The following is a 57671-nucleotide window of genomic DNA, read 5'->3' as shown; positions in this document are numbered from 1 at the left end:
GGGCTAAGGAAATAAAGCTTGAAGCCACAAGTAATTTATCTGCCATGGGGTCAATAAAAGAGCCTAAAGGGCTTTGCCATTGAAAATAGCGCGCAAGCCAGCCATCGAATCCGTCAGTAAGGCCTGCGATCAAAAATGCGTAAAAAGCCTTCATATATTCCTTTTCATAAAGAAATACCAAAAACGGTATTATCAGAAAGAAACGGAATATGGTGAGTGCATTAGGTATATATCTTAGAAATGGTAATTTAAACATACCCTCATCTGACTTAGGCTCTGTGTAAATACCTGCCTAGGAATTTATCGACATTTGTCCACAATCTAGTCGTAGTGCAGCTTGCGCTGTATCCAATGATTTACTGGATCCCTTATCAGGCGCAGGACGACAAATGTTGGTTTACAATGTCACAGTTTCCTAGTACAGGGCAATAATGTGTCAAGTGTATACAATACTTTTGTCACTGTCACGCTGTTGTGCCCTGCATTTAATTCAAATCGAAGATTTGCTTAAGCACTAAAGGCTAATCTCAATTTTTATCTCGCCAAATGCAGCCATTTCAGATGTGTTTAAGTTAAAGGATTATGAATGGCTGTACTAAGAAGAGTACTTCCTTTACACAAGTACATGGACAACAACGATACATGATGCCAAGGCTGAGAGAATAATTGATGCTGATAAAAGTTAAATAGTTGTGAATCTACTTCACGGGAGTTATGTGCTAATAATTGTTGTAACTCAATGCGAACAAGCTGCCATAATTCGCTTGTATTAAGTCCATAATGATGACTTAGATGGCTAATCCAATAGGCCAGGTTGCTCTGAATATTGCTATGTACAAATTTATTGCATAGCTCTGCTAAATTTTCGGTCATGACTTTGGAATTGGATTGAAAGTCAGGCTCAAAGGAGAATTCATAACTTGGATGTTGGCCACAGCTGAGATGGTCAATATCGCGTAGAATTAACGCTCTTGGTTGGTTATCTTGAAATGCAATTAAAGTATTTGATTGATGTACTGCAAAAGCAACCCCGTAACGCAATAATAAATGCAATTGTCCTGACAAGACACACTGGCAGTAGTTTTTGAAGTAAGCAATAGGAGATAAACCACTGGCATTTATAATCTCAATGAGCAGTGTCTTGTTGGATAAAGGAGAGGGGGCAAACAATGAACTTAACGGCAAAATTTGCTGCGCTTGATGGAGTTTAACAGCTGGATTTGCTTGCAAAAGGATAGCGAGCTGTTTAGTGGCAGTAGTTGGAGCTGTTTCCATTTTAGCACTTAAATAGGCGAGGTTTGCTACGATAAAAAGACGTTGTTGATAGTTTTCATGCGTTTCAAGCAAGCGATGAATCCTGCGGTATAAAATTAACCTATCATTATCAATGAGGGTTAAAGATCCTGTGTCTGACGCAGAAATGCTAGATAATCCTAAGGCTAATTTGAAATGGCAACTTCCTGTTTTTAAAGGCATTACCGTATTAAAAGGCATTGCTGGTTTGGCAAGTTGATGGTGGGGTATCAAAATTAATTCTTTATTATCAATCAGTTGTGAAAACTGATTCTGAATGTGGTTTCGCCATTGCCAGGGATGAATAGGAAGTGGGTAATATTGTTCAGGATCGTATCGCTTAAAAGCGAGTTGATGTTGCCAAAGTTGATATTCCTTGGGAAATTGGCGTGCTAGTAAATCCTGGTAATTATTTTCAATCCCTGACATATAAGCATGGTGTTTATGTAGGGCGCACCAATGAAGGCTGAGTTGGGCATTAAATTCTGGCGAATATTGTAAAACTTCACGACGACTAAAACCTATTTTTGCCCGGAAACACGGGTGATATGGGTTGCCAAGAGAACCCCATTGCTCAAGCAACTGCATGATTTCCTCAGGATTATTTTTTTGACAAAGCCAATCCCAGAAATTGGAAAAATGCCTTGCTTGTCTACTTAACTCTAGCTGCCACCATTGACGATAAGCCTGCGCCATTGCTTCATTAGCAATGGTTTCATCCAACTCCTGCTTTAATGATTGCCAGCTAAAAAATCTAGAGGCGGGTTGCTTGTATTTAAGTTGTGTTTGCAATTGCTCAAGAAAATCATGCACATGATGGCTTATAATGGGAGATGTGGTTAGACCTTCATTTATTGCTGCATGTTGTAATCGCCGCAAACACTCTCGATGAGCTTCTGCTATAAAATATTCAATCGAGCGTTGAGGTAAGCCAATGCCTATTTCAAACAGCAGAAAACGCAGTTGATGGCTTAATTCATGAAAATTTCCATAGGCTAGGGCCATAGTAGTCTCCAATAGCTACTCATGGTTAGTCATGAGTAGCTTAAGAATGAGGTGTTATTAAATATAAATGATAATCATTCTCATTTTCAAGAGGTGCTATCGTGGTGAAAAAGTTATTTTTTGGTAATGGAGGTAAGACACGCTAAAGCGATAAATAGCAAGGCTGCTATGAAAACAATGATGAAGCGTAGCCAAATAGCGATGAACTTACCGACAATTGCATGATTTGGGGCATGTGGATGGTATAACACAGGGATGCTATCCCCCACTTCATATTTATGAAGATAAAATCCGAATTGTCCAGTAAAGGTAATAGATTGGCCTTCTTTTGTCTGAAAACGAATAAGGGGATAGTGAAGTGTTTCGGCACGATTGACATTATTTTGTGAGGTTTTAGTGACAAAGCTGATTATTTTTCCATCAGTTTGTATGCTATTATGTGTAAATCGCCAGCCTTCGACAAAATAATAGCCGGAAAGAAGGAGGGTGACGACACTAGCCAGAATTAAGAAAAAAGTTAATTGTTTCATGGTAGTAAATGAAGAGGAATATAGCTAAATGTATAGCACAAAGGTAGGTATGCAAGAAAGATATGAAATCACAGTAGAGATGAACAAGTCCGGATTTTCAAATGATGAAGATGAAATACTTGTGACAAGGGGTATTTCTACTTGCATTGCCTTTGTAATGCAAGGTACCTATTCCGACGAGGAAAATACCTATACTGCTTGTTTTGGATTATATCATTGGTCTGGATTTCCTTTTGGATTCCAGGGCGATCCTGTTGCCTATGTTATCAATGAGCTTGACGAATTTTTTCAGCAGATGCGGGAAGAATTGGAAATAGAAGAAGAAATTATTGAAGTTCAACGGTTGCAATTTATTGGTGGGGAACATGCCCAATATGATGACGAATCAGGAGTGCTCACCCTAACTGGAACGGAGAAAGAGGTGAATGCTTTGCAAATAGCGGCAGTAAGGTTTAATTATGCTCGGGCTGGCATTAAGCTTTGTGCTCAGGCTATTTCTCATGCTCATTTTCTTACTTCAGGCGATCAGTCACTAGAAATAGCCGTGGGTTGTGATGATATCGATATAAGCTATCAGGAAGACGAGTATGAGTACGAGGATGAGAGTAGCATGAATTTTAGTGAGACGGATTCTCTTCGTTTTTCCGGTAAATGATTGCTATATTACCAATTAATTGTACTAGTTCTGCTGTAAGCTGCCCGCAAAGGTCGGCCGCTATCATCTGCCGTTCTTCCTTTTCAACACCATTGATTTTTACTTTAATCAATTCATGAGCAAGTAATGCGACATTGGTTTCTTCTACTATAGCTGGAGTTAAACCTTTGGCTCCTAAGAGGACAACGGGCTTTAAATGGTGCGCTTTGGCTTTTAACGATTGTCTAAATGCGGTGTCCATGAGGGACTATCCTTAATTAAATGGCGAATTATTGCACGTTTTGCTGGGAAAAGGTAGTAAATTTAAGTATTATGCAGTAATTCTTTAGTGAGTATAATAGTTATGCCCCGTTCCAAGAGTAGTAAACGCTGGTTACAGGAGCATTTTGATGATGTTTTTGTAAAAAAGGCACAAGCGGAAGGTTATCGCAGCCGAGCTGTTTATAAGTTAAAAGAAGTTGACGAAAAAGAGTATTTATTAAAACCTGGCATGACAGTTGTTGATTTGGGGGCTGCTCCAGGTGGATGGACACAATATGTTTCTGAAAAACTGGCAGGTTACGGCACGATTATTGCACTGGATATTTTACCCATGGATGTGTTGCCTGGGGTAATTTTTATTCAGGGTGATTTTCGGGAAGATGAAGTTTTTCAACAATTGATAAATATGGTTCCTGAACGAGGGGTAGACTTGCTTTTGTCAGATATGGCCCCAAATATGAGTGGTTCGGCCGCAATTGATATACCTAGAGCCATTTATTTAGCAGAGTTGGCTTTTGATTTTGGCGCTAAAATGCTAAAACCGGGAGGGTCTTTGCTGATGAAAGTGTTTCATGGAGTCGGATTTGATGAATTGGTTAAACAAGCGCGTGCGCAGTTTGATAAAGTAGTTATTCGTAAGCCCACAGCCTCCCGTTCTCGCTCGCGAGAAACCTATTTGCTGGCGAAGGGCTATAATTTATAGTAACGTTATCGTTCGTAGAAATACGTCACAAAACGAGGTTAATGCTTTGAACGACATGGTAAAAAATTTATTTTTGTGGCTGATTATAGCAATTGTGCTGGTCTCAGTGTTCAGTAATTTCGGCCCTCGCCACACGTCTGCTGAGAAAATATCTTACAGCAAGTTCTTGAAAGAGGTTGATCAAGGCATGATTAGTACCGTGACCGTTGAGGACAATAAAGTCATCAAAGGCCTAACGAAAAATAATCATCGTTTTGTCACTTATATGCCTATGCAAGATGATGCTTTGTTGGGAGAGTTACTGAAAAATCAAGTTGATGTCAGTGGACAGGAAAAGCAACAAGAAAGCTTCCTATTACATCTATTCATCAATTGGTTCCCAATGCTACTTCTGATTGGTGTCTGGGTTTTCTTTATGCGACAGATGCAAGGTGGCGGTGGTCGTGGTGCTATGTCATTTGGTCGCTCACGCGCGCGTTTACTTGGTGAAGACCAGGTGAAAGTTACATTTGCTGATGTCGCTGGTGTTGATGAAGCCAAAGAAGAAGTCAAAGAATTAGTTGATTTTTTAAGAGATCCCTCTAAATTTCAAAACTTAGGTGGTCGTATTCCACGAGGTGTTTTGCTAGTTGGTCCTCCTGGAACAGGTAAAACTCTGCTTGCCAAAGCAGTTGCTGGTGAAGCGAAGGTGCCATTTTTCACTATTTCCGGTTCAGATTTCGTGGAGATGTTTGTTGGGGTGGGGGCGTCAAGGGTTCGTGACATGTTCGAACAGGCAAAAAAACATGCCCCATGTATTATCTTCATTGATGAAATCGACGCTGTCGGTAGGCATCGTGGTGCAGGTCTAGGGGGGGGGCATGACGAGCGTGAGCAAACTTTAAACCAGCTATTGGTAGAAATGGATGGTTTTGAGGGCAATGAGGGGGTGATTGTTGTGTCTGCAACTAACCGCCCTGACGTTCTTGATCCGGCCTTACTGCGTCCAGGACGTTTCGACCGCCAGGTCGTTGTTCCTTTACCTGATATTCGTGGGCGTGAGCATATCCTTAAAGTACATTTGCAAAAAGTACCGATTGATAAAGATGTAGAAATATTACCAATAGCACGAGGAACCCCAGGATTTTCAGGCGCTGATTTAGCTAATTTGGTGAATGAGGCGGCGTTATTTGCTGCACGTGCAAATAAGCGCAAAGTAGGTATGATTGAACTTGATAAAGCAAAAGATAAAATCATGATGGGGGCTGAAAGACGCTCCATGGTCATGGATGAAAATGAGAAGAAACTTACTGCTTATCATGAAGCTGGTCATGCTATTGTGGGGCTTTCAGTTCCAGAGCACGATCCTGTATACAAAGTTACAATTATTCCTCGCGGACGGGCTTTAGGGGTAACAATGTTCTTGCCTGAGCAAGATCGCTATAGCCACAGCAAACGTCGCTTGGAAAGTCAATTATCAAGTTTATTTGGCGGGCGTATTGCTGAAGAATTAATCTTTGGCATTGAAAGCGTCACCACGGGGGCTTCAAACGATATTATGCGTGCCACCGAAATTGCACGCAAAATGGTTACTACTTGGGGGTTATCAACGCTTGGCCCGCTTACTTTTGGGGAAGAACAAGGAGAAGTATTCCTTGGGCGTACGGTTAATCAACATAAAGAAATTTCAGATAAGACTGCTCAGGAAATAGATCAGGAAGTTAGACAAATTGTTGACAGAAATTATCAAAGGGCAAAAGAAATTCTTTTGGCGAATATGGACAAGCTGCACATGATGGCCGAGGGGTTGATTAAATACGAAACGATTGATGCTAAGCAAATCCAAGAAATCATGTCGGGTCAAGAGCCCTCCCCTCCAGATGATTGGGAAGCTTCAAAGCTTATCGATAAGGATAAAAAAGGGGGGGATAATACAACTCCTAAAACAATAAATGGTAAACCAGTCGATAATCCTGCAGGTGGACATTAATAATTAAACTACTCCTGTATGTTACAGGAGTAGTTCTCACCTCAAAGAAAGTTGTTAGAACAGGGAGTTTTAGTGAGGAAAAGAGAGTTCAATTAGAATACTCCCTAAGTAAAGCCTTCTACCTATAATCAATTCAAGTGTTGTAATTTTTGTGATATCAGATGAATAACAAGCAATTTGAACAATGGCGCAAGCAATATGGTCAATCCAGCGGCTGGAGTCAGAAACCATTAATTATGGGTATATTGAATGTGACGCCAAACTCTTTTTCCGATGGAGGGCGATATTTAAATAGAGAAATTGCAGTGGCTCATGCGCTTCAAATGGTCGCCGCCGGTGCTGATATCATTGATATTGGTGGGGAGTCGTCCAAGCCAGGTGCAGAGCCTGTAAGTTGCTCAGAAGAATTAGCTAGAGTAATCCCTGTTATTGAAAAATTACGTGCAGAAACCGATGTTTGTATTTCTATTGACACTACAAAGGCTCAAGTAATGCAGGAGGCGGTGGCTGCCGGGGCTTCTTTAATTAATGATATTACTGCACTCAATGATCCTAAGTCCTTGCAAATAGCGGCACAACTTAATGTACCTGTTTGTTTAATGCATATGCAAGGTGAGCCAATGACAATGCAAAAACAGCCGCAATATTCGAATGATATTATTGATGAGCTTAATTCTTTTTTTCAGCAGAAAATTCATATTTGCCTTTCTGCTGGGATAAAATTTGAGAATCTAATTTTAGATCCCGGCTTTGGTTTTGGAAAATTACCAGAACATAATTTGCGAATAGTTAAGCATCTATCTGCTTTCAAAGAGCATAAGCTTCCTGTCATGCTTGGGGCATCGCGTAAAACAACTTTGGGCGTAATATTAGAAAAACCCGTGGAGCAGCGCTTGTTTGGCGGGTTAGCTATTGGTATGTTTGCAGCTTTACAAGGAGTAGCAATTCTTAGAACGCATGATATTAGTGAAACAAAGGAAGTTTTGACTATGTTAGAAGCAATTACCAATGGTCCTGGAATGAAATCAAAATCACAAAACTCAAATAGCATTGATGCTGAGATTGCGATGAGATAGGCTTGTGTGGGTTTTAATTACTTTAAAAATAGGCATTTCAAAAATAATTAGAGGGTATAAGGATGAATCAGCGCAAATATTTTGGTACTGACGGGATTCGTGGTCGAGTTGGTTTATCCAATATTAATCCTGAATTCATTTTAAAATTGGGTTGGGCCATAGGACGAGTTATTGGTAGTGATGAACATAGGAAAGTAATTATTGGCAAAGATACCAGGGTTTCTGGCTATATGTTGGAATCAGCTCTTGAGGCGGGACTTTCTGCAGCAGGGATCAATGTTGGTTTATTAGGGCCCATGCCGACTCCAGGAATTGCCTACCTAACACAGACTTTGCGCGCCAGTGCTGGAATTGTTATTAGTGCGTCTCATAACCTATTTGAAGATAATGGTATTAAGTTCTTTTCTGCTGAAGGAAGTAAATTTCCCGATGAACTGGAACTTGCAATAGAAGCAGAGATGGAGAAACCATTACAAACCGTTCCCTCACCAAAGCTAGGAAAAGCTACACGTATTAATGATGCGCCGGGTCGCTATATTGAATTTTGCAAATCAACAGTTCCATCTTTAACACGTTTGACAGGGCTTAAAATTGTTGTTGATTGTGCGCATGGTGCAACTTATCACATCGCTCCTAATGTTTTTAGCGAACTAGGGGCAGATGTTGTAGCTATAGGTAACAGACCAGATGGTTTTAATATTAACGAAAAATGTGGTTCGACAGCCCCTGAAGCGTTGTGTCAACAAGTTTTAAAGTCGGGCGCTGATATCGGTGTTGCATTAGATGGTGATGGAGATAGGCTTATCCTTGTTGACGCAGCAGGAAATATCGTTGATGGGGACCAAATTATTTACATCATTGCCAAAGATCGACATCAAAGAGGATTGTTACAAGGTGGAGTCGTGGGAACCTTAATGAGCAATTTTGGTTTGGAAATGGCTATTACAGAAATGGGGATTCCTTTCCTACGAACAAAGGTCGGGGATCGTTATGTGTTGGAAACCTTAAAGAAAAAAGATTGGAAAATTGGTGGTGAGTCGTCAGGCCATATTGTTTGTTTAGATAAAACAACAACAGGAGATGGGATTGTCGCTGCGCTACAAGTTTTAGCTTGCATGATGAGGCAACAAAAGACTTTACAGCAGTTGGTGACAGGAATTCAGCTATTGCCGCAAACCTTGATTAACATAAAGACGGCACATGCTGAGCAACTTGCGGAACATACTAGAGTTTTGGAAATAGTGGCAGCCCTCAGTAATGAATGGCATGGAGAAGGACGTATTTTGCTACGTCCCTCAGGAACGGAGCCTTTATTAAGAGTGATGGTTGAGGGGAGGGATAGTGATAAAGTTCAATCTCACGCTCAGAGACTTAGTAGCGAAATTATTGATATTGAAAAACAATATTTAGGGGCCTGATAACAGGCCCTAATTTTTACGCTTAGCCAGCCATGCAGTTAATCAACTCTGTATTAATATTGTCCAGTAATTTGGCGGTTTGTGTGGGTTTAAAAAAGAACAGTTGGCGATAATGAGTGTCCTGGTTTTTCCTAATGAAAGCCAATAAAGTGGTGCATAGCTGAGCCAACCATTCACAGATCTTATAGAATCCGCGATGTTTTTGAAGCGCTTCATAGCGTGGATCATCCATACTAGACTTTAGATTTTTTAGCGCGGGATGATTAGGATTAGACTCAAACAATAGACATCCTTGGTGCAGGTTGTAGATAGCTTGGCGAAGTAGCTCTCCCTCTCTTGGATAATTCATTGCCAAAATTTTCTGTTGCTGGTAGAGCGCGTTTAAGCCATCCCGCAAAGTTTGATGCTTTACTTCGGCCAATTGTTCTTTCCCAATCGGGAAGCTTGGTTTTAGATTGGTTAAAATTTGCCAAGAATTATGAGGATTTGGACATAAAGTTTGATAGGAGGAAAGTACAGTATATTTTGCTGATGTTCCGGTAGTGTTTAATTCAAAATAAATGTCACGCAACAACTGACAAGCTTGATTGTAACGCATTTCATCGCGAACATGAGTTTGCAAGGCAATAAATAATTGTTGATACCACTCTTGCAGCGGTAGGGGTATGGGATGTTTAATATCACGAATAAACCGATTCCAGGAATTAAGATTGTCTTGGTAACTAATGAGAATGTTGAATTTCTCAGAGATCACCTGTTCTCTAACTTGTGCCTCTTGGCGTAAAGGTTCCTCTGTTTTGCTGACAATTTCTTGTAAAGTGGTATCTAAATTAGTAATTTGCAAGCTGATAAAGTGTTGTGCTTGTTCTTTTTTCACCTCGTGATTACTGCAGTCAGGCAGACTGACTTGTTTTGCTTTTTTATACTTAAGATCTAATTTTAGACTACGTTTTTCATTCCGAAGCTCTTTTAATTCTTTATCTAAATTAGCAATGGTCTGAATAGCATTGAGACAGGTTTTACAATCTTTAATTTTTTCAAGATAGGTTGATAACTCCTTTTGACGCACAGATTCAGTGTTTTGTAGCTTGCTCAACTCTTCCGGGGTAAGCATGAAGCTCTCAACACCCTGCACTAATGACTGAGTCATGCGTAACTCCAGTATGCTCCTGTCTAAAGCTATGATTTCTGGCAAAATGCGTAAAGCATAATCAAATACATCTATTTTTTTACAAAGAGGTCCTAGACTGTCAATCACATCCGTTAGCAGAGTGACCTTGTTGACATTTGTCGGTGAATATCTGGAATTAAACTCACTTAACAAGTTAACAACTTCTTCCTGTAATTGGCTAATGCTATTATTAGATTTAGGTGTAACGGATGAAGTTTTAATATAACCTTCTGTGCGGCTTACGTACTGCGTTAAGGAGACAATTTGTGCGGTTAGTTGTTCGTGCTGATGTAAAAGCTGTAAGTAATGGAGTTCGCTTTGTCTTTGACTTAGATTTGTTTTAAAACTCGGATCCATACCCCAGGAGTACCAAGAGGATGGGTTAAAAGATGAGTTATACCAGTTGACTGCTTCTTCTTGTTCCGCGATGAATTGTTCTTTATCAGTAGCCAGTTGGTAATCATTTTCCAGCGTTAATCGGATATCCTCCACCAGGGTACTCTTCTTAATTTTAGAGTCTACACTAAGCAATTCAGCATTCATTTCTTCTATTAAACGAGTTTTATTGCCAATTTCTTCCTGGACGTCACTAAGAGAAATATTTTCGGCTAGCTCTTGTTGAGATTTCTCCAACTGCAGTTTTAAATTACTTAGATCTTCTTTTTCAAGGGTTAGCTTCTCAAAAATTTGTGAAGCATCCGAAGAGTTATCTGTGACTATAATATTTAATTTTTTCAATTGAATGACGAGTTCCTTCCGCATCAATAAGGCCTCAGCCACTTTAAGACGAGTGGTTTCCGTTTCTATGGTATGTAATTTTGTTTGCAAAATTTCTAAATAGGTATTAAGCAAATGTTGCTGTTGACGAAAATTATTAGGGGTATTAACCGCTATGAGAGGATCTTGCGCAATCAAATGATCATTATACGCTTTGACTAAACCTGGACAAACATTATCGAGATGTCCTTGTTGCTGAAGAATACTGTCTTGTATTTGACTACTTCGTGTTTCAACTTCATCTAACCTAACGAGGGATTTATTGATTTCTGCTTGCAAGATTACTACGTCTTGTTGTTCTGTAACCAGTTGTTGCCAATCGGTTAATTGAGTGCGAATATTACGTAATGCATACCAGATAGCAGCTAATTTTTCTGGAGGTTTGACATCCTTGGCAAAAAGCTCTTTGTATTTATCAAAGATAAGAGTTAATGACTCTAAAGTATAAGGTTGATTTAAGCTTCCCAATTCCCTTACTAAATCCATAATTTTATCTTTCATCACAGCACCTCCTTGCGCTTGTAATATTGATTCTAACGAATCTAATTAGATTGACAAGAGCCAATTAGATCTAAAATTTATCAAAAAAAGCAAAAAAAATAGGAAAAAGGGAGCTAACACTAGGATTTAAATAAAGTTTACTGTATAGTCACGCACCGTAATCCGCAGGGGAATTAATGAGGAATAAGATAGTAGCTGGCAATTGGAAAATGAATGGCAATGTTAGCCAAATTACATCTCTATTGCAGCAGTTACTTGCGCTGATGGATAGCTCAATCACTGCCAGTTGCGTAGTCATTCCTCCTTCAATTTACCTGGCTTTAGCACAGCAACTGCTTGCTACTAGTAAAATTAGTTGGGGTGCACAAAATGTGTATCCACAAGATGCGGGGGCTTTTACTGGAGAGGTATCTGGCCCAATGCTCAGAGATTATGGTTGCAAGTATGTATTAGTGGGCCATTCTGAGCGTCGACACTTATTTGGCGAAGATGAAAAATTTGTTGCGGATAAATTCCACCATGTGAAAGAACATGGTATGATACCGGTTCTCTGTGTTGGGGAAACCCTAGAGGAGCGTCAGCAAGGACTAACAGAACAAGTGTTAACTAAGCAATTGCTGGCAGTAACAGAGAGTAATAATCGGTGTTTTAAAGATTGCATAATCGCTTATGAGCCTGTATGGGCAATTGGTACGGGAAAAACTGCCCTGCCAGAGCAAGTGCAAGAGGTTCATTCCTCAATTAGAGCTTTGGTTAGTAAATTTAACCAAGATGATGCCAACCAATTATCAATACTTTATGGTGGCAGTGTAAATGAAAAAAATGCGAGCTCATTGTTTGCAATGCCCGATGTTGATGGTGGTTTAGTCGGTGGTGCATCGCTTAATGCGCGACAGTTTGTGGATATTGTAAAATGTATCAATTGATTCTAATGATTCACGTGCTGGTAGCCATAGCCGTAATTGGCTTGGTATTGATTCAGCATGGAAAAGGTGCCGACATTGGTGCGGCGTTTGGCTCTGGCGCTTCTAATACCGTGTTTGGTAGCCAAGGTACAGGCAGTTTTTTGTTCAAATTAACCGGCGGTTTGGCTTTGACTTTTTTTGTCACAAGTTTGTCTTTGTCGTATATGGTATCTTCTCAATATCATAAAGCAACACAGCAAGCCATACCTCAGCAAACCAATGTACCGGAAAGCAAAATTCCAGTGCCGGTTGATAGCAGTAAGAGCGGAAAATAATAACTAATCATGCCGAAGTGGTGGAATTGGTAGACACGCCGTCTTGAGGGGGCGGTGGCGTAAGCCGTGCCGGTTCGAGTCCGGCCTTCGGCACCATTTAATCCGAGCAATGTGAAATTATGCTATCACAATATTTACCAATATTAGTTTTTATCGCAATTGGCCTTGTAATAGGTCTTGCTATGTTGGGAGCTGGCTCACTGTTTGGCAAGCACAATCCTGACTCTGCTAAAAATGCTCCTTATGAGTGTGGCTTTGGTGCATTTGAAAGTTCACACATTCCTTTCGATGTTAGATTCTATTTGGTAGCTATACTTTTTATTATATTTGATTTGGAAACTGCCTTTTTCTTTCCTTGGGCTTTAGTTTTGCGTAAGATTGGCTGGTTTGGTTTTTCCGCGATGATGATCTTCTTAGGCCTATTGGTAATTGGCTTTATCTATGAGTGGAAGCGGGGCGCTCTTGAATGGGAGTGAGTTTTCTTTCATTTCTTAGCAGAAATGACCACAATGTTAAATTAAACCCAGATATTATAGAGGCTTGCTATGGCTGTTGCTGAATTGCAGAAAACTGGCTTTGTTACAACCTCAGTGGACAAATTGGTAGGTTGGGCTCGGAGCGGTTCAATGTGGCCCATGACCTTCGGTTTGGCGTGTTGTGCTGTTGAAATGATGCATGTTGGTGCCGCTCGGTATGATTTGGATCGATTTGGTATTATTTTTAGACCTAGCCCCCGTCAATCGGATGTAATGATTGTTGCCGGTACCTTATGCAATAAAATGGCACCTGCATTGCGTCGTGTTTATGATCAAATGCCTGAGCCCAGATGGGTAATTTCAATGGGGTCTTGTGCAAATGGCGGCGGATATTATCACTATTCTTATTCAGTTGTTCGTGGTTGCGACCGCATTGTTCCCGTCGATATTTATGTGCCAGGTTGTCCTCCAACTGCTGAAGCCCTTTTGTATGGGATTATCCAGTTGCAGAATAAAATTAGACGTAAGCAGATAATCGAAGCTTAAAGACCAGTACAGGTGCGTATCAGATGACAAAACTAACAAATTTGGCTGAAAAACTAACTACGGAACTGGATGGCTTGATCGCTTCAGTCACTTTAGCGAATGAAGAAATTACTCTAGAGTGCGAGGCTGGTTATGCAAAAGCTGCTTTATATCAGTTGCGTGACCATGAGGCTTTTGAATTCAACCAATTAATTGACCTGTGTGGTGTTGATTATCTTCTTTATGGTGAATATGACTGGGAGACTGAATCGGCAACAGAACATGGTTTTTCAAGAGGAGTTGAGCGCCAATCTGCAAAAGCCTATGCACTTTCTAAGCCCCGGTTTGCTGTTGTGTATCATTTATTGTCCACAACAAAAAATCATCGTGTTCGTGTAAAAGTTTTTTTGGATGAAGCACATCTAGTTGTGCCCTCAGTCCATGAAATATGGAAGTCGGCTAATTGGTTTGAGCGTGAAGCTTATGATTTATATGGCATTCTATTTGATGGCCATCCAGATTTAAGACGTATTTTAACGGATTATGGCTTTATTGGTCACCCATTTCGTAAGGATTTCCCGCTTAGTGGGCATGTGGAAATGCGTTATGATGCGCGTGTCCAACAGGTCATTTATGAGCCGGTGGATATTGAGCCAAGAATACTTGTGCCCAAGGTAATACGGAATGACAATCGTTATCTAGATCCTAAGAAACAAGGGGATGAGCAATGATTGAATTAAAAAATTATACGCTCAATTTTGGCCCACAACATCCAGCTGCTCATGGAGTGCTTCGCCTTGTAATGGAGTTGGAAGGTGAAACAATTGTGCGTGCCGATCCACATATTGGTTTACTTCATCGTGCTACAGAAAAATTGGCGGAAACCAAGCCTTATTTGCAAAACATTGGCTATATGGATCGTCTTGATTATGTATCAATGATGTGTAATGAGCACGCCTATGTGTTAGCCCTGGAAAAATTACTAGGTATTGAAATTCCTATTCGTGCGCAATATATACGCACTATGTTTGATGAGATTACTCGGATATTAAATCATCTTCTTTGGCTAGGAGCTACTGCCCTTGATATCGGTGCAATGACTGTTTTTCTATATTGTTTCCGAGAAAGAGAAGATTTATTTGATTGTTATGAAGCCGTCTCAGGGGCTCGTATGCATGCCAAATATTATCGCCCCGGTGGTGTGGCTCGTGATTTACCGAGCACCATGCCTCAATATAAACCTTCCCGCTGGCATAATGAGCGCGAAGTAGAAAAAATGAACGAGCATCGCCACGGCAGTTTGCTTGATTTCCTGTGGGCATTTACAGAGAGATTCCCTAAGTGTGTTGATGAGTATGAAACCCTGTTAACAGATAATCGTATTTGGAAACAACGAACGGTTGATATTGGCGTTGTTTCACCAGAAATGGCTCTGCAGTGGGGGTTTACAGGACCAATGCTGCGAGGCTCTGGCGTAGCCTGGGATTTGCGTAAGAAACAACCCTATGCTGTTTATGACAAAATGGATTTTGATATCCCTATAGGAAAAACGGGCGATTGCTACGATAGATACTTAGTACGTGTAGCAGAATTGCGTCAGTCCAATCGCATTGTCAGACAATGTATCGAATGGTTAAGAAAAAATCCTGGGCCAGTAAGAGTAGATGATCATAAAGTGACACCACCTACCCGTGAAAAGATGAAGCATGATATGGAAGCTTTAATTCATCATTTTAAATTATTTACTGAAGGTTTTTGCTTGCCACAAGGAGAGGTTTATACTGCTGTAGAGGCACCTAAAGGTGAATTTGGCATATATCTTGTCTCTGATGGCGCAAATAAACCATACCGTATTAAGATCAGAGCGCCGGGTTTCCCTCACTTGTCCAGCTATGATGAAATGGTTCGTGGACATATGCTAGCAGATGGTGTGGCAATTTTGGCAAGTCAGGATATTGTTTTTGGCGAAATTGATCGCTAGGGGTATAGTGACATTGCGACTACGAGGCAATTTGTCAATAAGTCTAGATTAAGCAAGCGAATACTCGCTTTAACTAAAATGTATTTAAAGGTTAGAAAGAATGTCTGAGAGTTCAGCTAAACTACTTCATCAATTTGTGTCTTCCTCAGGGATGGATGAAATTGATCATTGGATTGCTAAATATCCTCCTGCCGAAAAGCAATCGGCTGTTATGCGAGCGCTAATGGTTGTACAAGAGGAGCATGGGTATTTAACTCCGGAGATGATGGATGCAGTAGCTGATTATTTGGATATGCCTGCAATTGCTGTTTACGAGGTATCTACTTTTTACACGATGTATGAACACAAGCCTACAGGTCGACATCTAATCAATGTTTGTACAAATATTTCTTGTAAGCTTTGCGGCTCCTCACAAGTGGTTAGCCATTTAGAGAAAAAATTGGGTATTAAGCTTGGTGAAACATCGCCTGATGGCAAATATACCTTAAGATCAGTCGAGTGTTTGGGAGCCTGTGTGAATGCTCCAATGATGCAAGTTGATAAAGATTATCACGAAAACTTGACTCCTGAAAAAATTGACCAGGTTTTGGAACAGTACCAATGAACGAAGAGGTGAGTTGTCATGGTTGAATTAAATCAAGTCTGTTACCGAACATTTCACTTAGACAAGCCTTGGACGTTGGATGCTTATAAGAGTGTTGGTGGCTACAGCGCATGGCAGCGTATTTTGAAAGAACAAACGCCGCCGCAACAAATCATTGAAGAATTAAAAACATCAGCATTACGTGGTCGTGGCGGTGCAGGCTTTCCTACTGGTTTGAAGTGGAGCTTTATGAATCGCAATGCGCCTGTGCAGAAATACGTGGTATGTAATTCCGACGAAGGCGAACCTGGAACCTGCAAAGATCGTGAAATTTTAAGCCTTAACCCTCACCAATTAATTGAGGGAATGGCAATTGCAGGTTATACAATGGGTGCAACTGTTGGTTACAACTATATCCGCGGTGAGTTTTGGCTTCCATTTGAACGTATGGAATCGGCTCTGCGAGAAGCTTATGCAGCGGGGTTTTTAGGTAAGAATATTTTAGGCTCTGGCGTTGATTTTGATTTGTATAATCATTTAGGCGCTGGTGCTTACATTTGCGGAGAGGAAACCGCTTTACTAAATTCGTTAGAGGGCAAAAAAGGACAGCCACGATTTAAGCCACCTTTTCCAGCGAATTATGGCCTGTATGGTAAACCCACTACCATTAATAATACAGAAACTTTTGCATCTGTTCCGGTTATTCTAGAAAAAGGTGGAGAATGGTTTCTTAAGCTTGGTAAGCCTAATAATGGCGGAGCAAAATGCTTTAGTGTAAGTGGGCATGTCAACAAACCTGGTAATTTTGAAATACCTTTGGGAACGCCTTTTAAAATACTTCTGGAGTTGGCTGGAGGTGTGCGAGAGGGACGTAAAATTAAGGCGGTTATCCCTGGTGGCACATCGATGAAAGTTTTACCTGGTGACGTCATGATGAACCTTGATATGGATTATGACAGTATTCAAAAGGCTGGCTCCGGTTTGGGGTCAGGAGCTGTAATTATCATGGACGAAACGACTTGTATGGTGGATGCGCTTTATCGTATCTCTGAGTTTTATATGGATGAATCATGCGGACAATGCACCCCTTGCCGTGAAGGAACGGGTTGGTTGGTTCGCTTGATCCATCGTATTAAAGAAGGTCATGGAGAGCCCGGCGATATTGAAAAACTGGCTAATGTCGCAGATAAAATTGAAGGGCGTACCATTTGTGCTTTAGGAGAGGCTGCAGCATGGCCTGTACAGAGTTTCGTGAAGCACTTTTACCATGAATTTGATTATTTCATTAAGCATAAACGCTCGATCGTCGCAGCATAATTGAGAAGGTTAAACAATGGCTACCATTGAAATCGACGGTAAAACATTTGAAGTTGAAAACGGTAAAATGATTATTGAAGTTGCTGATGAGGCAGGAATTTATATTCCTCGCTTTTGTTATCACAAAAAACTCTCAGTAGCTGCAAATTGCCGAATGTGTTTGGTTGAGGTTGAAAACGGTCGAAAACCCGTACCAGCCTGCGCTACACCAATTACTAATGGGATGAAAGTTTTTACAAAATCCGAAGAAACTATTCGTTCGCAACAAGCTGTAATGGAGTTTCTGCTCATTAATCATCCGCTTGATTGCCCCATTTGTGATCAAGGCGGTGAGTGCGAGCTTCAAGATATCTCTATGGGATTTGGCTATGACTCATCGGAATACGAAGAAAGTAAAAGGTCTGTAGAAGATGATAACCTTGGGCCATTGATTTCAACAGAAATGACACGCTGTATTCACTGTACTCGTTGTGTTCGTTTTGGTGAAGAAGTTGCCGGTGTGCGAGAGTTGGGTGCAACTGGTCGTGGTGAGCACATGCAAATTGGAACTTACATCAAGCACAGCATTACCTCTGAAGTATCAGGTAATGTTATTGATCTGTGCCCTGTCGGTGCATTGACATCTAAACCTTTCCGTTTCTCTGCAAGAGCGTGGGAACTAGTGCAACATGATAGTGTAGCTCCTCATGACTGTTTGGGATCAAATATTCATTTGCATGTTCGCCGTAATGAACTTATGCGTGCTGTTCCAAGAGAGAATGAATCTATTAATGAAACATGGCTTTCAGACAGAGACAGGTTTAGTTATTTAGGATTAAACCATGAAGCTCGTGCAAGCCAGCCAAGGATAAAACGCAACGGACAATGGGAAACTGTAGATTGGACAACGGCGCTTAAATTTACAGCAGAAGGGATGAGTCGTGTCATTAAACAGCATGGCCCAGAACAGTTTGCCGCGTTTGCATCGCCCTCCTCAACATTAGAAGAGTTTTATCTATTACAAAAGCTAATGAGAGAGTTAGGGGTGAACAATGTCGATCATCGAATTCAACAAATTGATTTTCGTGATCAAGACAATCAAGCCACTACTCCTCGCAGTTCAATCAATTATGCTGAACTGGAAAATCAAAGTGCTTTACTTTTGTTAGGCACCAATATTCATCGAGAAGTTCCTCTTGCAGGTGTTCGTGTGCGTAAGGCATTTAGGAATGGTGCAAAAGTTTTCGCAATTAATTCTGTCGATTACGATTATCATTTTGAACTCGCTGGCAAAGCAATTGTTTCGCCGCAAGAATTGCCAATGCAGCTTGCAAAATTGGTCTTGGCAATGACAGATGACGTCACCAAGCTTCCTGAGGAAGTGCAAAAGCTATTACTAGGACTACAGCCCGATGAAGTAACTTCAATAATGGCGCAAGCTTTACGTCAGCCTAATGCAGCTATTGTCACTGGTGCTTTATGTGAAAATCATCCAGATGTGTCGCTATTACGCACTCTCATTAATTCAATTGAGCAACAAGGCGTAAGGGTATTAAGGTTAACCACAGGTGCAAACAGTGCTGGAGCTTGGCTGGCTGGCATGGTTCCTCACCGAACGGTGGCCGGAAGAGCAGTAGATTCTCCAGGAATGGATGTACAAACTGCATTGAATGCTAAGTTGAAGGGATATTTCCTTTTAGCGGTGGAGCCAGGTTACGATTTTGCTAATCCTTATGGTACTCGACAATCCATGTTAGGGGCTGAATTTGTAGTATTGCTTTCTGCGTTTCAAAATGAATCAATGCAAGACTATGCTGATGTAATATTGCCGATAGCACCTTATGCTGAAACTTCTGGCACTTATATCAATATCGATAATGTTTGGCAAACGGTAAAAGGGGCTCAACCCCCCCACGGTGAAGCTAGACCAGCTTGGAAAATTATAAGAGTTTTGGGGAATTTACTTCATTGCAAGCATTTTGATTATGTTTCTACAGAAGAAGTGCTTAATGAAATTAAATCATTGGCTAATATGACCGCGGAAATTAAATACCAACCTTATTATTCAGAATCGTTACCACCAAGTAGTCATGATTTGGTTCGTGTAGGTGAATGGCCTTTGTATCGCTCTGACATGATAGTTCGTCATACACAGGCGCTACAAAATTGTGCTGCTGCAGAAGCTGCATGTATAAGAATTCATCCAAGGACAGCGGACAGATTAAAATTAGATAAGATTGCTACTGTATCTCAAGGTGATATTGAGATAACATTGCCGCTAAAACGTGATGAACGTATAGCACCAGATGTTGTCTGGGTAGTAAACGCAATGCCAGAGACAATAGACTTAGGGCACTCTTTTGCTGCAATAACTATAAAGCGCTAAGGTAAAAATATGCTACAAGATATTGGCATTTTGCTGTGGATCATTATTAAAATTTTGGTGATAGTTGTACCTCTTTTGATAGCGGTAGCGTATCTGACCTTTGCCGAACGAAAAGTCATAGGTTACATCCAAGTGAGAATTGGTCCCAATCGGGTGGGTTGGCGTGGTTTAACCCAGCCCTTTGCTGATTTGTTTAAGCTTATTACGAAAGAGATCATTGTCCCGACAAAATCAAATAAGTATTTGTTTGTAATAGCACCATTATTTGCTTTAGCGCCAGCTCTTGCTGGTTGGGCAGTTGTGCCTTTTTCTGAGGGAATTGTTCTCGCTAATATTAATGCTGGAGCATTGTATTTATTCACTATTAGTTCGCTTGGCGTTTACGGTGTGCTTATCGCTGGTTGGGCTTCAAATTCCAAATACGCCATGTTTGGTGCATTAAGAAGTGCTGCACAAACTGTATCTTACGAAATCGCAATGGGCTTTGCATTTGTAGGGGTTTTGTTAGCCGCAGGCAGCATGAATCTAACGGACATTGTCATGTCGCAACAAGGTGGTATATGGCATTGGTGGTTTTTGCCCTTATTACCTCTTTTTATTGTCTTTTGGATTGCAGGTATTGCTGAAACGAATCGCGCGCCTTTTGACCTAGCAGAAGGTGAGTCAGAAATTGTTGCAGGCTTCCATGTTGAATATTCAGGTATAGGATTCGCTTTATTTTTCCTTTCTGAGTATGCCAGCATGATTTTAATTTCTACAGTTATGGCCTTGCTATTTATGGGCGGCTGGTTGTCTCCATTTGAAGGAATACCTGTATTAAATAATATTTTCTTTGTTGTACCAGGCTTTATCTGGTTGTTTGCTAAGGTAGCATTTTTCCTCTTCGTTTATTTATGGATACGTGCAACCTTCCCGCGTTACCGTTACGATCAGCTAATGCGTTTAGGATGGAAAGTATTGATCCCGGTGACCATCGTTTGGATTATTGTTACAGCCTTAATGGTAGTAACTGAGCTGAAACCGTGGTTTTAACCAGTATTAATTGAGCAAGCTAATGAAACAAGCATATCAACACATTAAACACTACCTGCGCAGCTTCTTACTATTGGAGCTGTTCTCTGGTTTAAAATTAACCGGTAAATACTTCTTTAAGAAAAAATTTACAGTACAATTTCCAGAGGAAAAAACACCATTATCTCCCCGTTTTCGTGGGATGTTAGCTTTGAGGCGTTATCCAAATGGTGAGGAAAGATGTATCGCGTGCAAATTGTGTGAAGCTGTATGTCCTGCACTAGCTATCACTATTGAGTCCGAGCCGCGTGAAGATGGTTCAAGGCGCACAACACGTTATGACATCGATATGTTTAAATGCATCAACTGTGGCTTGTGTGAAGAGTCTTGCCCAGTTGATTCAATCGTTGTAACTCCTATCCACCATTATCATGTCAGTGAGCGTGGTCAGAATATTATGACAAAGGAAAAATTACTGGCTGTAGGTGATTTGATGGAAAAGAAATTGGCCGCAGATAGAGAAGCTGATAAGAAATGGCGCTAATGGGGTGAGAGATGCATGATTTATTTTTACAAGTAATATTCTACATTTTTGCTGGAATAGCGCTGTTATCTGCGCTAATGGTTATTACTCAAAATAACCCTGTCCGGTGTGTATTATTTTTGGTGTTAACTTTTTTTGCAAGTGCGGTTCTTTGGATCATTGCTGAAGCTGAATTTCTAGCGCTTATTCTAGTGTTGGTCTATGTAGGTGCGGTTATGACCCTGTTCTTATTCGTTGTAATGATGCTTAACATTGATGTTGAGTCAATGAAAGTTCATTTTGTGCGTTATTTACCCTTTGGCTTGATCTTGGTAGCCTTATTAACGGGGCTATTGCTGGTAGCTCTTCCAGATAATACGTTTAATAAAGCTGTAGAAGCAGCTGCCACAATCCCTACCATAAGTCCGAATATCGATGAGGAAAATTATGTTGCTCCACTAAAACCTACGTCGAACACGGAAACAATCGGTATGGTTCTTTATACGGATTATGTTCTTGCTTTTGAAGTTGCTTCAGTATTGTTATTGGTAGCAATTATATCTGCTATTACTCTCGCTCATCGAGGAGCAATCAGATCTAAGCGTCAAGATATTAAAAAGCAAATAATGACACGTAGCGAAGACAGAATTGAACTTATCCAAATGAAATCAGAGAAATAACTAGGAATACACTGAATGATACCAGTAAATAATTATCTGATATTAGCTGCCATTATGTTTGGCTTAAGCCTAGTAGGCATTATGCTAAATCGCAAAAATGTCATATTGTTGCTTGTTTGTATAGAGTTGATGCTATTGTCAGTCAATACCAACTTTATAGCTTTCTCCCATTACTACGGTGGTGTGGCTGGAGAAATTTTTGTTTTCTTTATTCTAACAGTAGCTGCAGCAGAGGCAGCGATAGGTTTGGCGATTGTAATGTTGCTCTATCGTAATCGGGGCAATATCGATGTTGACAAGATGAATCATTTAAAAGGTTGATAATGAGCATACAACAACTTTGTCTCGTAATTGTTCTGGCGCCACTTTTTGGCTCGGTGGTTGCTGGCTTTTTTCGCAATCAGATAGGTCGTGTTGGAGCACACACTGTCACTATTGCTGGCGTGGGTCTAGCATTAGTATTGTCCACTTATGTAGCGATTGAGATTTTTAGTGGTGCCAGTGAGTCAGTAAACGTTAATCTTTTTACTTGGGCTAACGGTGGAGAGTTATTTCCTTATGCTTTTCATATTGGTTTCCTAATAGATCCCTTAAGTGTGCTAATGTTGGTCATTGTGAATTTTGTCTCATTCCTTGTACACATTTACAGCATTGGCTATATGGACGATGATGATGGTTACCAAAGATTTTTTAGCTACATTTCATTATTTACGTTTATGATGTTAATGCTAGTTAGTGCGAATAATTTCTTACAATTATTTTTTGGTTGGGAAGGGGTAGGCTTAGTTTCCTATTTATTAATCAGCTTTTGGTATCATAAAGAGTCAGCTATAGAAGGAGGCTTAAAGGCTTTTATTGTAAACCGTGTGGGCGATTTTGGTTTCATTCTAGGTATTGCAATGATTTTAGCTTACACAGGTAGCCTCGATTATGACACAGTCTTCCGTAGTGCCAATGCATTGGCCGGACAAACTATAGAACTATTTTCTGGTCATGCTTGGTCGCTAATCACTGTTATTTGTTTATTACTCTTTGTAGGTGCGATGGGCAAATCGGCTCAAGTGCCATTGCATGTTTGGTTACCGGAATCAATGGAAGGCCCTACACCCATTTCTGCATTAATTCATGCTGCAACCATGGTTACTGCTGGCGTATTTATGATTGCGCGGATTTCTCCATTAGTAGAGCTATCAACTACTGCCTTAACCACAATCTTGGTTATCGGAGCAACAGGTGCCTTGTTTACTGGTATATTGGCTCTCGTGATGAATGATATTAAACGAGTAGTAGCGTATTCAACGCTGTCACAACTAGGCTATATGATGGTTGGAATGGGAGCTTCTGCTTATAGTGCTGGCATGTTCCACTTGTTAACTCATGCTTGCTTTAAAGCTTTATTGTTTCTTGGCGCTGGCTCGGTCATTATTGGTATGCACCATGAGCAGGATATGCGCAAAATGGGTGGTCTCTGGAATAAGATGCCGATTACTTATGTGACTTATTTTATTGGCAGCTTAGCTCTTTGTGCAATTCCACCATTTGCCGGATTTTATTCCAAAGATACTATTATCGAAGCAGCAAAGCTTTCTGAGATTCCAGGCAGTGGTTACGCTTATTATTGTGTGGCTATCGGGGCGATGGTAACCGCACTTTATACTTTCCGTGCTCTATTTATGACTTTCCATGGTAAACCAAGAATGGATGAGCATACCTTGTCTCACATTCATGAGTCACCCTGGGTTGTATGGCTCCCCTTAGTGCTGCTGGCTATACCGTCAGTAATCATTGGTTATGTCTTGTATATGCCGATGTTATTCGACACACCCACCTTATTAGGGAGATCCCTATTTGTACTTCCTGAGCATAATGTGCTAGGCGAAATTGCTAAAGAAGTTTCTTCGCCGTGGCAAGAAGCATTGCACTCCGTGACTTCCGTGACTTTCTGGATCACTATTGCGGGGATATTGATTGCGTGGGTTTGCTACATTGCAGTGCCTTCCATTCCTACTTTTTTGGCACAAAAATTTTCATGGTTGTACCGCATTCTTATGAATAAGTATGGCTTTGATGCCTTAAATAACCTTGTAGTTGTTCGCGGATCAAAAGCTTTAGGACGCTTCTTCTATAACGTAGGTGATCAAAAACTTATTGATGGGGTGATCGTTAATGGTACTGGTCGCACTGTCAGATGGTTTGCGCAGAGAGGACGCGCTTTTCAAAGTGGTTATTTATATCATTATGCGACTGTAATGGTATTTGGTCTTTTTATTTTCTTATGCTGGTTGTTACTAGGCTGATTATAAGGTGAAGGTATGCATCATTTGCTCAATTTATTGATCTGGTTGCCTATCATCGGCGGTGTGTTTGTATTTCTCACCGGCGACGATAACAATCCCAATGTATCGCGTTATTTATCACTATTTACAGTATTGTTAACGCTGATCATGTGCATTCCTTTAATGACAGGATTCGATGTCAATACTTATGCCATGCAATTCATTGATGAATATCCTTGGATGCCTGCGCTAGGTATTAATTACAGCTTGGGAGTGGATGGCTTATCACTACTATTAATTGTATTGAGTATATTTACTAACCTTATCGTTATTTTGGCGACTTGGGATAGTATTCATAAGCGAGTAGCTCAATACATGGCAGCATTTTTAATCATGCAAGGTCTACTTGTGGGTGTTTTTGCAGCACTTGATGCGATAGTTTTTTATATTTTTTGGGAAGCAACGCTGATACCAATGTATTTAATTATTGGTATTTGGGGATCTGATAATCGCGTATATGCAGCGATCAAATTTTTCTTATACACCTTTTTCGGCTCGGTTCTTATGCTGGCTTCATTTTTGTATATGGGCTATGTCGTAGGCTCGTTTAAGATTGAAACCTTGTATGCAATTAAATTAGGTATGACGGCTCAAACATTAATTTTTATTGCCTTCTTTTTTGGTTTCGCTATAAAAATTCCCATGTTCCCAGTACATACCTGGTTGCCAGATGCTCATACTGAGGCACCTGCTGGTGGTTCTATCGTACTGGCTGCAATACTTTTAAAGCTTGGCGCTTACGGCTTTATACGTTTTGCTTTGCCTATTGTTCCTGATGCCTGCAGTAAATATGCCATGGTAATTATTGCCTTATCATTAATAGCTGTAGTTTATGTCGGCTTAGTAGCTATTATTCAGAAAGACATGAAGCGTCTTATTGCTTACTCTTCAATTTCCCATATGGGGTTTGTGACTTTGGGTTGCTTTGCAATTTTTGCTATTGCACATCAGTCTGGGGTACGCAACGCTGCTTTGGTTCTTGAGGGAGCCATCATTGTGATGATTTCTCACGCATTTGTTTCTAGCGCAATGTTTGCTGGGGTTGGTTACTTGTATGATCGAATGCATACACGCCAAATTACAGATTTCGGTGGTATCGTACATACAATGCCCGTGTTTGCATCGTTTTTCATGCTTTTTGCTATGGCTAATGCCGGTCTACCTGGCACCTCAGGGTTTGTGGGAGAATTCATGGTGATTCTGGGTTCCGTGAAGGCAAGTTTCTGGATGGCATTTTGGGCTGCAACCACTCTTATTATTGGTGCCGGTTATACACTATGGATGTACAAGCGAGTAATTTTTGGCCCGATCGCCAATGAAAAAGTAGCCGCCTTAAAAGATCTTTCTGGTTTTGAGCTAAGTGCTTATGTGCTACTGGCCTTAATGGTTGTCGCGATGGGGGTTTATCCCAAGCCAGTACTTGATTATGTGCATCAATCGGTAAGCCATACTCTGGCTGAAGCCAATAAATCAAAATTATAATTAGCAAGGTTAAATTAACATGACAGCATTATTAGAGAATTTACACATTGCATTACCTGAAATGATTGTGCTGGTTACGGCTTGTGTCGCCTTGCTGGCCGATCTTTTTCTACGTCAGCGTTACGCATCGATAGCATTTATTCTTGTAGAAATTGGTTTGGTGCTGGCTGCTTGTGTAAGTTTTCTTTTGCTTGGGGGCTTCCGAGTGAGCATCCTAGGCGGCTTATTTATCAGTGATGATATAGCCCAACTTATGAAATTATTTATTTATCTAAGTGTTTTCTTATGCTTTCTCTATTCAAGACACTACATCGATGAACGTCAAATACCTTCTGGCGATTATTATATTCTCGGTTTATTCTCTACTTTGGGCATGATGATACTTGTCTCAGCTCACTCTCTGGTGACTATATATTTAGGGCTAGAGTTGCTTTCACTTCCCCTTTATGCAATGACAGCAATTCGACGCACGAACAGTGATGCTGCGGAGGCGGCAATGAAATATTTTGTTATGGGTGCTATTGCTTCTGGAATGCTCCTGTACGGTTTTTCTTTGTTGTATGGTGCAACAGGTAAGTTGGATTTATTAGATATTGCAAATGCGGTAGCGGCTAACTGGCAACAACAAAATACTTTACTATCTTTTGCTCTTGTATTTATTTTAGCAGGTGTTGGATTTAAATTGGCGGCAATGCCTTTTCACATGTGGGCACCAGATGTTTACCAAGGTGCACCTACTTCGGTTACCTTATTTATTAGTGCTGCCCCCAAAGTTGCGGCAATGGGTATGGCATTTCGTATATTGATTATGGCTCTTCCTGATGCTTCTACACAATGGCAGCAGTTATTAATAGTGATGACACTATTGTCTACGGGCCTCGGTAATATGCTTGCCATTACGCAGTCAAATATAAAGCGTCTGCTGGCGTACTCTGCTATTTCTCATATTGGTTATGCACTATTTGGTATATTGGCAGCCAGTGTAGCTGGCTATGCGGCTGCGCTTTATTATGTGCTTGTTTATTCTATTATGACAGTAGGTGCTTTTGGCTTAATAGTACTGCTGTCTAAAAATGGTGTTGAAGTAGAAGATGTGGAGGACTTAAAAGGATTAAATAAACGTAATCCATGGCTTGCATTTATGATGATGATTATTATGTTTTCAATGGCAGGCGTTCCACCGACAGTTGGCTTTTTCACAAAACTGTTAGTACTTAAAGCGTTAGTAGATGTAAATCTAACGTGGGTTGCAGTGTTGGGGTTAGTATTTGCCGTTATGGGTGCTTACTATTATGTTCGTATCGTTAAGGTTATGTATTTTGATGATGCAGCTGACTCAAATCCAGTGCAATTATCAACGCCAATGAATTTAGTATTTTCTGCTAATTGCTTAGCATTGCTTTTTTTGGGTATATTCCCAGCGGGTTTGATTTCAGCCTGCATCAACGCATTTGCATCTTAAATAATTTCTAGATTGATTTAAAAATTTAACTTTCTCAGATCAATCTAGGGATATCACAAATTCTGTGAATGATAACTACTGAAATTACAAGTTATCATGTCGGCATTTGTGGTATTTAGTTCTGCGAGCTCATTTAACTCTCCTGAAATTTCAGACTCCCTTACGCGGGCGGATTCAAATGATACATTCTCAAAATGGCAATCAAGCATTTTCATCTTCACTGCCGATATATGGCTAAAATTGCAATTTTTGAAAGTAACATTTGTAAATATCACGTCATTGAATGTAGCTTCACTAAAATCCACGTTTTCAAAAACAGTATTTTCTATTCGTGTTTTTTTAAAAGTAGCACCAGCAAAAGTTGATTTGGTTATCGTCGAGGATAAAATTTTTGTTTTCTTGAAGGATGTGACTTCAAAATTGTTGTCTTCAATGTTTGCTTGATGAATTAGTGCATCATCAAACATGCTTGAGTTTAAAGTTGACAATTTTATCGTAACATTATGTAAAATTGTTTTATTAAAACTCGAAGATTTAAGTTCTGAACTTACAAAACGGCTTTCTGATAAGTCTGAACCATTAAATATACTTTTAGATATTTTAGAATTATGTGCAAAAATTGTGGCGCAGCCTTTTTCAAATATGAAAGCCCCATGTTGATAGCCAAGATCCATTTCTAAACGATCGACCTTTGGTGTATTTTTACCGCCAAATTTTGTATGGCTAAATTTTTTATTAGCACTCAGAATTTCAGCTTGTACCTTTCTACTGAAAATCTTCATTTCAGCACGTGCTATTTGCTCTGGATCTGCGGAAGCAACCATTTGTTCTTTAGACTCAAACAAAGTGAAAGAGGCATGCGTTAACCTCGTTGGTAGCTTATCATCCTTACTTAAGGAGCGCTCACTGGTTTTTCCTAGGTAGATCGTCCATAGCTCCTCAGCGTTACGACTAAAAAATATCCCCAATTGTTTCGGTAATTCATATTTTCTTTTATGTGTACCCTTAAGGGCGTGATGAGCATGAGCTAATTCATGAAAAAGAGCTCGATAAGAGGGGGATATAGAGTACACTATTTTGCCATTATTTGAATGGCCGAGAATGATTTCCATATTTCGTGTGAAGGGTATAAAGATGTCAACTTTACTAAGTAAACTTTCATTGTCTCTGACAGAATTATTTTTATCTTTAATATAGCTAGCTTTTAATGTATCAAGATTAAAATCTGTTAAACCTTTGACTATTTCGCGTGATTCATCGGTTTGAACCGCGAAAGCATTACTGGGATTTTCTGGTACCAGTTGGGCTACGTAATCTTCGCCTTGGAATAACTCAATAGTTTTTCCTGACTCAAGATGTCCTTTAATTTTAACAAGCAAATGGTAGCCTGATTCAAATTTCATGAGTCTAAATAAGTCGGAAAATAGATTTGAGTGCAGTTTTTCTGAAGCCTTAAATTTAAGAAGATTGGTCAATACCTCAAAAGTTTCAAATCGTTCCTGAACGCTTGATAAAATATTATCGGATTTATTAGGTGCTTTTTTTGATTTAATTTCATTCGATACATAATTTTGCCAAACGATAAATTTTTCTTGTTTAGACAGTTCACTATATTGTAATAGGCTGCTATCACGTAATACACCAATCTCGATTAATAAATCGTTGTGTTCCTTTAAATAACGAGAAACCATTTGTTCACTTAATGGTTTTCTTGGATCAAATTTCTCATTTAATAATTGATTAATGCTAAGATAAATTCGGTACTCAAGGTCATCCAGTTGTTGTAAAAAGGAGCCTAATTTTTCACCGGAAAGCTGTTTATCAATAACACTAGCTAAGCCTTTAATTTCTTTTCTAAACGTCATAATTTTGTCTTTATGTATCAATAATGTACATTATAGGCAATTATGAAGTGAATAATTGTCGAAAATGGCAAAACTGTTTAAATAATCTATGATTAAGCATACATTTTTGAATTGGTACACAGGTTCATGGTAGTTCAAAAATGGTGATATTAAAGCTGCTTTCAATTATTTCCTGTGAACTGAGCAATAAGGATAATGCTTATTGTTGACTAGAAATCACATCTTTAAATCATACTGGAATTCAGTCTGGGATGAATGAATACTAATAAGAGTTACAAAAGAGCATGGTTAGGATAAAAAAAGCTTGATAACCAGACTAAGGATGCGTATACTTGCCCTCAGTTGATGCGGGGTGGAGCAGCCTGGTAGCTCGTCGGGCTCATAACCCGAAGGTCGTAGGTTCAAATCCTGCCCCCGCTACCACTATTATTAAACCCCATTTATGGGGTTTTTTATTATGTTTAAAATGGTAATGCGCGATTGAAACTATCAGCCAGACGTTACCCCAAACCTACTTCTCTGGACGATATCGCAAGAAGATAGAGGGAGTAATGCTAGGCGTACCAGGTTCATCAAGACGACTCAGATGAAATCATTTCGAATAGGGCCTGCTTTAAAAAGAAACGTCAGGCAGCCGAGTAACATATGATAAAAAACGAAATTGAGCAATTATTAACACCTCTTATTGAGGATTTAGGATATGAATTGTGGGGATGCGAATACTTACCTCAAGGAAAGCATTCACTGTTGCGTGTTTACATTGACAAAGAAAATGGCATTGGTATAGAGGATTGTGAACGAGTTAGCAGGCAGGTTAGCGCGCTTTTAGATGTTGAAGATCCGATCCCGGGAAACTATAGTTTGGAGATATCCTCTCCCGGAATACCTCGTCCACTCTTTAATAAAGAACAATATAAGCAATATGTAGGAAATGAGGTTCGTATTAAAGTATTTAAACCAATAAATGGTAGCCGTAACTTATTTGGTACAATTATTTCTGCTAATGAAGATACTTTAATATTGAAAATCGGTGACGAGCAGCTAGAAGTGCAATTTACCCAAATAGTAAAAGCAAATTTGACAGGCGAGTGAGGCGAACGATGAGCAAAGAATTGTTATTAGTTGCTGAGGCATTATCTAATGAAAAAGGCGTACCTAAGGATGTGGTGTTAGAAGCTATCCAATCAGCACTTGAGTCAGCTACTCGTAAATTAACAGATAAAGATATTGGTGTGCGAGTGAAATTAGATCCGCGCACCGGTGAATATGAAACTTTCCGTTATTGGGAAGTGGTTGGCGATGATGAGGTGGAATTTCCTGAGAGACAGCTTTCTTTGACTCAAGCCAAAGAGCGCTCACCATCGATAGCAATTGGTGGCCGAATTGAAGAGCCGATGCCTTCTGTTGAATTTGGCAGAATTGCTGCTCAAACTGCTCGTCAAGTTATTATGCAGAAAGTGCGAGAAGCAGAAAGACAGCAAGTTGTTGATCAATTTAAAAACAAATTGGGACAGCTGATTTACGGAACAGTCAAGAAAGTAACACGAGATAATATTATCATCGATCTCGGTGGTAAGGCAGAGGCCTTTATGCCACGAGGTGAAATGCTGCCAAACGAAATGTTTAGACCCAATGATCGAGTTCGTGCATATCTGTATGAAATCTTACCACAAGCAAGAGGCCCGCAACTCTTTGTTAGTAGAGTTCGCAATGAAATGCTTATCGAGCTATTCCGAATTGAAGTGCCTGAAATTGGTGAAAATATCATCGAAATTAAAGCGGCAGCACGCGAGGCAGGTAATCGGGCAAAAATTGCTGTTAAAACAAATGATGGCCGTATCGACCCGGTTGGCGCTTGCGTAGGTATGCGTGGTGCTCGCGTTCAAGCTGTCTCTAGTGAGTTAGGTGGTGAGAGGGTAGATATCATTTTATGGGATGATAATCCTGCGCAACTGGTTATTAACGCCATGGCGCCTGCAGATATTACTTCTATTGTGGTCGATGAAGATAGTCATACAATGGATTTGGCTGTTCAAAAAGAGCAGTTATCCCAAGCCATCGGTCGCAGTGGGCAAAATGTTAGGTTGGCGAGCCAATTAACAGGCTGGACATTAAATGTAATGACAGTTGAAGAGTTTAATAGTAAAAGCCAAGAAGAATCGAGCAAAATTATTAATCTATTTACTTCAGCGTTGGAAGTGGATGAAGAAATTTCCAATCTTTTGGTTGCGAATGGCTTTTCCTCTTTAGAAGAGATTGCATATGTACCTAAAGAAGAGCTGTTAGCTATCGAAGAATTTGATGAAGAAATTGTTGATGAGTTAAGAAATCGTGCTAATGATATTTTATTAACGCAAGCATTAACATCAGGCCAAGGATTGCCTGGCACGCCAGCTGAATCATTGCTTTCTATGGAAGGAATGACAGAGGCTTTGGCATCAAGTTTAGCTGCTAAAGGCATAACGACGATGGATGAGTTGGCTGAGCAGTCTGTCGATGAGTTGCTAGATATTAATGGCATGACAGAAGAAAAAGCTGCCGAGTTGATCATGAAAGCACGTGAACCGTGGTTTCAATAAATCAAAACGATCAGATTGAGTAGAGAATTATTAGAGCAGGAATTTTTTTAATCCTGCTTTGGATTAGCGAAATTATAAAAAGCATAAATATGCAATTTTGGTTTTCAGCATATAAAGCTTGTAGCATTAGAATTTTATAGCAATTTCTTTTGAGATTGCTGAAAGGGGGTAAATTATGGCGGATGTGACGGTTAAACAATTGGCTCAAGTCGTTGGTATCCCTGCTAAGCGCCTATTAGACCAGTTACAGGAAGCAGGACTAGCTTTTACTGATGATAATCAGACGGTCAATGAAGACCAAAAGCGTATCTTGTTGAATTATTTAAAAAGCAGCTCAAATAAGGAAACTCGTTCAACCCCTGAACGTATCACTTTGAAGCGTAAAAGCCTTACTCAAGTGACTGTAGGTCATGACGTTCATAGTGGTAAAACAGTCAATGTTGAGGTACGCAAAAAAAGAACTTATGTAAAACGAAGTAGCTTGCTTGATCAACAACACGAAGCGGAGCCTGAAGTTGAATTAGAACACCCAATTCCGACTGACGCTAGTGCCGAAGTTTCAGAAGAGACTGCAGTAGCGTCTTTTGAGGAGGCCCCTGATGTTCTCGCACATGAGGAGCATACAGAACCTGCAGAGCAAGGAGAAAAAACGCCTGAGAGTGCTCAAAAAGCTGGTGAAGAGTTGGAGCAACTCCCCGTTACTGAAGGTGTTATTACCCCTGAAGTGGGACCAATAGAAGAAGAGCCAATCAATACGTTAGAAGAAAAAGTTGAGAAGGCTAGTAAGAAGAAACATGTCGATAAAAAAGAGATGGATTCAGATTCTGACTTTAGAAAAGGGAAAAAGAAAAGCAAATACTTGGCTCCAGAGCAGGATGAAGACGAGCGCATGCAAGGTCGTCCTAAGCGGGGTAAGCCTAAGAAACGTAAGGGCAATGAAAAGTCTGAGAAATATAGAGAAGCAGAAGAAGCATTAACTCACGGTTTTGCCATGCCAACAGCCCCAGTCGTTCGTGATGTATTAATTCCTGAAACGATTACCGTTGCAGAACTTGCTAAACGAATGTCAGTAAAAGCAGCTGAAGTTATTAAAGTAATGATGGGTCTTGGGGCTATGGCTACCATTAACCAGGTTATTGATCAAGACACTGCAGTTATTGTTGTTGAAGAAATGGGGCATAGACCTCGCATGCTCAAAGAGAATGCAATTGAAGATACTCTTGGCGATGTAATTGACAAAGGCGGTGATGCAGAATCACGGGCGCCTGTTGTCACAATCATGGGACACGTTGACCATGGGAAAACATCACTGCTTGATTATATTAGACGTACTAAGGTTGCTGCCGGTGAAGCCGGAGGCATTACGCAGCATATTGGTGCTTACCATGTCAGTACACCTAAAGGTGAAATTACATTTCTTGATACTCCCGGCCATGCTGCCTTTACGGCAATGCGGGCTCGCGGAGCGCAAGTGACGGATATTGTTATTCTAATTGTTGCTGCAGACGATGGTGTTAAGCCACAAACAATCGAGGCAGTACAACATGCTAAGGCTGCAAATGTGCCAATTATCGTGGCAGTCAACAAAATGGATAAACACGATGCAGATCCTGATCGCGTTATGAATGAATTATCCAATTATGAAGTGATCCCTGAGTCTTGGGGTGGTGACACCATGTTTATGCAAATTTCTGCCAAAACAGGGCTGGGTATTGATGAACTTTTAGATGCTGTCTTATTGCAATCTGAAGTATTAGAATTAAAAGCACCAACTGATGGCGCTGCAAAAGGGGTTGTTATCGAATCACGCCTGGATAAAGGTCGTGGTCCTGTTGCGACAGTTTTAGTACAAAGTGGTACTTTGCAAAAGGGTGATATCCTCCTTGCTGGATTACAATATGGCCGTGTCCGTGCTTTAGTTAGCGATAGTGGTAAGTCTGTAGATAGTGCAGGCCCCTCTATCCCTGTTGAAGTACTTGGATTATCTGCGGTACCTCATGCGGGTGACGAAGCTATTGTTGTCCCTGATGAAAAGAGAGCACGTGAAGTCGCATTATTCCGTCAAGGTAAATTCCGCGATGTGAAACTGGCAAGAAGACAGAAATCTTCCTTAGAGGGCATTTTTGAAAACATGACGTCAGCTGAAGTTAAAGTGCTGAATGTTGTTTTGAAAGCAGACGTTCAAGGCTCTGTAGAAGCCATTGCCGATGCCTTGGTCAAGCTTTCTACAGATGAAGTGAAAGTTGAGATTATTGCCAGTGGTGTTGGGGGTATAACTGAATCAGATGTACACTTGGCAATTGCTTCTAATGCCATTTTAATAGGTTTTAACGTACGTGCTGATAGCGGTGCTAAACGTTTGGCTGAACAAGAAGCAGTAGGTTTGCATTATTACAGTGTGATTTATGATATTGTCGACCAAGTAAAAAGCGCTTTAACCGGTATGCTTGCTCCACAATTTAAAGAGGAAATTATTGGTATTGCCGAAGTTAGGGATGTCTTCCGCTCACCGAAGCTCGGTGCTATCGCAGGTTGCATGGTTATTGAAGGGCTTATTAAACGGAATAATCCTATCCGTGTACTTAGAAATAACGTCGTAATTTATGAGGGTACCTTGGAGTCCTTACGTCGATTCAAAGATGATGTCCTCGAGGTTCGTCAAGGTTTTGAGTGCGGAATCGGAGTGAAGAACTATAATGATGTTAAGCCTGGCGATTTGATCGAAGTGTTTGAAACCATCGAAATAAAGCGAGATTTATGAGGAATGCTTTTAAGCGAACAGATCGCGTTGCAGAAATGATGCAACGCAAACTTTCGCAGATAATTCAACAAGAGATAAAAGATCCACGTTTGCCTGCCTTTGTTACTATTTCATCGGTAAAAGTATCCGCCGATTTAGGGCACGCAAAAGTGTATTTTACAGTGCTAAATGATGATAAACAGCTAACTGCGTCAATTCTTAATGCAGCAGCCAGCTATCTAAGAACAGCACTTGCTAGATCAATACAATTGCGAACAGTACCACAATTGCATTTTGTCTATGATGAATCAATAGAATATGGCAGACGGCTGAGTCGTTTAATTGAAGAAGCCAACCCTCCAAAAAGTAATGATGAGCAAGAGTGATTGTAGTCAACCTATCAACGGTATTTTGCTAGTTAATAAACCTCAAGGTCTATCTTCTAATTCCTTATTACAAAAGGTAAAAAGACTGTATGGTGCAAAGAAGGCCGGACATACCGGTAGCCTTGACCCTTTGGCTACAGGCATGCTACCTATCTGTTTTGGTGAGGCCACTAAATTTTGCCAATACCTTTTAGATGCTGATAAATCTTATGAGGCTACTGCTTTACTTGGTATTAAAACCAATACTGGCGATGCATTAGGTGAAATAGTAGAAGAGTGTTTGGATTTTACAGTCTCAGAACCTGAGCTTCTTGAGGCGATTAACCAATTTACAGGTCATATAAAACAAATTCCATCAATGTTTTCCGCCCTGAAGCATAAAGGTGTGCCTCTTTATAAATACGCAAGAGAGGGAGTTCAAATTCCTCGTCAGGCACGAGAAATTGTTATTCATCAACTTGAACTGACTTCTTTTGATGGCAAATACTTCAACATCTTAGTTTCTTGTAGCAAAGGAACTTACATTAGAAATTTAGTCGAAGATATTGGTGAGCATCTTGGCTTTGGAGCTCACGTTGCCAGGTTGCATCGCCTCTACACGGCAGGTTTTGTTGGGGAAATGATGTATAGTTTGGAAGATTTACAAAATAAAACCCCATCTGAATTACTAACTTGCTTATTACCGATGGAGCGGGCAGTCAGTCATTTTCCAGCAATCAGAATAACTAATGCAGAAGTGCTGGCATTACGACAAGGCAAGAGCCTTTCGGGCCCAAAAGCAAAGAATTTGCAAGGCTGTGTACGACTTCATGATGATGTAGGTCATTTTATTGGTTTGGGTACATTGGAGTCTGATATATTAACGGTGAAGCGCTTGTTGACAGAACAGTCTGTGAGCGCTATTTTCTAGGTGTTTGTAAAACCTAAAAGGTATGATCTGCGGCTTTAAGAAAAATTGCACAAATTATTAACTAATACTTGTGTCTATGAACATGCCTTGGTAGAATGCTTCCCTTTGAAAGAACACTTGGCTTATCTCTAGGAGTGAATATGTCGCTAACTAGCGCACAAAAAGCAGAAATGGTTAATGAATTTAAACGAGGTGACAAAGATACTGGTTCACCTGAGGTTCAAGTTTCTCTAATGACTGGTCGTATTAAATACTTAACGGATCATTTCAAAGATCACAAAAAAGATTTTCATTCTCGACGTGGTTTGCAAGAGTTAGTAAACAAGCGTCGTAAACTACTCAAGTACTTGAAAAAAACTGATACTGCTCGGTATCAGACTTTGATTCAAAGTTTGGGTTTGCGAGATTCTTATTAATAGTTGGAGCCATGTTAATGGTGCTGACTCAAGGCAATTTTAAGTCAGAATGAAAGGCGCAGGAAAACTGCGCCTTTTTTTTTCATTATTATGAATTTTAAGGGGTGACTTACGTGGCTAAAATCACTAAAGAAATACGTTTCGGCGAACATATTCTTGTTCTTGAAACGGGAGAAATAGCAAGACAGGCTGATGGTGCCATATTCGCTAGTATGAATGGTACGCAGGTATTAGTTACGGTAGTAGGAAAAAAAGATGCAGTTGAGGGTGGTAATTTTTTTCCACTCACTGTGAATTATCAAGAAAAGTCATTTGCTGCCGGTAAAATTCCTGGGGGATTTAACAAACGAGAGGGGCGACCCAGTGAGCATGAAACTTTAGTTTCCCGTTTAATGGATAGACCTTTGCGTCCTCTATTTCCAGACAATTTTTACAATGAAGTACAAATTGTTGCTACTGTCATGTCACTAAATCCTGAAGTTCCTGCTGATATTGTTGCGATGATTGGTGCTTCCGCTGCTTTGGCAATTTCAGGCATCCCATTCCACGATCCGATCGGTGCTGCTCGGGTGGGTTATAAGGATGGTATTTATCTTCTCAATCCAGGATATAAAGCAATAGCACAGTCTGATTTGGATTTGGTTGTTGCTGGTACTAATGATGCCATCTTGATGGTTGAATCTGAGGCACGCGAGCTAAGTGAAGAAATAATGCTGGGTGCAGTGTTATTTGGTCATGAAATGATGAAGGGCGTGATCAAAGGCATTGTGGAATTGGCAAAAGAAGTAGGCAAGCCAGCATGGAATTGGACAGCGCCAGAGATTGATACGACATTGGAGTCTCGTATTGCAGAATTAGCCGGGGCTCGTGTAACAGAAGCCTATCTAATCAAAGATAAAGTACAACGACATCAGCGATTGGCTGAGGTCAGGCAAGAAACTATCGATACTTTAACAAGTGAACAACCAGAGTTGAATGTCGCAATGGCTGGCGAGATGCTTGGTGCCTTAGAGAAAGATGTTGTGCGTAAACGCATTCTTGATGGCGAGCCCCGCATTGATGGCCGCGACCAAAAAACAGTACGTCCAATCAACATTCGCACAAAAATATTGGAAAGAACGCATGGCTCTGCCTTATTTACTCGCGGAGAAACGCAAGCTATTGTCGTTGCAACGTTAGGAAATGAGCGTGATGCTCAAATTCTTGATCAGCTAACGGGCGAAACAAAAGATCGCTTCATGCTGCATTACAACTTCCCTCCTTATTCAGTTGGGGAAACGGGCATGATGGGCAGTCCAAAACGACGTGAAATTGGTCATGGTCGTCTAGCTAAACGCAGTTTGATGGCGGTACTGCCTTCCATGAGTGAGTTTCCTTACGTCTTAAGGGTTGTTTCAGAAATTACGGAATCAAATGGTTCTAGCTCAATGGCAACTGTTTGCGGAACTAGTTTAGCGTTAATGGATGCTGGCGTACCTCTTAAAGCTCCAGTGGCAGGTGTAGCCATGGGATTAATCAAGGAAGGCAATCGATTTGCAGTTTTAACCGACATTCTTGGTGATGAAGATCATTTAGGCGATATGGATTTTAAAGTGGCTGGTACTGAAAAAGGGGTCACTGCTTTACAGATGGATATTAAGATCACGGGCATTACCAAAGAAATTATGTCTCAAGCCTTGGATCAAGCTTTGGCTGGCCGTATCCATATTCTTGGTGTAATGAATAATTCATTAGCGGAGCATCGTGAGGAATTATCACAACATGCTCCTCGCATCACTACGATGAAAGTGGCCGAGGACAAAATTCGTACTATTATTGGCAAGGGTGGTGCTACGATCAAAGGATTGAGTGAGAGTACTGGTGTCTCTATCGATATCGATGATAGTGGGACTGTGCAGTTGTTCTCTCCCGATGCTGCAGCTCTTGAAGAAGCGCAGCGTCAAATAAAAGCTTTGATAGCAGAAATTGAAGTTGGCCAAACTTATGCGGGGAAAGTAAGCAAAATTGTTGATTTTGGTGCTTTTATCAATTTGTTACCCGGTAAAGATGGCTTATTACATATTTCGCAAATTTGCAGCGATCGCTCGCAGAAAGTCGAAGAAGTTTTAAGTGAAGGCCAAGAGATAGAAGTTTTTGTCGCTGGAGTAGACAAGCAAGGCCGCGTTAAATTGGAGTGGAAAGATAAACCCCAGCCACCTGCTGCTAAAGTAAAAGAAGCTGGTGCAGAAGAGGGTAATCAATCGCAGGCTGAAGAAATTGAAGATAAAGAGATAAGTAGCCACTCTACAGAAGAGGAATAACAAGAAAGGCGCAGGTCTTTTGGCCTGCGCAATCTTTGTTACGACATCACACTCTAGTATCAGTAATCTATCACTTTCCATTCGTTTGTTGCAGTCAAAAAATCCACATATATCGGTTTTGTCTATGCTGCAACGGATAATCATTTGGGCCGATAATAAACTTAAGATGAACTATAAGTTTGGGTTTGATAACTATGTAGATTCAAAGATATCAAGGCCGCTTCGGTTGGATATGAACTTATAGTCTTGATAGGGAAGCTACCAAGACCGTTTGTAGAGTTAGGACTTAAGAATGGATTAATTGCAGAAATTCACTTCTGCTCGAAGGATTATTGCGCATTTCTCCTAACATGACTGAAGTAGTCATGATGGAATTTTGTTTTTCTACACCACGCATCATCATGCAAAGATGTTTGGCCTCCACAACTACAGCTACCCCGCGAGCGCCAGTAATTGATTCGATACAGTTAGCAATTTCTGCGGTTAATCGCTCTTGAATTTGTAATCGCCGTGCAAAATAGTCGACAATGCGAGCTACTTTAGAAAGGCCCAATACCTTGCCGTTAGGTAAATAACCTACATGACATTTCCCAAGAAATGGAAGTAAGTGATGTTCGCACATGGAATACATTTCTATATCCCGTACAATAACCATTTCACTCATGTCGGATTCGAACAGGGCATCATTGATTATTTCATCAAGTCGCTCATTATAACCTTTAGTAAGATAAATCAGCGCATTAGCTGCTCTCTCTGGAGTATCACGTAACCCTTCTCGTTCTGGATCTTCGCCAATTCTTTCTAATATTTTTTTATATAGTTCCTGCATTGTATGGATCCTAGCCTGGGGGCCAAGTCATCTGTCGGCCACCTAGTAGATGTAAATGAATGTGGTAAACTTCCTGCCCGCCACTCGAATTAACATTAAAAACCAATCGATATCCATCCTCGCTCAGTTGCTCGGCTTTCGCCATGTTTTTGGCCGTAAGTATCATACGACCTAACAATTGCTCATCTTGACTGTCTGCATCATTTATAGTAGCAATATGCTTCTTCGGGAGCAGCAAGAGATGCGTTGGAGCTTGGGGTTTAATATCGCGAATCACGATAAGTTCTGGAGTCTCAAAAACAATATTAGACTTAATTTCTCCCGAAGCAATTTTACAAAATAAGCAGCTCATAATCATCCTGATGGTTTTGGCATAACGTGGAATTATACCTCGAGTTAGTCGTGATAAAAAAGTGTTCCTGATATCTTTAGCTGTGGTTCGTAAATTAGCATTTTTATAGATGTTTGCAATAGCGAAACCAAGAACATAACTAACTGTAATAAAGGCAAAAATTGTACCTGCAACGGTTAATTTTGCCTTTTAAGGCTGTTTTGCGCATAATAGCGCGTCATTAAATTAATTAAAATCTGGGTACTAAAATGGACTTAATGCATATTAATAGTGGTCGTGATATACCAAATGAAATCAATGTCATTATAGAAATCCCCATGCATGGGGAGCCGGTGAAATATGAAGTGAATAAAGAAAGTGGGGCGCTATTCGTAGATCGCTTTATGACGACAGCAATGTATTATCCTGCTAATTATGGCTATATCCCTAATACGTTATCTGAGGATGGGGATCCTGTAGATGTGTTAGTTGTTACTCCAGTTCCGCTAATTAATGGAGCAGTCATTCCTTGTCGTGTTGTGGGTATGCTTAAAATGACGGATGAAGCAGGGGTTGATGCTAAATTATTGGCTGTTCCTACCAACAAATTAACGAAAATGTATGAGTCGGTTGAAACCTACAGTGACTTACCACGTCATCTACTGTTATCCCTGGAACATTTCTTCCAACATTATAAAGATTTAGAGGAAGGAAAATGGGTTAAGCTCAATGGTTGGGAAGGACCTGAGGCTGCTCGTCAAGAGATAATCTCAAGTGTTGCACGTTTCAACCAAAAGAGATAAAAATAATGATTAAGGTAGATGCATCTGCGTCTACCTTAATCATATGTACTTAGTAGTTAATTGTTTTGATCATCCTGAAGAATACTCTCTAATTCACCACGAGCTTGCTGTGAAAAACTAATTAGCTCATGTTCTTTTTCAAAAAAATCGAATGATTTTTGTAGAGTGATATCATCGTGTTGCGTAAAGGCTTGAGCTTTTTTTTTCAGGCTTTTTTCACTGTAGCCCAAAAATTTCATGATCTCCTGAGCCATGGTTAAGGAGGAGTCGAAGGTTTCACGTTTGAAATAATTAACGCCTGCTTTATATAATTCATAAGCATGTCGACGATTACGCGCTCTAGAATAAATTTTCAATTGTGGAAATTCCTGTTTCGCCAATTTAACTATCTCTAAGCATGTATCGGGATCATCAACTGCAATAATAAGTAGTTTAGCTTGCTTGGCTCCCGCATTTTTAAGTAAATCAAGTCTGGATGCATCGCCAAAATAACCTTTGACACCAAATTTTCGTAAAAGTTCAATTTGCTCTGGATCCTTTTCTAAAACGGTTAATTCTACACCCTGAGCATTTAGGAAGCGGCCAATAATTTGCCCGAAACGACCATAACCGGCAAGGATAATAGGCTGTTTTTGATCGATGACATCAAATTTACGTGGAGGCAATACGCTTAAGAAGCGGGGAACGATGATATGCTGATAAATTAAAATTAAGAAGGGGGTAGTCGCCATGGAAAGTGCAACGGCCAATGTGAAGAAACTGGCTGCTTGGTTATCAATTACGCGGGTGGCATTGGCAAATTGAAACAAAACAAATGCAAATTCACTGCCTTGTGACAGTACCAAAGCAAAAGCTATGCTTTGTAATTTACTAAGTCCAAAATAACGTCCTAAGACTAGAAGAATAAGTGTTTTAATAAAAATAAAGCCAAGAGTTATGCTTAAGAGTCTTACTGGCTCTGCGGCTAGAATATGAAAATTCATGCTCATGCCTACCGAAATAAAAAATAGTCCTAAAAGTAAACCCTTAAACGGTTCGATATCTGTTTCTAGTGTGCGTTTGTATTCAGAGTTTGCTAATACAACACCTGCCACAAAAGCCCCAAGCCCTGGAGAAACTCCCACTGTTTCCATTAGTAAAGTAATTCCAACAATGAGAGCTAAAGAAGTGGCCGTAAAAACCTCGCGCAAATTGGTTTGCGCAACAATGTAGAAGAAGTGACGAGAAAAATAATGGCCGATTAGAACTACTGCGGCAATGATACCAGCAATCAAACCTGCATGTGCCCATCCCGTGAGCGTAGCACTATCAGTGGCGATGATTTCTGTTGCTGTGCCGGGACTTGTCAGCATAGGCATTATGATAAGAATGGGGATAACAGCAATGTCCTGAAAAAGTAGTACTGCGAAGGACGTTTCTCCTGTAGCTGTACGCATTAAATTCTTTTCTTGAAGTATTTGTAGTACCAGGGCGGTTGAAGAGAGTGATAAAGCCATGCTGATCGCCAAACTCACGCGCCAATCATATCCAAGAAGAAGAGCAAGCCCCATCAAAAGACTGGTAGTAAGGATTATTTGCAATCCTCCTAACCCAAGGATGGCTTTACGCAATTTCCATAGCATGGGAGGCTCTAATTCTAACCCAATAAGAAAAAGCATCATAATGACGCCAAATTCAGCAAAATGCATGATTTGTTCGGCATTGGCGATTAGATTGAAACCAAAGGGGCCTATTAATATTCCTATAATAAGATAGCCTAGAACTGAGCCTAGCTTAAAACGACTGGCGAGTGGTACAACAACGCAAGCGGCTGCAAGAAAGATAAAAACATGAAAAAGAAGGCCATTATTCATTAAGGTGCAGAACTCCTCGAGATATCGTCCCTAAAACCTTAATCTTTTGGAGATCGTTAGCTTGTAAGGGGTTGCTGCTAAGTAGAGTCATATCAGCCAATTTCCCTGGTACTAGTGAACCTTTATCATTCTCAATGCCATAAAGCAATGCGGCATCTAAAGTTAATGCTTTTAGAGCGATAGGAAGCGTAATTTGTTCATTGGTTGAATTTTCTTTTGAGCATTGATTATCTGCCGGTAACCAATTTTGTGTTTCACCCGTACTGAGTATTCTTATCATTTGCAAGGGGACTGGTGGTGTTGATGGCGAGTTAGCTTGCACGCTTAAGTTATTCATAATTTTTTGAGCGCTAGCTAAAGGAATACCAGTGTAGCCTTCTTGGGAAGGTGCAACAATACCACATAGCAGATTACCCCAATAGTAAAAATGAGGGGCAAACCAGCTTACTTTAACCCCTAATTGCTGCATTCTTTGCAGTTGATCTTGACGGGCGAAGGGGGCGTTAATAATGATCGTATGGAATGGAGACGAGTTTAAACTGCGCTGCACTTTGCCAATAATATTTAAAGCCAAATCGATGGCTGCATCACCATTACACTCTATGGCTACAGGTGTCTTTTCTTTATTCGATGTTGTAAGGATAGTTTCTAATTCTCGTGGTGATTTTTTAAGAGATGCGGGCCAGCTATTGTTATTAGAGACAGTGTGTTGCAGACTTGGGGAAGTAAAAAAGGCAGCTTCATCCTGCGCCGCACCATCTAATTGAATAAGAACAGGGCCAGCATATAAACGAGGATTATCTTGATAGGTTAGATCCATGCGCTTTTTTTCTGCGATAGTAGGTGGCGTCAAGATCACATCGATTGGGAAATCAGATTGTGTCGTTAGTAGCTCATAACTGGGAATCCAAACTGAATTAACCATTGCTTCAGTCACAGTAGTATAGCCTTGCTGTGCATAGAACCTTGCTGCATTTTTTATGGCTTTGGTTGCATTCTCTTTATCGATTAATTGAGTTAATAACAGTTGCAATGATTTATCACGGATAATGCCACTCTTAGCAATGCTGATTTTTTTTGTGTCGCTTAAAGTGGCAATTTTCTGGACTGCTGCCTGATTGAGAAGAGCTTGATTACCGGAGGAGTAAAAGACAATGACAGGAGTATTGCTAGACAAGTTATTGAGCATAGTTTGATCTAAGGGAGTACCTTTAATTCGGATAGGATCGTAGCCATTTACAATTACCCAACCATTGTACGAAGGTGCTCTATTTTTCAAAGCCTCTAAAAATGCATCCGTTGTTTTTATTTCATGCCAATCAGGGCGCTGAAAAACATTGGTTGTAGACAAATCAAGAGCATACTCCGCAAGCCAGCCATAAAGAAGAAACTGCGAGTGGGTGTCAATAAAACCAGGAATTACAAAAGCTCCTTTTAAATCAATAAACTGAGTATCTTTACCACGACAATTCGCCATTAAAATACTCTTATCACCAACGGCTAACAAACGTTGCTGACTGACAGCTACGGCTGAGGCAAGAGGTTGTTTGGGATCTAAAGTAATAAATGTTGCATTAGTAAAAAGAGTAGTGGCATTGCGGCAAAAAAGAGCTTTTTCTTTGTTTTCAGAATGACTTGATAAGGAAAAAAGAAAAACAGCTAATCCGATGAAGAAAGTAAGTAGTCCCTGTCGCATTATGAACATATCTCCGTGAATGCTTTCCTTATCCTACCAAGTTATTGATTAAGGGCAAAGTGTTTGCATGAAACTACCCTTTAGATAAAATTGTGTGAAAATGATGAATGCCTCTCTTCCTCCTGGGGTAACAATTTAACTTTTTTCTCAGGCAGAGATGTAAAAATTCGATATTGGCGGGGTGCAATACTAAATTCACCATATTGATACCAACTTGGATTACTAAGAACAGGGATACCAATAACCTTATCTGCCTTTCTACACAATTTGAGGTAATCAGAAACACTTAAATCCCTACTATCTCGAGTAAAATGAATGAGTAAGTCTTCATTAATTGCACCTGGAGTAACGCGAGATTTGATTGCGGTGAATTGAAAGTGAATTGTTATACCAAGTTCTTTTTGAAAGAACTCAACCAGCTTTTGTTGTGTTTCTTTATCCCCAAAAACAGTATGACCCTGATTATCTGTTGAACTGATAGCAGAAAATTCGCCTTGAGGTTTTAAAAGAAATGCTGCGAAAATTAAACTATGTAATGGATTTTGAGCATAGGTTGCAGGACCATAAGTATCAAATACTCTATCGACTTTTCCTGCATAAGTTTTTAGAAATTCACGAACATTGGGTTCATGAGGTAACTTTCCCTTTACAATTTCAACGCCAGCATAACGACATTGCTCCCAATTAATTTCTGCTGGAGAAGCCGATACACCTATTAGCTTTGCTCGTTTTTTTAAATGGCATGCTAGGTCAATCAAAAAATTACCTTGCCCCATCCCTAAGTCCACAATAGTGGGATTAGTCGGTAAATTAGCAAGGATTGATAATTTATTTGTGTTTGCCTCTAATGATTCTCTTGTATTTAAAGCATGGAGTTCTTCGATGGCGGATATTCTTCTATCGTTAGGCCAAGTTTTCATACGGTTTTCCTTAAACAACTAGTTATGAATTAACTGTGATTGGTAATTATGCCGATTGTTTAAATTTATGCAACAGTATGTCTATTTTCGGTTTTAGCTTTTATTTTTAACTGAGAAAGGTTAGTTTTTTTGTTGAAAATTATTTCCAATTTACAAAACTGTCAGAGTGTCGTAGAGTAAAGCAGTTTTTGTTTAGTTTTTACACGATTATTAAGGTTATCTTAAGCTTGTCCCGTTACAATAACCTTTTGCAAGTATTTGGAACCGCAGAGAAGGAATGCAATGAGCAGTAGAAAGCACGCGTTAACCATTTTTAGTCTGACTATGATTACGGTTGGCTCTGTCGACAGTATTCGAAACTTACCTGCCACCGCTTTGTTTGGTAGCCAGTTGATATCTTTTTTTATTTTAGGCGCTTTGTTCTTTTTGATTCCAACAGCCTTGGTCTCTGCTGAATTAGCTTCCGGTTGGGCTAAGCAGGGTGGAATTTACATTTGGGTCAAAGAAGCTTTTGGTAAAAAAACTGGATTCCTTGCAATTTGGTTGCAGTGGATTGAGAATGTAATCTGGTATCCCACAATTCTATCTTTTGTTGCAGGAACGATTGGATATTTGATTAATCCCTCGATGGCTAATAATCCTTATTTTCTTTGGTTAGTCATTATTAGTGCATTTTGGGGAGCAACATTAGTTAACTTGCGCGGTATGCGCTCTTCTGCGTTATTCAGTAACATTTGCGCCCTTTCTGGACTATTGTTGCCAATGGCTCTGATTATAGGTCTCGGAGCGGCATGGATCATAGGTGGTAACCCTTTGCAGGTTCAATTTGATTCGCAGAGTATTAGTCCTCATTGGCAAGACAGATCAATGTGGGTATCCTTAACAGCTATCATGATGTCTTTTTGTGGGATTGAAATTGCAACGGTGCATGCGAATGATGTCAACAATCCTCAGCATGCATTTCCTCGCGCATTAATTTATTCAGTTCTCATTATTTTAAGTACGTTGATTTTAGGTTCATTAGCCATTGCAGTGGTATTGCCTCAGCATGAAATCAATTTGGTTGCCGGAATTATGCAGGCTTTCGATGCCTTTTTTGCCAGATACCACTTAACCTGGTTCATGCCGGTGGTTGCCGTTATGTTGGTATTGGGCGGCTTAGGTGGTGTTAGTAATTGGATTATAGCGCCAACCAAAGGCTTATTAGTTGCCGCAGAAGACGGGAATTTGCCAGAACTGTTTCAAAAAGCAAATCGCAATGGTGCTCCAGTGACTATGCTAATTACCCAAGCGGTAATTGTAACAATTCTTTCTACCTTATTTTTATTTATGCCCTCTGTAAATGGTTCATATTGGTTGTTAACAGCCTTAGCCGCACAACTTTATATGTTGATGTATTTGCTCATGTTCTTGGCCGCTTTTAAATTACGCATCAGCGCTCCAGATCATCCTCGTACTTTCCGAATTCCTGGTGGTATGGTTGGCATGGGGATAGTAGGGGGTGTTGGTCTTATTGGTTGTTTAGCAACACTAGTAGTTAGTTTCATGCCTCCTGAAGGAATTAATGTTGGTTCTGTTAGTCGTTATGAGCTAACTTTGATTGTGGGCTTAATCGTTATGTGCTTACCTCCCTTCGTCAGTTCTTGGTTCTTGGCGCGACGTGCTCCTACCGTTGAACTGGAGACCGATGTAGCTGCTGCATAATTCCTTGTGATGAGTATTCACTCCTCCCTAAAAGAGTTGGAAGCTCGTTTGCCTGAATTAGAATGGAAAATGAGTACAATAAGGCACGTGTTTCCAACAAAAAATTTGCCCAGAGGTCTGTTTCGTTTGCCAGAAGAAGCTGAGCCTTCAGCTTTTATAGAGGATATCAAAGCCGATCTTAAAACCTTAGCCAAGCATCAAAGTGAGTATACTGGTTATTATCTTGCACAACGGATTGAACAAAAAATAAATGTGTTAGTTGCTTTGTGTTCTTTAGAAAGGAATTCATCGCAGAAAACCAAATGCTCTCTCCAGATGATTACTACTCGCAAGACTTTCGTGGAAAATGTAGAGAAAGAAATTAGCGTGCTTGAGTTACAACAGCAGGCAATAGTCAAGCGTTTAGAGCAAAAGGATGAGCGATTGAGTTTAAGTTTAAAAAGTGAATTAGGTGAAATTGAAAAACGACTTACGCTTGCAAAGGAAGCTCTGGCTCGGGTAACTAAATGGTGACATTATCACTCAAAAATATACCTTGAATTTTTTGCGAGCAATTTAGCAAAGGCATCAGGATGCATGGGATGGCCATAAAAAAAGCCTTGTCCTTCGTCGCATTGACAATCTTTTAAGAATTGCAATTGTTCCAAAGTTTCAATTCCTTCGGCCAGAACTCGCAGTTTAAGGCTATGCCCCATTGCGATGATTGCTTCAATAATTGAGGCATTGTTGTGATCGCTAATACAATCCTGAACAAATGACTGATCAATTTTAAGCTTACTGACTGGAAATGCTCTTAAATAATTTAAGCTGGAATAACCTGTACCAAAATCATCAATGGTTAGGTTGATTCCCAAATCTTTCAATTGGTTGAGCTTATACAAATTTTGCTTTTTGTTATCCATGATGGTGCTTTCAGTTAATTCTAATTCAATATATTGGGGATCAAGCTGCGAATGCTCTAAAGTGAATTCAATAAACTCAACAAAATTATCTCTTAATAACTGAATTCCGGAAACATTTACGGCAAGGCGCAAGGGCCTAAGCCCCTTTTTTTGCCAGGCTTTATTTTGGAAGCAAGCACTTGAAAAAATCCATTCCCCAAGAGGAATAATTATTTTTGACTGTTCTGCAGTAGGAATAAACTCTAAAGGATGGATGATTCCTTTCGTAGGATGGTTCCACCGTACTAGTGCTTCAACACCAATAATTTCCCCTGTTCTTAAATCAATGGTTGGCTGATAAAGCAGATAAAATTCCTTTGACATCAATGCGCTTCGTAACTCCATTTGCATTTCGAGGCTCTTTTTCGTGTGCTCATTAATGGTTTCATCAAAGAGTCGGAAATTATTGCGCTCTTTTTTCGCTATATACATTGCCATGTCGGCATTTTTAAGAAGCGTTGCGGGGTCATTTCCATGAAAAGGAAAAATACTTGCCCCAATGCTAGCGTTCACTACAATTTCATGATTAATTAATTGTATTGGTTTAACAAGACGGCTCAGTATTTTTTGCGAAAGTTGTGTAATATCATCATCTTCATTAAGAATAAATAAAATAACAAACTCATCGCCACCAAAACGCGAAACGGTGTCACTTTGGCGGGTACACAAAATTAGTCGTCTAGCTATTTTTTGTAGCAAAATATCACCGGCATTATGGCCAAGGTTGTCATTGATTAATTTGAAGTTATCAATATCAAGAAAAAAGACAGCTAATTGACTTTCATAACGTTTTGCATAAGCAATGGCTTGATTAATGCGGTCATAAAGTAAAGTTCGATTTGGTAACCCCGTTAAAAGATCATGATTTGCTTGATAAGCAAGTTGTTTCTCCATTTGTTTGCGCAAGGTTATATCACGGAAGCTCCATACATAACCTACAGTGGTATGTCGAAGTTTGTGAGGTTTTGAGTGCCATTCGAAAGTATTTTCTGTGTTGAGTATTACTTCGTGATAACTTTCTTGCTCAGGATTTTCCCTAATTTCATCAATCTTTAGAAGAAATTCTTTAGGGGAGCGCAGTTGTCTTAAGATTTCATCAATAAAAATAAAAAGATCTGATTTAGTATTAAACTCTGAAGGCAGCTTCCACATATTAATAAAATTCTGATTGAAGTACTCAATCTTCCCTTTTAAATCAATGACTAATATGCCCTCGGCAGTTGATTCTAAGGTTGATTTAGTAATGGCCAGTGATTTTTCCAGTTCGCGGGTACGCTTGCTAACAAGACGCTCTAGTAATTGGTTAAGAGTGTCAAGATCAATATTTTGATAATGTAAAGAAAGAGAATGGATTAAAAATTTATTGGAGTAATAACAGCTAATAAAAACTATCGGCATGTAAATAAGGCCGCAAAATCCTAAAAGAATATAGATACTACCTTGCCAAAATAGCCAAATGTTGAAGGGAATAAAAGCGGGGAAAAGAAAAAGTGCATAAACAGAAACGACAGGAGAAAAAAATGAGAGAGAACCTGCTGTTATCCCGAAGAGAAGCATTACCATAAAGCTTTGGTGGACAAGGCTTTCTATGGGCATCAAAATTGAACCAGCAAATCCCCACCCGCAACCAGAGAAAAAAGTAAAAATTGCAAACAGGTTTAACCAAGTTTTTGGCTCATAAAGCATTCTTTTTACTTTGTAAGAAATGGCAACGATGAACCATAAAATGCAGATCAGTAACATGTAAATTAACCAGCCAAATAGCATTTGATGATTAGTGACAGACCAAATTGCAACTACAAGTAAAAGAGCAGCGCCACATTGGGCGGTGATGCCAAATGGGTTTTGATCGTAGAGCAAACGAATTTGGTCACCTAAGATTTTATTCGATGACAAAGTTTGAAGAGGCTTCTCTTCTTGAGTTAAGGCTGCTTTGCTGCTGTTTTTTAATCCCATTGATCACAGCCCTCAACTACCAACTCTACTGCAGTAAAGAATTTCTTCGTTGCTCGAATCCACATGTATTGATGTTATGCGGTTTGCGCGCCGTTTCTCTTCGTACTTCTTTCTCTGCAGCTGTTTGGAAGTCTATTAAATATTAGGTGCTACTATTCCCTGTAGCTTAATTATAGCCTTATTTAAAATGAATATTTATGACAAAGATAGTCATGAAAAAGATTGAAAATTACTATTTGGGTGCATGGTTATTATATGCCTAAAATTAAAGTATAACTAAAGATCTTGCAGCACGATGATTGCAGTCTTTAAAATTAGCAAATCATTTAATCGTCGGTATATACTGAAAAAATAGATAATCCAATGGATTAGCGTCTTTTTAGCCATTGGCGATTTGCGAATAAATCAACTATCTAAGTTATATCAAACTCAGTTATAAGAGGCAGGGATGTTTAAAAAGATTCTTGTAAGTAATCGTGGGGAAATCGCTTTACGTATAGTACGCGCCTGTAAGGAGATGGGAATGGAGCCAGTCACCATTCATAGTGTAGCTGATAGATATGCGCTACATGTTAAACGCGGCTCGCATTCTCATTGCCTCAGTAAAAAGCCCTTGGAGGCATACCTAAATGGGTATCGTATTATTGAGTGTGCTAAAGCTGCTGGTTGTGAAGCGATTCATCCTGGTTATGGTTTTTTATCTGAAAATCCCGATTTTGCTGCGGCTTGTGAAAAAGCAGGCATAGTGTTTATTGGCCCATCGGCAAAAGTGATTGCCACCATGGGGTCAAAAATTGCTGCAAGAAAAGCTATGCAAGAAGCAGGGATTCCCGTTATTCCTGGTAGTGAAGGGAATTTAGAAACGATCGAGGAAGCAATAATATGTGCTGATAAGTTAGGTTATCCCGTCATGCTTAAAGCGACTTTTGGTGGCGGTGGTCGTGGGATTCGTCTTTGTTTTGATGCAGAACAAGTTAGGCAGCAATACGCACGCGTACAATCTGAAGCGGGCAAAGCTTTTGGGAATTCCAATGTTTTTATGGAGAAATTTATTGTTAATCCTCGACATATTGAGGTGCAAATTCTTGGTGATAACTATGGTACGCTACTACACTTATTTGAGCGTGATTGTTCTGTGCAACGGAGACATCAAAAATTAGTAGAAATAGCACCGTCAGTGCAATTAGAGGATAAAACTCGGCAAATTCTCTATGATTATGCTGTAAAGGCTGCCTCTGCTGTTGGTTATACGAATGCAGGTACTGTTGAGTTTATTTTGGATGAGCAAAATCAACCCTATTTTTTGGAAATGAATACACGTCTGCAAGTTGAGCATCCCGTCACTGAACAAATTACAGGAGTTGATCTTGTACAGGAGCAAATTCGTATAGCTGCTGGAGAAAAACTTGCGATGACGCAGGAACAAATTACGCGCCAAGGATTTGCAATTGAATTCCGTATTAATGCGGAAGACCCACAGAACGATTTTTTACCAAGTTTTGGCCGCATAACGCGCTACTATGCCCCGGGCGGGCCTGGTGTTCGCACGGATAGTGCTATTTATACAGGTTATACTATTCCTCCTGACTATGATTCCCTCTGCGCCAAGTTGACCGTCTGGGGCCTTGATTGGCCGTCTGTTTTGCGCCGTTCATGCCGAGCTTTGGAAGAGATGCGTGTTTTTGGTGTAAAAACTACCATACCTTATTATTTGGAAATGTTAAAATCAGAAGAGTTTCAACAGGGTTTATTGACTACTGCTTTAGTAGACGCTCACCCAGAGTGGCTGCGTTATTCGAATAAATCATTGCCTCACCATAAGGCTGCAGTAATTGCTGCCGCAATAGCAACCTATAATAAGCAATTGTAATAGATTAAGTTACTAAAACTGTATATTCATTGTCATTTAAGGTAGAAAATTGACTTAAATATTGTAGGCTGGTCTCTTAAAAATGTTTGCGCATTTATGAAATAATGTTCGTTATCCGACAAAAAAGTTTCAAATGCCTTTAAATGCCAAATTTCGGTTAATTTCAGTCAATTTTTTGATTTATGGAGCTGTATAAGTCCTTGCTTTATTATTGTAAAGATATGTAAATTCGATACAAAAATGTTCTATTTTGAGTCTAATTAAATGATAAAAAATTTTCAATTTTTTTTTGGGTTAATGTTACCAATTTGTAATGAATTGTAACGGGAGGTTTTTGGTTGATAATTATTTGATTAATAGAAAGTTAATTTATTAAAGATTAAGGAGATTTTCTTCAAAAGCCTCATTTCTTAAGGCTTCCTTAATAATTGGACGCTATGATTATTTTATCTGCAGAAACGGAAGAAAATAATCACTGGATTTTAATAATGGCCTATTGTAAAAAATTCCTCGCTGGTATTCATTCAATTAATTTTTCTGATGAAGACGCAAAATTTCTTAAGCATGCATTGCTTTCCTTTGCTCACGATGAATTGGAGCAAGAGTTGCAACATCTTAAAGATAAGATGGCTTCAGTATCTGAGCAAATGCCAGAAAACGAATTGGTTGCTAAACAATTACAGCTTTATAAAGAAAAACTAGCAGACAATGCAGCACAACTAAGTTTGCGCCTAGAAGAGCTTAAAGAGCTTATGGATGAAAAATTGGAGTTGGAGACTTCGACTCCAGTAATTGAAAAATTCACACAGAAATTTGCAAGTTATTTCATAAATATCAAGCATTTATCCGAAACTCTTTCCGATGCCCCTCTCTTCATTAAAAAACAACAAACTCGTTTTTATACCGAAATACTTTCTAGACTGGGTCAAAAAGAGCAAGAAAAGCAGTTGCAAACCCTATTACTCGAAGATCTCAAGGATATGGTAGAGCACGCAATTATAATCTATGAAAAAGAAAAAGATGTTCATTTGCGTAACCAAGCCAAAAGATTGGTGCAAATGGGTATTTATGAAATTGTTCGCCATGAGACTAAGAAAGTAAATGTCTCGGGATGGTCCTCACCTTATGGACAATATCAGGATTTCTTGCTTTTACTGAGTTCTAAAATACCTTCTGTTGGTTCATCAGATGTCATTGATAGTTTAAGTCAGTATAAAGCGCTTGATGGCAAATCAATTGGTGATTTGCTTGTTGAAATAGAGGATAAAGCGAAAATCAGCGAAGATGAGGCTTGGGGCGATGAAACGAAGGCTTCTGCTTTTATAGCAAGAAAAGCGCTCTTTCATAAGTTAAGATTTGGTCAAGAAGACCGCAGAGAATACGTTCAAATAATGCAAAGCAATTTGAAACGTGATTTGTTTTGGGCCCGCGATATTCGAGATATTGAATTATTTACCGTCAAGGGCGTTTCTGATGAGGTCTTCTCCAGACTAAGGCAACAAGATTTTCTAACTACAGAATGGTGTGACCTCCATTTGATGTCAAAATTACCCGATAGTCTCGCAGAGTATAAAGATAGTTATATATTTATCAAAAAGGACCGAGTTCGGGAACTGTATTATATTAAACCTGATGGGAAATCTGAACTTATAGGGATTAGAGATTTCAAACTATTTGAAGCCAAGATAGGCAGTCATATTGAAAGTAAGGGTAAGACCACATTATTGCATCTTAGTGCGAAGCAATTTCAAGAAGCCACACTATTAACAAAAGGTCATATTTCTGCCAAGAAAACCTTCACACAGCCAGTCCTGGAGGGAACATACAAGTCAAAGACCACAGCTGCTGAACGCAGATTATGTGAGGTTATAGAGGCGATTAAAGCGTTACCTGAAAAAGAGGGTGCAAAAAGGGGGAATGCCTCGATAGTCAAAGGTCAAGACTTGCTTAAAATGCAAAATCTTGTAAAAGAGAAGCTCAAGGGGTTATTTTCTACCCCTACTGTGAGTGTTGAGAATAATTTAATCAAGGTTGATTTCTATCAATATCAAATAGACGAAAAAGCACTCACAGAGGTGATTCTAAAAGCCGGAGGCTTGGGATCTGATACGGAGCGCTTGCTGAGTGAGATAAGGAAAAAAGCGACAGAATTTGAGAAAAATATTGCTGCGATTAATTTGCAAGGAAGAAATTTCAGTGAGATAAGAACCGAAATCGAGCAAGAAAAGATGAGCAAAGAGCTTCGGATTGCCTGCTATCAGCAAGTAGATCTGCTGGAGAAAGCATTTGATAACGCAGATAAAAAAGAAATAAAGAAGTTAAAGTTAGGTAATAACAAGGAAATTTTATTACGCAAATTGTTGGAATTGCTATTTATTGCGCCAATACCGACTGTAACTGATGATCCAAAAATTAGTAAAGCACTGGAAAAAATAAAAGCAAATGAGTTTGAGGAAGCCTTAAAAGACGGTGAATTAGAAGCGGCTGTTACTAAAGCTTATGAAAATTTAGCTATTGTTCCTATCAGTTCGGTACCAGCACATGTTGAGCCGATCATAAAAAAATCACAAATTCTGGTTTCAAAAGAAAGAGAAAACAGATTACTGGCTTTAAATATAGCATTCAACTCTAACAAGTCCGCGCCAGAAAAGGCGGAAGAGATCGCTCAGGTCTTTTTAGACGAATATAGAGATATGGTCTCTACTTTGGGATTAACTAAAGAGGATGATATTCGCTTACAACAGGATATTCGTAGTATGGCTACAGAAATGGTCCTGTTAGTTGAGCGTACGCAAAAAGGAAAGCCGGCTTTAAAAAAGGCAGAGGAAGCTGCTTATTTTTCTGTTATTCAACAGATTGCCAAGCACATTAAACCTCCTCACAAAATGAGTGAGATGCAATTTAAGATTCCTCACTCTTCTCAGCCACGACAAAAAATTACAATTGTTGGCAAAGATGGTTATCAAGAGGAAGTGTTTATAGAGTTAGGAGGTACCAAGCTGCCCTACTCACTGATCAAACCAGCCGATGGAGAATTTATTTTTTCTTATGGTGGTACTCGCGGCATGATCGCTCCTTTTGCAGGTTTAGATGCTGCTTATGTAGGTGAGGGAAAGAAAAAAGGACGTCTCTTTACGCACTCCAGACTATTGGGAGTAGGCCAATATGGTGCGGTGAAAGAAGTCGAAAGCCTATTATCTGGGTTAAATCAAATTACTAAGAAAGGTTATGTACGAGAAGAGGAGCCGACATTTTCGAAAACGAGTCGTCAAAATCTTAAGACACGCCCCATTACTGCTCGTCCCGACCCCTATTATCATGTTGAAAGTGATATTTTGCAAAATCTCTCTAAAGCAGTAAAAGCGAGTAAGAGAACGTTTACTGGAGGAACGCAGTATTGGCTAGAAAGCGACAAACCTAGACCCAAAGGAATGCTTTATGCCAAAGATACTACACCACAACAATATATCATTTTAACCGAGCGTGCTCAGGGTGAAACTTTTGCGGGTACTGCAAATGAAATATTAAACTCTTATCAGAAAATAAAAATTGAATACCACGATCCTTCTAAGCGAGGTGGTGATGAGATAACGGCTTTAACAAAAATGCTGTCTTTATCGCAGGCTTTAGTCGATGAGGCGGAAAATCTCGAAGAATTAGGCTTTAGTCATAATGACATTAAGCCAGAAAATTTTCTTTATAAGCAGAATGTAGATAATAGTTACCGGGTTAGGTTTATTGACTGGGCTACAGGTGGTTTTGAAAAAACATACACCGGGAACAAGAAAGAGCTGGCTGAAGTCTTTGTTGAAGTATTTGGTGAAAAACATCAGATTGAGCAAAAAGAAGGTGTTTATTTTGACAAGAACGGTCGTTTTGTAAAAGAAAAGAAAGGCTTAATTGTTTATGGTATAAATCCGACTCTCGAAATTTTACATGGTGCGCGCAATGGCACGCTACCTTATATAAGTCCTACGGTATTAGGTCCTGACAGGAAAAAACAATGTGTCGCAGCTGATGTTACCGAAAATTCTTTAAATACGACTTTCGATACCAATGATCCCACTATGGATAATTGGGCATTGACCACCATGCTCTTTGGTATTTGCAATCGGCAAGCTTATTTTGCTTTAGTGAAGGGACGAGCGGTAGTTGACTATATTGTTCCTGGCATTTTAGAGGAAGATGGAAAAATCCCTGTATCAGGCTTAGCAATTGTTAATGCTAAGAGATTCGATGAGTTTTTTGCTTGTGGTAGCGAGATTGGTGATAAATCACTAGAAACGTCTGAAGTTTATGACGATCCAAATGCAGTCATGTTCATCCCTTCAAACCGACGAGAAGGTGAGCCTCTCCATCTTTATCGTCATCTCCAAAAGTTGAAGCTAAATTTAGAAGAAGCAGCCAAATTAAACGGTGCTACGAGTCCTGAACAACAACTTCTTTCCAATATAGAATTAATCTTAACTACCGTTCACAAAGCTGTTGCAACAGGTCAAGGTCTAACCAAGAAAGAATTAAAAGCACAATTGCTAGCTGCGCAGGAGTGTTTAAAGGACTATGAAAAATTAAAAGATAAGAGTCATCAAGAAGACTTTATAAAAAAAGGTACTTTGCAAACTATCCTTAACGATTATGCGCTTGGGAAGATCAGTCAGTTTGATCACTTGTTAGAAAAAGTACCGGGTGGCTTGAGGCGTTTGGAAGTATTATGTACCTATCCTGCTACCAAGGAACAAGAGGAAAAAGTAAAAAAGATTTTCGAAGAAAATTTTTTCACTGATCAGTTAAACGATAAATTCATAGGGTCTAGCTCCCCTGGAAAATACCTTTTCAAGGAATGCATTGCCCATGGTAAAACAGCGATACTCGCCAGCTTACTAGAAAAAATAAAAAAAGAGAAGAATACAGACTTTGTTGAGCTTGTTCGTCAGCAGGGTTTGCTCCATTATGCTGCTGAATTAGGAATGACGGAGGCGTTTAATAGTTTAGTTAGCGCTCTGCGAAAAGCTGAAGCTTCTGATGTTGAAATTTTTAAATTAACTTTGGCCGAATATGGACCTGGCAAAGAACAACTGCAAAGTGCCCCTTATATTAAATGGGCAAGTAATTGTTTCCACATTGCTATTCGCAATAATAACGAAAAACAATTGAAAACCATCCTTGGTGTATTACCCACAATTGAAGAATACCAACATCTCACTGGCATTGACTACGAACCTATCATTAGTAAGGCACTTCATCTTTGCGCAGTTTTAGGTAATAAAAAGCTGTTTAATGAGATTGAACAAAAATATAACGAGTCAAATCCAAAAAATAAGTTAACTGCGACCAAAATATTAGCAATGACTTTTCCACCCGATAGGTTGTCACCCTATCATCTTTTCCTTGAAGATGAAGCAACGTGGGGGGTTCGCGAGTGGTTAGATTTAATCAGAGATGCAGGTCTCGCTAAACAATTTCTTGCTATCCCGCCCAAAGTAACTGATGCTAAACCTGCGCTAATTGCAGTAGAGAAAGGAAATTTTGTTGCATTATCAGAATTGATTCTATTAGGTAAAGAAATCAGTTTGTCGGAGTCTGAATGGCAGCAGTTCCTTACTCAAACTGATGAGCAAGGAAAAAACGTTCTCAATCATATACTTGAAAGAGGACAGCTAACTTATCTAACTCAATTTATTAAATCAATAAAGGATAATGCAGGTAAAAAAAGTACTGAGATCTTAATTCAATTGTTAGGTAACCCGCACCCGGTAAATCCCCTTAAGAATTTTCTGAGTGAAGAGGCCAATGTTACCCAACAATTGACTACTGTTAGCGAACTGCTCGATGCCATTTGTGCTCACTTTTCTACTGCTACTCCAGAGCAACAAAATGCACGCATCGTTGCTCTTTTAGTGAATAAAGATTGGCTAATTGAACAGGCCCAAGATGCTAATAATTTTAAACATCTTCGCGGTTTGCTCCTTAACGATGCATTATCAATACCGTACAAACAGCTCCTTCTCAAGAAATTAATAGAATCTACTAAGCCCGCTACAGAATCCAACAAATTTTATGAGGGGTTACTGGCTGATATTTCGCCACTAGAAAAGTCTGAACTTGATAAACAAACGCAATTAGAAATTTTTGAGGTAGTCGCAAGGCAAACAACGGATATTAATGATCTGTTGCAGACTTTCTCAAGTGGACAGGAAGCTGTTAAAGAGTTGGAAGAGACGGTTAATACACT

At 39.8% G+C, this 57671-nt stretch carries 43 protein-coding genes, 2 tRNA genes and 3 pseudogenes (1 of these 48 cut by a window edge); 36 read left to right on the top strand and 12 right to left on the bottom strand.

What is annotated here, in order from left to right; genetic code table 11:
- The 3 genes from Lbru_RS15065 to Lbru_RS15055 form a co-directional block, all read right to left on the bottom strand.
- Positions 1-256, bottom strand: the start of a protein-coding gene (locus tag Lbru_RS15065) for a CDP-alcohol phosphatidyltransferase family protein (protein ID WP_058442952.1). 317 nt of this gene lie to the left of the window's left edge; 256 of the gene's 573 nt are visible here — the first part of the coding sequence; it begins with the start codon at positions 254-256; the stop codon falls past the left edge of the window.
- Positions 257-567: 311 nt separating this feature from the next.
- The gene (locus Lbru_RS15060; protein WP_058442951.1) at positions 568-2298 is read right to left on the bottom strand and encodes an IucA/IucC family protein; all 1731 of its coding nucleotides are present in this window, start codon (positions 2296-2298) and stop codon (positions 568-570) included.
- Between the two features lie 113 nt (positions 2299-2411).
- Positions 2412-2828, bottom strand: coding sequence for a DUF3592 domain-containing protein (locus tag Lbru_RS15055; protein WP_058442950.1), 417 nt, complete (start codon positions 2826-2828; stop codon positions 2412-2414).
- 28 nt (positions 2829-2856) lie between these two features.
- Here Lbru_RS15055 and Lbru_RS15050 point away from each other — a divergent pair, with 28 nt between their 5' ends.
- A complete protein-coding gene (locus Lbru_RS15050) occupies positions 2857-3483 on the top strand; it encodes a hypothetical protein (protein ID WP_058442949.1) in 627 nt (208 codons plus the stop codon).
- Here the strand turns inward: Lbru_RS15050 and Lbru_RS15045 are convergent.
- Positions 3446-3724 (bottom strand): YhbY family RNA-binding protein, encoded by a 279-nt coding sequence (locus tag Lbru_RS15045; RefSeq protein WP_058442948.1) that lies wholly within the window; start codon positions 3722-3724, stop codon positions 3446-3448. The genes Lbru_RS15050 and Lbru_RS15045 overlap by 38 nt on opposite strands.
- A gap of 102 nt (positions 3725-3826) precedes the next feature.
- Here Lbru_RS15045 and rlmE point away from each other — a divergent pair, with 102 nt between their 5' ends.
- The 4 genes from rlmE to glmM all read left to right on the top strand — a co-directional run bounded on the left by rlmE (position 3827) and on the right by glmM (position 8910).
- On the top strand, positions 3827-4447 hold the full coding sequence (rlmE, locus tag Lbru_RS15040) for a 23S rRNA (uridine(2552)-2'-O)-methyltransferase RlmE (protein WP_058442947.1): 621 nt from the start codon (positions 3827-3829) through the stop codon (positions 4445-4447).
- Positions 4448-4502: 55 nt separating this feature from the next.
- Complete coding sequence (gene ftsH / locus Lbru_RS15035) at positions 4503-6416, top strand: ATP-dependent zinc metalloprotease FtsH (protein WP_058442946.1); 1914 nt, start codon at positions 4503-4505, stop codon at positions 6414-6416.
- Positions 6417-6577: 161 nt separating this feature from the next.
- Positions 6578-7492: a dihydropteroate synthase gene (gene folP, locus Lbru_RS15030; protein ID WP_065235478.1), complete on the top strand. Its 915-nt coding sequence runs from the start codon at positions 6578-6580 to the stop codon at positions 7490-7492.
- 62 nt (positions 7493-7554) lie between these two features.
- Positions 7555-8910: a phosphoglucosamine mutase gene (gene glmM, locus Lbru_RS15025; RefSeq protein WP_058442945.1), complete on the top strand. Its 1356-nt coding sequence runs from the start codon at positions 7555-7557 to the stop codon at positions 8908-8910.
- A 22-nt stretch (positions 8911-8932) separates the two neighbouring features.
- Here glmM and Lbru_RS15020 read toward each other — a convergent pair whose 3' ends face one another.
- Positions 8933-11359, bottom strand: a complete 2427-nt coding sequence (locus tag Lbru_RS15020; RefSeq protein WP_058442944.1) for a coiled-coil domain-containing protein — start codon at positions 11357-11359, stop codon at positions 8933-8935.
- Between the two features lie 176 nt (positions 11360-11535).
- On the opposite strand from Lbru_RS15020, the gene tpiA reads away from it, so the two are divergent.
- The 17 genes from tpiA (at position 11536) to nuoN (ending at position 27340) form a co-directional block, all read left to right on the top strand.
- Complete coding sequence (tpiA, locus tag Lbru_RS15015) at positions 11536-12285, top strand: triose-phosphate isomerase (RefSeq protein ID WP_058442943.1); 750 nt, start codon at positions 11536-11538, stop codon at positions 12283-12285.
- Entirely contained in the window at positions 12273-12599 is a 327-nt protein-coding gene (gene secG, locus Lbru_RS15010; protein WP_058442942.1) for a preprotein translocase subunit SecG, read from the top strand. The genes tpiA and secG overlap by 13 nt, the downstream gene beginning before the upstream one ends.
- An 11-nt stretch (positions 12600-12610) precedes the next feature.
- Positions 12611-12695 (top strand) — tRNA-Leu (locus Lbru_RS15005).
- A gap of 23 nt (positions 12696-12718) precedes the next feature.
- Positions 12719-13075 carry an NADH-quinone oxidoreductase subunit A gene (locus Lbru_RS15000; RefSeq protein ID WP_058442941.1) on the top strand — a complete coding sequence of 119 codons (357 nt, stop codon included), beginning with the start codon at positions 12719-12721 and terminating at the stop codon, positions 13073-13075.
- A 69-nt stretch (positions 13076-13144) separates the two neighbouring features.
- Positions 13145-13621, top strand: a complete 477-nt coding sequence (locus Lbru_RS14995) for a NuoB/complex I 20 kDa subunit family protein (RefSeq protein ID WP_058442940.1) — start codon at positions 13145-13147, stop codon at positions 13619-13621.
- Positions 13622-13644: 23 nt separating this feature from the next.
- Positions 13645-14331: an NADH-quinone oxidoreductase subunit C gene (locus Lbru_RS14990; RefSeq protein ID WP_058442939.1), complete on the top strand. Its 687-nt coding sequence runs from the start codon at positions 13645-13647 to the stop codon at positions 14329-14331.
- Positions 14328-15581, top strand: coding sequence for an NADH-quinone oxidoreductase subunit D (locus Lbru_RS14985; RefSeq protein ID WP_058442938.1), 1254 nt, complete (start codon positions 14328-14330; stop codon positions 15579-15581). Before Lbru_RS14990 ends, Lbru_RS14985 begins: the two co-directional genes overlap by 4 nt.
- 100 nt (positions 15582-15681) lie before the next feature.
- The gene (gene nuoE / locus Lbru_RS14980; RefSeq protein WP_058442937.1) at positions 15682-16185 is read left to right on the top strand and encodes an NADH-quinone oxidoreductase subunit NuoE; all 504 of its coding nucleotides are present in this window, start codon (positions 15682-15684) and stop codon (positions 16183-16185) included.
- 18 nt (positions 16186-16203) lie between these two features.
- Entirely contained in the window at positions 16204-17481 is a 1278-nt protein-coding gene (gene nuoF, locus Lbru_RS14975) for an NADH-quinone oxidoreductase subunit NuoF (protein ID WP_058442936.1), read from the top strand.
- Positions 17482-17497: 16 nt separating this feature from the next.
- Positions 17498-19846, top strand: coding sequence for an NADH-quinone oxidoreductase subunit NuoG (gene nuoG / locus Lbru_RS14970; protein ID WP_058442935.1), 2349 nt, complete (start codon positions 17498-17500; stop codon positions 19844-19846).
- Between the two features lie 9 nt (positions 19847-19855).
- A complete protein-coding gene (gene nuoH, locus Lbru_RS14965) occupies positions 19856-20878 on the top strand; it encodes an NADH-quinone oxidoreductase subunit NuoH (protein WP_058442934.1) in 1023 nt (340 codons plus the stop codon).
- 22 nt (positions 20879-20900) lie between these two features.
- Entirely contained in the window at positions 20901-21401 is a 501-nt protein-coding gene (gene nuoI, locus Lbru_RS14960) for an NADH-quinone oxidoreductase subunit NuoI (RefSeq protein WP_058442933.1), read from the top strand.
- 11 nt (positions 21402-21412) lie between these two features.
- Positions 21413-22060 carry an NADH-quinone oxidoreductase subunit J gene (locus tag Lbru_RS14955; protein WP_058442932.1) on the top strand — a complete coding sequence of 216 codons (648 nt, stop codon included), beginning with the start codon at positions 21413-21415 and terminating at the stop codon, positions 22058-22060.
- Between the two features lie 15 nt (positions 22061-22075).
- Positions 22076-22381, top strand: a complete 306-nt coding sequence (gene nuoK, locus Lbru_RS14950; RefSeq protein ID WP_058442931.1) for an NADH-quinone oxidoreductase subunit NuoK — start codon at positions 22076-22078, stop codon at positions 22379-22381.
- A gap of 2 nt (positions 22382-22383) precedes the next feature.
- Positions 22384-24357 (top strand): NADH-quinone oxidoreductase subunit L, encoded by a 1974-nt coding sequence (gene nuoL, locus Lbru_RS14945; protein ID WP_058442930.1) that lies wholly within the window; start codon positions 22384-22386, stop codon positions 24355-24357.
- 15 nt (positions 24358-24372) lie between these two features.
- Positions 24373-25878 (top strand): complex I subunit 4 family protein, encoded by a 1506-nt coding sequence (locus Lbru_RS14940; RefSeq protein WP_058442929.1) that lies wholly within the window; start codon positions 24373-24375, stop codon positions 25876-25878.
- Between the two features lie 19 nt (positions 25879-25897).
- Positions 25898-27340, top strand: a complete 1443-nt coding sequence (gene nuoN / locus Lbru_RS14935; protein WP_058442928.1) for an NADH-quinone oxidoreductase subunit NuoN — start codon at positions 25898-25900, stop codon at positions 27338-27340.
- 53 nt (positions 27341-27393) lie between these two features.
- Here the strand turns inward: nuoN and Lbru_RS14930 are convergent, their stop codons facing one another.
- Positions 27394-29205: a pentapeptide repeat-containing protein gene (locus tag Lbru_RS14930; protein WP_058442927.1), complete on the bottom strand. Its 1812-nt coding sequence runs from the start codon at positions 29203-29205 to the stop codon at positions 27394-27396.
- Between the two features lie 346 nt (positions 29206-29551).
- Here Lbru_RS14930 and Lbru_RS14925 point away from each other — a divergent pair.
- The 9 genes and pseudogenes from Lbru_RS14925 (at position 29552) to pnp (ending at position 38536) form a co-directional block, all read left to right on the top strand.
- Positions 29552-29628, top strand: a tRNA-Met gene (locus Lbru_RS14925).
- A 222-nt stretch (positions 29629-29850) separates the two neighbouring features.
- The gene (gene rimP / locus Lbru_RS14920; protein WP_058442926.1) at positions 29851-30297 is read left to right on the top strand and encodes a ribosome maturation factor RimP; all 447 of its coding nucleotides are present in this window, start codon (positions 29851-29853) and stop codon (positions 30295-30297) included.
- Between the two features lie 8 nt (positions 30298-30305).
- The gene (gene nusA, locus Lbru_RS14915; protein ID WP_058442925.1) at positions 30306-31784 is read left to right on the top strand and encodes a transcription termination factor NusA; all 1479 of its coding nucleotides are present in this window, start codon (positions 30306-30308) and stop codon (positions 31782-31784) included.
- Between the two features lie 175 nt (positions 31785-31959).
- Positions 31960-32269: pseudogene (locus Lbru_RS18110) on the top strand (translation initiation factor IF-2 associated domain-containing protein); the annotation flags it as partial.
- Positions 32270-32544: 275 nt separating this feature from the next.
- Positions 32545-34545, top strand: a pseudogene (infB, locus tag Lbru_RS14910) (translation initiation factor IF-2); the annotation flags it as partial.
- Positions 34542-34910 carry a 30S ribosome-binding factor RbfA gene (gene rbfA / locus Lbru_RS14905; RefSeq protein ID WP_058442923.1) on the top strand — a complete coding sequence of 123 codons (369 nt, stop codon included), beginning with the start codon at positions 34542-34544 and terminating at the stop codon, positions 34908-34910. The pseudogene infB and the gene rbfA, both read left to right, overlap by 4 nt.
- Complete coding sequence (truB, locus tag Lbru_RS14900; RefSeq protein WP_058442922.1) at positions 34897-35820, top strand: tRNA pseudouridine(55) synthase TruB; 924 nt, start codon at positions 34897-34899, stop codon at positions 35818-35820. The genes rbfA and truB overlap by 14 nt, the downstream gene beginning before the upstream one ends.
- A gap of 140 nt (positions 35821-35960) precedes the next feature.
- Positions 35961-36236 carry a 30S ribosomal protein S15 gene (gene rpsO / locus Lbru_RS14895; protein ID WP_058442921.1) on the top strand — a complete coding sequence of 92 codons (276 nt, stop codon included), beginning with the start codon at positions 35961-35963 and terminating at the stop codon, positions 36234-36236.
- Between the two features lie 113 nt (positions 36237-36349).
- Positions 36350-38536 (top strand): polyribonucleotide nucleotidyltransferase, encoded by a 2187-nt coding sequence (gene pnp / locus Lbru_RS14890; RefSeq protein ID WP_058442920.1) that lies wholly within the window; start codon positions 36350-36352, stop codon positions 38534-38536.
- 286 nt (positions 38537-38822) lie between these two features.
- On the opposite strand, the gene folE is transcribed toward pnp, so the two are convergent.
- Positions 38823-39365, bottom strand: coding sequence for a GTP cyclohydrolase I FolE (folE, locus tag Lbru_RS14885; protein ID WP_058442919.1), 543 nt, complete (start codon positions 39363-39365; stop codon positions 38823-38825).
- 10 nt (positions 39366-39375) lie between these two features.
- Complete coding sequence (locus tag Lbru_RS14880; RefSeq protein WP_058442918.1) at positions 39376-39717, bottom strand: histidine triad nucleotide-binding protein; 342 nt, start codon at positions 39715-39717, stop codon at positions 39376-39378.
- A 248-nt stretch (positions 39718-39965) separates the two neighbouring features.
- Between Lbru_RS14880 and ppa the strand changes: the two genes are divergently transcribed.
- Complete coding sequence (ppa, locus tag Lbru_RS14875; RefSeq protein ID WP_058442917.1) at positions 39966-40499, top strand: inorganic diphosphatase; 534 nt, start codon at positions 39966-39968, stop codon at positions 40497-40499.
- 56 nt (positions 40500-40555) lie between these two features.
- Here ppa and Lbru_RS14870 read toward each other — a convergent pair whose 3' ends face one another.
- From Lbru_RS14870 to Lbru_RS14860, 3 genes are all read right to left on the bottom strand, one after another.
- Positions 40556-42352, bottom strand: a complete 1797-nt coding sequence (locus Lbru_RS14870) for a monovalent cation:proton antiporter-2 (CPA2) family protein (RefSeq protein WP_058442916.1) — start codon at positions 42350-42352, stop codon at positions 40556-40558.
- The gene (locus Lbru_RS14865; protein WP_083500938.1) at positions 42345-44057 is read right to left on the bottom strand and encodes an amidohydrolase; all 1713 of its coding nucleotides are present in this window, start codon (positions 44055-44057) and stop codon (positions 42345-42347) included. Before Lbru_RS14865 ends, Lbru_RS14870 begins: the two co-directional genes overlap by 8 nt.
- A 71-nt stretch (positions 44058-44128) precedes the next feature.
- Entirely contained in the window at positions 44129-44968 is an 840-nt protein-coding gene (locus Lbru_RS14860; protein WP_058442914.1) for a class I SAM-dependent methyltransferase, read from the bottom strand.
- A 282-nt stretch (positions 44969-45250) separates the two neighbouring features.
- On the opposite strand from Lbru_RS14860, the gene Lbru_RS14855 reads away from it, so the two are divergent.
- Together Lbru_RS14855 and Lbru_RS14850 are read left to right on the top strand one after the other, a co-directional pair.
- Complete coding sequence (locus tag Lbru_RS14855) at positions 45251-46672, top strand: APC family permease (RefSeq protein WP_058442913.1); 1422 nt, start codon at positions 45251-45253, stop codon at positions 46670-46672.
- 6 nt (positions 46673-46678) lie between these two features.
- Positions 46679-47185: a hypothetical protein gene (locus tag Lbru_RS14850; RefSeq protein ID WP_420795338.1), complete on the top strand. Its 507-nt coding sequence runs from the start codon at positions 46679-46681 to the stop codon at positions 47183-47185.
- A 5-nt stretch (positions 47186-47190) separates the two neighbouring features.
- On the opposite strand, the gene Lbru_RS14845 is transcribed toward Lbru_RS14850, so the two are convergent.
- Entirely contained in the window at positions 47191-49569 is a 2379-nt protein-coding gene (locus tag Lbru_RS14845) for an EAL domain-containing protein (protein ID WP_238583901.1), read from the bottom strand.
- Positions 49570-50017: 448 nt separating this feature from the next.
- Between Lbru_RS14845 and Lbru_RS14840 the strand changes: the two genes are divergently transcribed.
- Both Lbru_RS14840 and Lbru_RS14835 read left to right on the top strand, forming a co-directional pair.
- Complete coding sequence (locus Lbru_RS14840; RefSeq protein WP_058442911.1) at positions 50018-51439, top strand: acetyl-CoA carboxylase biotin carboxylase subunit; 1422 nt, start codon at positions 50018-50020, stop codon at positions 51437-51439.
- 437 nt (positions 51440-51876) lie between these two features.
- Positions 51877-57671: pseudogene (locus tag Lbru_RS14835) on the top strand (hypothetical protein); the annotation flags it as partial.

The sequence above is a fragment of the Legionella brunensis genome, assembly GCF_001467025.1.
Taxonomy (GTDB): domain Bacteria; phylum Pseudomonadota; class Gammaproteobacteria; order Legionellales; family Legionellaceae; genus Tatlockia; species Tatlockia brunensis.
This window is presented reverse-complemented; position numbering and strand designations above follow the sequence as displayed.

Excerpts from the sequence above, each read along its gene's own strand:
- Lbru_RS15060 (WP_058442951.1), bottom strand. The coding sequence starts at position 2,298 with ATGGCCCTAGCCTATGGAAATTTTCATGAATTAAGCCATCAACTGCGT.
- Lbru_RS15055 (WP_058442950.1), bottom strand. The coding sequence starts at position 2,828 with ATGAAACAATTAACTTTTTTCTTAATTCTGGCTAGTGTCGTCACCCTC.
- Lbru_RS15050 (WP_058442949.1), top strand. The coding sequence starts at position 2,857 with ATGTATAGCACAAAGGTAGGTATGCAAGAAAGATATGAAATCACAGTA.
- Lbru_RS15045 (WP_058442948.1), bottom strand. The coding sequence starts at position 3,724 with ATGGACACCGCATTTAGACAATCGTTAAAAGCCAAAGCGCACCATTTA.
- rlmE (WP_058442947.1), top strand. The coding sequence starts at position 3,827 with ATGCCCCGTTCCAAGAGTAGTAAACGCTGGTTACAGGAGCATTTTGAT.
- ftsH (WP_058442946.1), top strand. The coding sequence starts at position 4,503 with ATGGTAAAAAATTTATTTTTGTGGCTGATTATAGCAATTGTGCTGGTC.
- folP (WP_065235478.1), top strand. The coding sequence starts at position 6,578 with ATGAATAACAAGCAATTTGAACAATGGCGCAAGCAATATGGTCAATCC.
- glmM (WP_058442945.1), top strand. The coding sequence starts at position 7,555 with ATGAATCAGCGCAAATATTTTGGTACTGACGGGATTCGTGGTCGAGTT.
- Lbru_RS15020 (WP_058442944.1), bottom strand. The coding sequence starts at position 11,359 with ATGAAAGATAAAATTATGGATTTAGTAAGGGAATTGGGAAGCTTAAAT.
- tpiA (WP_058442943.1), top strand. The coding sequence starts at position 11,536 with ATGAGGAATAAGATAGTAGCTGGCAATTGGAAAATGAATGGCAATGTT.
- secG (WP_058442942.1), top strand. The coding sequence starts at position 12,273 with ATGTATCAATTGATTCTAATGATTCACGTGCTGGTAGCCATAGCCGTA.
- Lbru_RS15000 (WP_058442941.1), top strand. The coding sequence starts at position 12,719 with ATGCTATCACAATATTTACCAATATTAGTTTTTATCGCAATTGGCCTT.
- Lbru_RS14995 (WP_058442940.1), top strand. The coding sequence starts at position 13,145 with ATGGCTGTTGCTGAATTGCAGAAAACTGGCTTTGTTACAACCTCAGTG.
- Lbru_RS14990 (WP_058442939.1), top strand. The coding sequence starts at position 13,645 with ATGACAAAACTAACAAATTTGGCTGAAAAACTAACTACGGAACTGGAT.
- Lbru_RS14985 (WP_058442938.1), top strand. The coding sequence starts at position 14,328 with ATGATTGAATTAAAAAATTATACGCTCAATTTTGGCCCACAACATCCA.
- nuoE (WP_058442937.1), top strand. The coding sequence starts at position 15,682 with ATGTCTGAGAGTTCAGCTAAACTACTTCATCAATTTGTGTCTTCCTCA.
- nuoF (WP_058442936.1), top strand. The coding sequence starts at position 16,204 with ATGGTTGAATTAAATCAAGTCTGTTACCGAACATTTCACTTAGACAAG.
- nuoG (WP_058442935.1), top strand. The coding sequence starts at position 17,498 with ATGGCTACCATTGAAATCGACGGTAAAACATTTGAAGTTGAAAACGGT.
- nuoH (WP_058442934.1), top strand. The coding sequence starts at position 19,856 with ATGCTACAAGATATTGGCATTTTGCTGTGGATCATTATTAAAATTTTG.
- nuoI (WP_058442933.1), top strand. The coding sequence starts at position 20,901 with ATGAAACAAGCATATCAACACATTAAACACTACCTGCGCAGCTTCTTA.
- Lbru_RS14955 (WP_058442932.1), top strand. The coding sequence starts at position 21,413 with ATGCATGATTTATTTTTACAAGTAATATTCTACATTTTTGCTGGAATA.
- nuoK (WP_058442931.1), top strand. The coding sequence starts at position 22,076 with ATGATACCAGTAAATAATTATCTGATATTAGCTGCCATTATGTTTGGC.
- nuoL (WP_058442930.1), top strand. The coding sequence starts at position 22,384 with ATGAGCATACAACAACTTTGTCTCGTAATTGTTCTGGCGCCACTTTTT.
- Lbru_RS14940 (WP_058442929.1), top strand. The coding sequence starts at position 24,373 with ATGCATCATTTGCTCAATTTATTGATCTGGTTGCCTATCATCGGCGGT.
- nuoN (WP_058442928.1), top strand. The coding sequence starts at position 25,898 with ATGACAGCATTATTAGAGAATTTACACATTGCATTACCTGAAATGATT.
- Lbru_RS14930 (WP_058442927.1), bottom strand. The coding sequence starts at position 29,205 with ATGACGTTTAGAAAAGAAATTAAAGGCTTAGCTAGTGTTATTGATAAA.
- rimP (WP_058442926.1), top strand. The coding sequence starts at position 29,851 with ATGATAAAAAACGAAATTGAGCAATTATTAACACCTCTTATTGAGGAT.
- nusA (WP_058442925.1), top strand. The coding sequence starts at position 30,306 with ATGAGCAAAGAATTGTTATTAGTTGCTGAGGCATTATCTAATGAAAAA.
- rbfA (WP_058442923.1), top strand. The coding sequence starts at position 34,542 with ATGAGGAATGCTTTTAAGCGAACAGATCGCGTTGCAGAAATGATGCAA.
- truB (WP_058442922.1), top strand. The coding sequence starts at position 34,897 with ATGAGCAAGAGTGATTGTAGTCAACCTATCAACGGTATTTTGCTAGTT.
- rpsO (WP_058442921.1), top strand. The coding sequence starts at position 35,961 with ATGTCGCTAACTAGCGCACAAAAAGCAGAAATGGTTAATGAATTTAAA.
- folE (WP_058442919.1), bottom strand. The coding sequence starts at position 39,365 with ATGCAGGAACTATATAAAAAAATATTAGAAAGAATTGGCGAAGATCCA.
- Lbru_RS14880 (WP_058442918.1), bottom strand. The coding sequence starts at position 39,717 with ATGAGCTGCTTATTTTGTAAAATTGCTTCGGGAGAAATTAAGTCTAAT.
- ppa (WP_058442917.1), top strand. The coding sequence starts at position 39,966 with ATGGACTTAATGCATATTAATAGTGGTCGTGATATACCAAATGAAATC.
- Lbru_RS14870 (WP_058442916.1), bottom strand. The coding sequence starts at position 42,352 with ATGAATAATGGCCTTCTTTTTCATGTTTTTATCTTTCTTGCAGCCGCT.
- Lbru_RS14865 (WP_083500938.1), bottom strand. The coding sequence starts at position 44,057 with ATGTTCATAATGCGACAGGGACTACTTACTTTCTTCATCGGATTAGCT.
- Lbru_RS14860 (WP_058442914.1), bottom strand. The coding sequence starts at position 44,968 with ATGAAAACTTGGCCTAACGATAGAAGAATATCCGCCATCGAAGAACTC.
- Lbru_RS14855 (WP_058442913.1), top strand. The coding sequence starts at position 45,251 with ATGAGCAGTAGAAAGCACGCGTTAACCATTTTTAGTCTGACTATGATT.
- Lbru_RS14845 (WP_238583901.1), bottom strand. The coding sequence starts at position 49,569 with ATGGGATTAAAAAACAGCAGCAAAGCAGCCTTAACTCAAGAAGAGAAG.
- Lbru_RS14840 (WP_058442911.1), top strand. The coding sequence starts at position 50,018 with ATGTTTAAAAAGATTCTTGTAAGTAATCGTGGGGAAATCGCTTTACGT.